This window comes from Edaphobacter aggregans DSM 19364 (assembly GCF_000745965.1).
GTDB lineage: Bacteria > Acidobacteriota > Terriglobia > Terriglobales > Acidobacteriaceae > Edaphobacter > Edaphobacter aggregans.
The window spans coordinates 1-57,671 of the sequence record NZ_JQKI01000013.1 but is presented as its reverse complement, the minus strand read 5'-3'; the positions used below and the strand labels follow the sequence as shown (position 1 = coordinate 57,671).

47 protein-coding genes and 1 tRNA gene are annotated in these 57,671 nt (G+C 61.4%); 22 read left to right on the top strand and 26 right to left on the bottom strand.

Features of this window, described 5'->3' with window-relative positions:
- Positions 1-219: 219 nt before the first annotated feature.
- Positions 220-1,146, bottom strand: a complete 927-nt coding sequence (locus Q363_RS06050; RefSeq protein WP_035348656.1) for an RraA family protein — start codon at positions 1,144-1,146, stop codon at positions 220-222.
- 158 nt (positions 1,147-1,304) lie between these two features.
- On the opposite strand from Q363_RS06050, the gene Q363_RS06045 reads away from it, so the two are divergent.
- The 4 genes from Q363_RS06045 (at position 1,305) to Q363_RS06030 (ending at position 6,043) form a co-directional block, all read left to right on the top strand.
- On the top strand, positions 1,305-2,501 hold the full coding sequence (locus Q363_RS06045) for a pyridoxal phosphate-dependent aminotransferase (protein WP_035348654.1): 1,197 nt from the start codon (positions 1,305-1,307) through the stop codon (positions 2,499-2,501).
- Between the two features lie 62 nt (positions 2,502-2,563).
- Positions 2,564-3,733, top strand: coding sequence for a mannose-1-phosphate guanylyltransferase (locus tag Q363_RS06040; protein ID WP_035348652.1), 1,170 nt, complete (start codon positions 2,564-2,566; stop codon positions 3,731-3,733).
- Positions 3,734-3,923: 190 nt separating this feature from the next.
- A complete protein-coding gene (locus Q363_RS06035) occupies positions 3,924-5,381 on the top strand; it encodes a phosphoglucomutase/phosphomannomutase family protein (protein WP_051978443.1) in 1,458 nt (485 codons plus the stop codon).
- Between the two features lie 5 nt (positions 5,382-5,386).
- On the top strand, positions 5,387-6,043 hold the full coding sequence (locus tag Q363_RS06030) for an HAD-IA family hydrolase (RefSeq protein ID WP_342667394.1): 657 nt from the start codon (positions 5,387-5,389) through the stop codon (positions 6,041-6,043).
- 91 nt (positions 6,044-6,134) lie between these two features.
- Here the strand turns inward: Q363_RS06030 and kdsB are convergent, their stop codons facing one another.
- Complete coding sequence (kdsB, locus tag Q363_RS06025) at positions 6,135-6,884, bottom strand: 3-deoxy-manno-octulosonate cytidylyltransferase (RefSeq protein ID WP_051978442.1); 750 nt, start codon at positions 6,882-6,884, stop codon at positions 6,135-6,137.
- A gap of 75 nt (positions 6,885-6,959) precedes the next feature.
- Between kdsB and Q363_RS06020 the strand changes: the two genes are divergently transcribed.
- The 3 genes from Q363_RS06020 (at position 6,960) to Q363_RS06010 (ending at position 10,930) form a co-directional block, all read left to right on the top strand.
- Positions 6,960-7,036: transfer RNA gene (locus Q363_RS06020), tRNA-Met, on the top strand.
- Between the two features lie 117 nt (positions 7,037-7,153).
- Positions 7,154-8,395 carry a S41 family peptidase gene (locus Q363_RS06015; protein ID WP_035348649.1) on the top strand — a complete coding sequence of 414 codons (1,242 nt, stop codon included), beginning with the start codon at positions 7,154-7,156 and terminating at the stop codon, positions 8,393-8,395.
- A 93-nt stretch (positions 8,396-8,488) separates the two neighbouring features.
- Positions 8,489-10,930 carry a penicillin-binding protein 1A gene (locus tag Q363_RS06010; protein ID WP_084080072.1) on the top strand — a complete coding sequence of 814 codons (2,442 nt, stop codon included), beginning with the start codon at positions 8,489-8,491 and terminating at the stop codon, positions 10,928-10,930.
- Here the strand turns inward: Q363_RS06010 and ribF are convergent.
- The 4 genes from ribF to ygfZ are packed head-to-tail and all read right to left on the bottom strand — an operon-like array spanning position 10,857 to position 14,334.
- A complete protein-coding gene (ribF, locus tag Q363_RS06005; RefSeq protein ID WP_035348647.1) occupies positions 10,857-11,849 on the bottom strand; it encodes a riboflavin biosynthesis protein RibF in 993 nt (330 codons plus the stop codon). The two genes, Q363_RS06010 and ribF, sit on opposite strands and share 74 nt — an antisense overlap.
- Positions 11,849-12,652: an MBL fold metallo-hydrolase gene (locus Q363_RS06000; RefSeq protein ID WP_035348645.1), complete on the bottom strand. Its 804-nt coding sequence runs from the start codon at positions 12,650-12,652 to the stop codon at positions 11,849-11,851. The genes ribF and Q363_RS06000 overlap by 1 nt, the downstream gene beginning before the upstream one ends.
- Before the next feature lie 3 nt (positions 12,653-12,655).
- A complete protein-coding gene (locus tag Q363_RS35765; protein ID WP_051978441.1) occupies positions 12,656-13,261 on the bottom strand; it encodes a DUF1844 domain-containing protein in 606 nt (201 codons plus the stop codon).
- 2 nt (positions 13,262-13,263) lie between these two features.
- A complete protein-coding gene (ygfZ, locus tag Q363_RS05990; RefSeq protein WP_035348644.1) occupies positions 13,264-14,334 on the bottom strand; it encodes a CAF17-like 4Fe-4S cluster assembly/insertion protein YgfZ in 1,071 nt (356 codons plus the stop codon).
- A 72-nt stretch (positions 14,335-14,406) separates the two neighbouring features.
- Between ygfZ and Q363_RS05985 the strand changes: the two genes are divergently transcribed.
- The 8 genes from Q363_RS05985 (at position 14,407) to mpl (ending at position 23,537) form a co-directional block, all read left to right on the top strand.
- Entirely contained in the window at positions 14,407-15,963 is a 1,557-nt protein-coding gene (locus Q363_RS05985) for a hypothetical protein (RefSeq protein WP_211256125.1), read from the top strand.
- A gap of 37 nt (positions 15,964-16,000) precedes the next feature.
- The gene (gene mtnP, locus Q363_RS05980) at positions 16,001-16,861 is read left to right on the top strand and encodes an S-methyl-5'-thioadenosine phosphorylase (protein ID WP_035348642.1); all 861 of its coding nucleotides are present in this window, start codon (positions 16,001-16,003) and stop codon (positions 16,859-16,861) included.
- Positions 16,862-16,956: 95 nt separating this feature from the next.
- Positions 16,957-17,901, top strand: a complete 945-nt coding sequence (locus Q363_RS05975; RefSeq protein ID WP_035348800.1) for a PfkB family carbohydrate kinase — start codon at positions 16,957-16,959, stop codon at positions 17,899-17,901.
- Positions 17,882-19,552, top strand: coding sequence for an ArnT family glycosyltransferase (locus Q363_RS05970; protein WP_035348640.1), 1,671 nt, complete (start codon positions 17,882-17,884; stop codon positions 19,550-19,552). The genes Q363_RS05975 and Q363_RS05970 overlap by 20 nt, the downstream gene beginning before the upstream one ends.
- Positions 19,553-19,581: 29 nt before the next feature.
- Positions 19,582-20,319 (top strand): MgtC/SapB family protein, encoded by a 738-nt coding sequence (locus tag Q363_RS05965; RefSeq protein ID WP_245632061.1) that lies wholly within the window; start codon positions 19,582-19,584, stop codon positions 20,317-20,319.
- Between the two features lie 5 nt (positions 20,320-20,324).
- On the top strand, positions 20,325-21,128 hold the full coding sequence (gene dapF, locus Q363_RS05960) for a diaminopimelate epimerase (RefSeq protein ID WP_035348796.1): 804 nt from the start codon (positions 20,325-20,327) through the stop codon (positions 21,126-21,128).
- Positions 21,128-22,072: a S66 peptidase family protein gene (locus Q363_RS05955; protein ID WP_035348639.1), complete on the top strand. Its 945-nt coding sequence runs from the start codon at positions 21,128-21,130 to the stop codon at positions 22,070-22,072. The genes dapF and Q363_RS05955 overlap by 1 nt, the downstream gene beginning before the upstream one ends.
- 16 nt (positions 22,073-22,088) lie before the next feature.
- Positions 22,089-23,537 (top strand): UDP-N-acetylmuramate:L-alanyl-gamma-D-glutamyl-meso-diaminopimelate ligase, encoded by a 1,449-nt coding sequence (gene mpl, locus Q363_RS05950; RefSeq protein ID WP_035348638.1) that lies wholly within the window; start codon positions 22,089-22,091, stop codon positions 23,535-23,537.
- A gap of 333 nt (positions 23,538-23,870) precedes the next feature.
- Here the strand turns inward: mpl and Q363_RS05945 are convergent, their stop codons facing one another.
- A complete protein-coding gene (locus tag Q363_RS05945) occupies positions 23,871-24,554 on the bottom strand; it encodes a PEP-CTERM sorting domain-containing protein (RefSeq protein ID WP_035348637.1) in 684 nt (227 codons plus the stop codon).
- Between the two features lie 310 nt (positions 24,555-24,864).
- Between Q363_RS05945 and Q363_RS05940 the strand changes: the two genes are divergently transcribed.
- Entirely contained in the window at positions 24,865-25,581 is a 717-nt protein-coding gene (locus tag Q363_RS05940; RefSeq protein ID WP_035348636.1) for a lysophospholipid acyltransferase family protein, read from the top strand.
- 70 nt (positions 25,582-25,651) lie between these two features.
- Here Q363_RS05940 and Q363_RS05935 read toward each other — a convergent pair whose 3' ends face one another.
- The 3 genes from Q363_RS05935 to Q363_RS05925 form a co-directional block, all read right to left on the bottom strand.
- Positions 25,652-26,530 carry an NAD-dependent epimerase/dehydratase family protein gene (locus Q363_RS05935; protein ID WP_084080067.1) on the bottom strand — a complete coding sequence of 293 codons (879 nt, stop codon included), beginning with the start codon at positions 26,528-26,530 and terminating at the stop codon, positions 25,652-25,654.
- 77 nt (positions 26,531-26,607) lie between these two features.
- Positions 26,608-27,288: an SPOR domain-containing protein gene (locus tag Q363_RS05930; RefSeq protein ID WP_035348635.1), complete on the bottom strand. Its 681-nt coding sequence runs from the start codon at positions 27,286-27,288 to the stop codon at positions 26,608-26,610.
- Positions 27,289-27,366: 78 nt separating this feature from the next.
- On the bottom strand, positions 27,367-28,182 hold the full coding sequence (locus Q363_RS05925; protein WP_035348633.1) for a slipin family protein: 816 nt from the start codon (positions 28,180-28,182) through the stop codon (positions 27,367-27,369).
- A gap of 182 nt (positions 28,183-28,364) precedes the next feature.
- Here Q363_RS05925 and Q363_RS05920 point away from each other — a divergent pair, with 182 nt between their 5' ends.
- Together Q363_RS05920 and Q363_RS05915 are read left to right on the top strand one after the other, a co-directional pair.
- A complete protein-coding gene (locus Q363_RS05920; RefSeq protein WP_051978437.1) occupies positions 28,365-31,118 on the top strand; it encodes an MGH1-like glycoside hydrolase domain-containing protein in 2,754 nt (917 codons plus the stop codon).
- Between the two features lie 13 nt (positions 31,119-31,131).
- Positions 31,132-32,085 carry a lycopene cyclase domain-containing protein gene (locus Q363_RS05915; protein WP_245632060.1) on the top strand — a complete coding sequence of 318 codons (954 nt, stop codon included), beginning with the start codon at positions 31,132-31,134 and terminating at the stop codon, positions 32,083-32,085.
- Here Q363_RS05915 and Q363_RS05910 read toward each other — a convergent pair.
- Both Q363_RS05910 and Q363_RS05905 read right to left on the bottom strand, forming a co-directional pair.
- The gene (locus Q363_RS05910; protein ID WP_035348631.1) at positions 32,082-32,999 is read right to left on the bottom strand and encodes a hypothetical protein; all 918 of its coding nucleotides are present in this window, start codon (positions 32,997-32,999) and stop codon (positions 32,082-32,084) included. The two genes, Q363_RS05915 and Q363_RS05910, sit on opposite strands and share 4 nt — an antisense overlap.
- Positions 32,992-33,513, bottom strand: a complete 522-nt coding sequence (locus Q363_RS05905; RefSeq protein WP_035348629.1) for an RNA polymerase sigma factor — start codon at positions 33,511-33,513, stop codon at positions 32,992-32,994. The genes Q363_RS05910 and Q363_RS05905 overlap by 8 nt, the downstream gene beginning before the upstream one ends.
- Positions 33,514-33,870: 357 nt before the next feature.
- On the opposite strand from Q363_RS05905, the gene Q363_RS35760 reads away from it, so the two are divergent.
- The gene (locus Q363_RS35760) at positions 33,871-35,541 is read left to right on the top strand and encodes a uroporphyrinogen-III synthase (RefSeq protein ID WP_051978459.1); all 1,671 of its coding nucleotides are present in this window, start codon (positions 33,871-33,873) and stop codon (positions 35,539-35,541) included.
- Here Q363_RS35760 and Q363_RS05890 read toward each other — a convergent pair.
- From Q363_RS05890 to Q363_RS05865, 6 genes are all read right to left on the bottom strand, one after another.
- The gene (locus Q363_RS05890; RefSeq protein WP_035348628.1) at positions 35,538-36,077 is read right to left on the bottom strand and encodes a hypothetical protein; all 540 of its coding nucleotides are present in this window, start codon (positions 36,075-36,077) and stop codon (positions 35,538-35,540) included. The two genes, Q363_RS35760 and Q363_RS05890, sit on opposite strands and share 4 nt — an antisense overlap.
- Complete coding sequence (locus Q363_RS05885; protein WP_157466568.1) at positions 36,074-36,700, bottom strand: response regulator; 627 nt, start codon at positions 36,698-36,700, stop codon at positions 36,074-36,076. Before Q363_RS05885 ends, Q363_RS05890 begins: the two co-directional genes overlap by 4 nt.
- Positions 36,693-39,626, bottom strand: a complete 2,934-nt coding sequence (locus tag Q363_RS05880; protein WP_035348625.1) for a sensor histidine kinase — start codon at positions 39,624-39,626, stop codon at positions 36,693-36,695. Before Q363_RS05880 ends, Q363_RS05885 begins: the two co-directional genes overlap by 8 nt.
- A gap of 53 nt (positions 39,627-39,679) precedes the next feature.
- On the bottom strand, positions 39,680-40,051 hold the full coding sequence (locus Q363_RS05875; protein ID WP_035348624.1) for a c-type cytochrome: 372 nt from the start codon (positions 40,049-40,051) through the stop codon (positions 39,680-39,682).
- Positions 40,048-42,282, bottom strand: a complete 2,235-nt coding sequence (locus Q363_RS05870; RefSeq protein WP_051978436.1) for a tetratricopeptide repeat protein — start codon at positions 42,280-42,282, stop codon at positions 40,048-40,050. Before Q363_RS05870 ends, Q363_RS05875 begins: the two co-directional genes overlap by 4 nt.
- Before the next feature lie 69 nt (positions 42,283-42,351).
- A complete protein-coding gene (locus Q363_RS05865) occupies positions 42,352-44,199 on the bottom strand; it encodes a CRTAC1 family protein (RefSeq protein WP_084080064.1) in 1,848 nt (615 codons plus the stop codon).
- A gap of 748 nt (positions 44,200-44,947) precedes the next feature.
- On the opposite strand from Q363_RS05865, the gene Q363_RS05860 reads away from it, so the two are divergent.
- Positions 44,948-46,447 carry a CehA/McbA family metallohydrolase gene (locus Q363_RS05860; RefSeq protein WP_035348622.1) on the top strand — a complete coding sequence of 500 codons (1,500 nt, stop codon included), beginning with the start codon at positions 44,948-44,950 and terminating at the stop codon, positions 46,445-46,447.
- A gap of 266 nt (positions 46,448-46,713) precedes the next feature.
- Here the strand turns inward: Q363_RS05860 and Q363_RS05855 are convergent, their stop codons facing one another.
- Positions 46,714-47,841, bottom strand: a complete 1,128-nt coding sequence (locus tag Q363_RS05855; protein WP_051978435.1) for a hypothetical protein — start codon at positions 47,839-47,841, stop codon at positions 46,714-46,716.
- A gap of 86 nt (positions 47,842-47,927) precedes the next feature.
- Here Q363_RS05855 and garD point away from each other — a divergent pair, with 86 nt between their 5' ends.
- Positions 47,928-49,478, top strand: a complete 1,551-nt coding sequence (gene garD, locus Q363_RS05850; RefSeq protein ID WP_035348621.1) for a galactarate dehydratase — start codon at positions 47,928-47,930, stop codon at positions 49,476-49,478.
- A 110-nt stretch (positions 49,479-49,588) separates the two neighbouring features.
- Here garD and Q363_RS05845 read toward each other — a convergent pair whose 3' ends face one another.
- From Q363_RS05845 to Q363_RS05815, 7 genes are read right to left on the bottom strand one after another with little or no spacing between them, the layout of a single operon-like run.
- Positions 49,589-50,560, bottom strand: coding sequence for an XdhC family protein (locus Q363_RS05845; protein WP_035348619.1), 972 nt, complete (start codon positions 50,558-50,560; stop codon positions 49,589-49,591).
- Positions 50,561-50,587: 27 nt separating this feature from the next.
- On the bottom strand, positions 50,588-51,724 hold the full coding sequence (locus Q363_RS05840; protein WP_035348618.1) for a vWA domain-containing protein: 1,137 nt from the start codon (positions 51,722-51,724) through the stop codon (positions 50,588-50,590).
- A 24-nt stretch (positions 51,725-51,748) separates the two neighbouring features.
- Complete coding sequence (locus tag Q363_RS05835) at positions 51,749-52,660, bottom strand: AAA family ATPase (RefSeq protein ID WP_051978434.1); 912 nt, start codon at positions 52,658-52,660, stop codon at positions 51,749-51,751.
- Between the two features lie 34 nt (positions 52,661-52,694).
- Positions 52,695-53,240, bottom strand: coding sequence for an SRPBCC family protein (locus tag Q363_RS05830; RefSeq protein ID WP_051978433.1), 546 nt, complete (start codon positions 53,238-53,240; stop codon positions 52,695-52,697).
- 4 nt (positions 53,241-53,244) lie between these two features.
- A complete protein-coding gene (locus tag Q363_RS05825; protein WP_035348617.1) occupies positions 53,245-55,599 on the bottom strand; it encodes an aerobic carbon-monoxide dehydrogenase large subunit in 2,355 nt (784 codons plus the stop codon).
- Positions 55,577-56,083 (bottom strand): (2Fe-2S)-binding protein, encoded by a 507-nt coding sequence (locus tag Q363_RS05820; RefSeq protein WP_035348781.1) that lies wholly within the window; start codon positions 56,081-56,083, stop codon positions 55,577-55,579. Before Q363_RS05820 ends, Q363_RS05825 begins: the two co-directional genes overlap by 23 nt.
- Before the next feature lie 30 nt (positions 56,084-56,113).
- Positions 56,114-56,983: an FAD binding domain-containing protein gene (locus tag Q363_RS05815; RefSeq protein WP_035348616.1), complete on the bottom strand. Its 870-nt coding sequence runs from the start codon at positions 56,981-56,983 to the stop codon at positions 56,114-56,116.
- 250 nt (positions 56,984-57,233) lie between these two features.
- Here Q363_RS05815 and Q363_RS05810 point away from each other — a divergent pair.
- On the top strand, positions 57,234-57,671 hold a 438-nt coding region (locus Q363_RS05810; protein WP_035348780.1), incomplete at its 3' end, for a transposase.

Sequence of the window (57,671 nt, the reverse complement as noted above, 5' to 3'; positions counted from 1 at the left end):
GGAAGAGTGGAAGGTTAATTATGTCCCCGGGGTGTCATGGTTGGGTAGAGATTTTGTGTGGGGGCACGTAGAGATCGGCGGTATTCGACGAGAGATGGCGGCGCTTCGGGCAAAATACAGGGGTTCCCATTCGACTTCGCTCAGGGCAAGCTCTCGACTTCGCGCTGCGCGCTCCGCTCGGAATGACGCCTTCCTAGTGAAGGTGCCGGGATGGCCCGGCTACTCGTAGCGGTGCTGTTTGAGCAGGGCCTCGAACTCGCTGCGGGGCATTTTTAGTTTGTCGGGGTGGGCGTCGATCCATCTGGTGAAGGCGTCGTACTTGGCGGGGGTCCAGCCGCCTTCGAACTCGCCCTTGTTCTGGCCGGAGCGGTTGAGCTCGAAGTTGAAGGCGTCCTGGAGTTTGGTGAACTCGGCGGAGGCGATGGCTGCTTCGGCGAGGATGGCGGGGATGAAGACGACTCCGTCGTGCTTGGCGAGGACGAGGTCGCCGGGGAGGACGGTGGCGTGGCCGATGCGGATGGGGGCGTTGATGGCAGTGAGGGTCATTCCGATGAGGTAGGAGGGGTCGTAGCCGCGGTAGAGGCCGTTGAGGTTGGGGACCTCGCGGTTCTCTTCGGCGTCGCGGATGCCGGCGTCGAAGACGAAGCCGGAGTGGGTGTGGGCGGCGATTCCTGAGCCGAGGTTGGAGCCGATGAGGGTGCCTTCGAAGATCTTGCCGTTGCCGTCGGCGACGTATACATCGCCCTGCTGGAGGTCGTTGATGGGCCAGCTGTTGTTGAAGCTCTGGCGGTGCTCGGTTTTGCCTTCGGCGGTGATGGCGCGGTCCATGTCAGGGCGCGAGGGCATGTACTGGGCGGTGAGGGCGCGTCCGGCGAAGGGCTGGTCGGGGTGGAGGGCCTGCCAGTTTCCCTCGAACTGGTTGTTGTACTTATGCTCGCGGAGGAAGTCCCAGAGGTCTTCGATGGAGACCGAGAGGGCGCGGGTGAGGAGGGAGTCGGGGAGCTTGGGGCGGCCGTCGGGGAAGCGCTCGCCGTGCCAGTCGGAGGTGTAGAAGAGGATCTGGTCGCGGGTTGTTTTGACCTGAGCGTGGGCGAATGGTGTGGCGAGCGTGCAGAGGAGTGTGGCGACTGGAAGGATTCGCTTCATGAGGTCTCCTGAACTATGGAAGGCTATTACATCATCGTGAGGTAGTTCGGGGATGTTTATGGCTTGTTGACGCCGATGGCTGGTAGACGGCCAGTGAGCTATTTCCTGAGAAATAAGGCCTGCTTTCGCTTGGTGGACAAATCTGACACACTAGAGGTATGAGCACAGCGACTGCTACCAAGGTTTTTGCGGACCGGATCGGCCGCATTGAAGTTTCGGCGACGATGGCGATTACGGCGGCGGCTTTGAAGCTGAAGTCTGAGGGTGTGAACCTGGCGGACTTTGGCGCAGGCGAGCCGCACTTCAACACTCCGCGGCACATTAAGGACGCGGCGATTGAGGCCATCGAGAAGAACTTCACACGGTACACGAACGTCGCGGGAACGCCGGAGATTCGCAAGGCGATTGTGGATCGCCACTCGGCGGACTTTGGCTCGCAGTACACGCCGGAGGAGTGCGTGTTTACGACGGGCGGCAAACTGGCGCTGTTCAACGCGATTCAGGTGCTGGTGGACCACGGCGATGAGGTGATTCTGCCGGCGCCGTACTGGGTGTCGTTCAAGGACATCATTCAGTATGCGGGCGGCACGCCGGTGATCCTGCAGACGAGCGAGGCGGAGAACTTCCGCGTGACGGCGAAGATGATCGAAGACGCGATTACGCCGAAGACGAAGGCGATCATTCTGAACACGCCGTCGAACCCTTCGGGCGCGGTGGTCTCGCCGAAGGACCTGGAGGCGATCGTCCGGCTGGGGCACAAGCGCGACATCTTTGTGCTGCTGGATGAGTGCTATGTGTATCTGAACTTCACGGGCAACATTGTGAGCGGCGGAAGCTTTCTGGACTGCAAGGAGCATGTTGTGGTGCTGGGCTCGCTGTCGAAGACGTACGCGATGACGGGCTGGCGCGCGGGGTATGCTCTGGGGCCGAAGGCGATTATTGCGGCGATGAGCAAGCTGCAGTCGCAGTCGACGTCGAACACGGCGAGCATGGTGCAGCGGGCTTCGATTGCGGCGGTGAGCGGATCGCAGGAGTGCGTGGCGGAGATGAGGGCGGACTACATCAAGCTGCGCGACCGGATTCTTGAGGGCTTCAAGACGATTCCGGGGCTGACGTGCACGGTGCCGGAGGGTGCGTTCTATGTGTATCCGAACGTGAAGAACTTTATCGGCAAGGGCGGGGTGACGTCGGCGACGGACCTTGCGGCGAAGCTGCTGAGCGAGGCGCATGTGGTGGTGGTTCCGGGCGAGGCGTTTGGGACGGCGGAGCACATACGGTTGTCGTATGCTGTATCGCATGACGTGGTGGATGAGGGCGTTAGGCGGATGCGGGAGTACCTTCGAAAGCTTGGCTAGAGTGATCAAAGGAGAGAGCCGCATCGGGGTGCCGATGCGGCTTTCCTTTGGAATGGAGAGGCATGAGCAAGGCTGGACGTGAGGCGTTAGGCGCGGAGCCGCGATTTGCTCCGGTGATTCTTGCAGGCGGTAGCGGAACGCGGTTCTGGCCACGAAGCCGGAAGGCGCGGGCGAAGCAGGTGCTGGCGCTGGATGGCGAGCGCACGATGATTCAGCAGACGGTGGATCGTCTGCTGCCGGTGGCGGATTCGGCAAACATCTGGGTGATTACGAACGATCTGCTGCGGGACGAGATCGTGCATCAGCTTCCGGAGGTGCTCGAGGAGCATATTCTGAGCGAGCCGGCGGCGAGGAATACGGCTCCGGCGTGCGCGCTGGCGGCGTTCCTGATGGAGAAGGAGGACCCGGGCGCGGTGATCGGGATCTTTCCTTCGGACCACGTGGTGGAGGACAGGAAGCGGTTCGCGGAGGTGGTGCGGGCCGGTGTGAAGCTGGCGGCGAGCGGCGAGAGGATTGTGGTGCTCGGCGTGCCGGCGGTGAAGGCCGAGACCGGGTATGGGTACATCGAGCGCGGAGCGGCGGTGGAAGAGGCTTCGGGGCTGACGGGTGGCATCGAGGTGCGGAGGGTGAAGCGGTTCACGGAGAAGCCGCACAAGGCGCTGGCGGAGGCGTTTGTCTCTTCGGGCAACTATGCGTGGAACAGCGGGATGTTTCTGTGGAGCGCGAGGACGCTGGCGTGCGCGATCCGGGAGCACTCGCCTGCGATGGCCGTGTTGATGGAGAAGATTGCGGCGGCTTACGGGACGGCAGAGTTCGAGCAGGTGTTTGCGGAGTTGTATCCGCAGTGCGAGAACATCTCGATCGACTTTGCGGTGCTGGAGCCGCGGTCGGCGAAGGGCGAGGAGGCCTCGGAGATCTACTGCCTGCCAGGAGACTTCTGCTGGAATGATCTTGGTTGCTGGTCGGCGCTGCATGAGCATGTTGCGCACTGCGGGCCGGAGGACCTGGCGAAGAAGAATGTCTTCGATAAGACGGACCAGCCGTGCGTGGATATCGATGCGCATGGGAACTATGTGTTCGCTCCGGGTAAGGCGGTGGCGCTGGTTGGCGTGAGTGACCTGGTGGTGGTGGAGACGGAGGATGCGCTGCTGATTACGACGAGGGAGCGGTCGCAGGATGTGGGCAAGGTTGTGGCGGAGTTGAAGCAGGCGGGCCGGGAAGATCTGGTGTAGTGGAGAGAGGAAGACATACCTCAGGGGCTAAAGCCCCTTATGGGGGGAGATTTTGTGCCTGGGCTAAAGCCCAGGCCTACCTCAGAGGCAAGGGCAACAGCAACGGCGACAACAAAGGCAAGGGCAGCAACAAAGGCAAGGGCAGCAACAAAGGCAAGGGCAGCAGCAACGGAATAACGTGAAGATTTCTATGGCTGAGACGAAGACGGTGGTGAAGTTTGGGACGGATGGGTGGCGCGGCGTGATCGCCGATGACTTTACCTATGCAAATGTGCGGGTAGCGGCGGCGGCGATTGCGAACTATGTGCTGGCGCACGAGGACGCGAAGGCGGGCGTCTGCATCGGGTGGGATACGCGGTTTGGGTCGCGGTCGTTTGCGAAGTTGGTGGCCGAGGTGCTGGCGGGCGCGGGGATTCCTGTGCAGATAGCGAGCGGGATTACGCCGACTCCGGCGCTTTCGTATGCGGTGAGGGAGCGGAAGGCCGCGGGGGGCGTGATGATTACGTCGAGCCACAATCCGGCGGAGTGGAACGGCGTGAAGTACAAGGCGAGCTATGGGGGCTCGGGCAAGCCGTCGATCATGGCGTCGATTGAGAGCTATCTGCTGAAGCCGGTTCCGGCCGCGGAGAAGGCGGCGGCGATTTGCGAGGTTGATTTTCTGCCGGAGTATGTGGCGGCGCTCGAGCGGTTCGTCGATCTGAAGGCGATCAAGGCGAGCGGGTACAGATTTCTGGTGGACGATATGTATGGCGCGGGGCGCGGGGTGATCTCGGGGATCCTTGCGCGGGCGGGCGTGCCGTGCGTGGAGATTCGCAGTGAGGTGAACCCGACGTTTCTGGGGATCAATCCGGAGCCGATTCTTCCGCACATCAAGGCGACGCAGGAGGCTGTGGTCGCAGAGAGGTGCGATGCGGGGTTGATTACGGACGGTGATGCGGACCGCATCGGCGCTGTGGATGAGCACGGCAATGTGGTGGACGCACATCGAATTTTTTCGATTCTGGCGTGGTGGGTGCTGGAGCGGAAGAGGTGGCCGGGCGAGGTGACGCGCGCGTTCAACACGACGAAGATGATCGACCGGATTGCGGCGAAGTATGGCCGCAGGCTGAACGAGCACGGGATCGGGTTCAAGTACGTGGTGGACCTGATGCTGGAGAAGGAGATCCTGATTGGCGGCGAGGAGTCGGGCGGCGTTGGGATCAGCCGGCATCTGCCGGAGAGGGATGGGTTGCTGAACTCGCTTCTGCTGGCAAATGTGATGGCCGATGAGAAGAAGACGCTGGGCGAGCTGGTGGCCGCGCTGCAGGCGGAGTTTGGCGTGCATGAGTATGGGCGCGTGGATATGCACATCAACGAGGAGTTGAAGCAGTCGGCGATTACGCGCGCTGGCGCTATGAAAGATGGGGCGGGCGATAAGAAGTTGGCGGGGATGAAGGTGCTTCGGGTGGAGACGCTGGACGGGATCAAGTTCTTTCTGGAGAATCCGGCGTCCGCGGGCAAGGAGAATGCGGCGGAGACGTGGCTTCTACTGCGGGCCTCGGGGACTGAACCTCTGCTGCGGGTTTATTGCGAGAGCTGCTCGAAGGAGTCGGTGGAGAAGGTGCTGAAGGCGGCGCAGGAGTTTGTGCTGAAGGGAACGGCGGGTTGAGCGAAGTGATTGTGGTGGAGACGAAGGGTCTGCTGTTCGATATGGACGGGGTGCTGATCAGCTCGATCGGCTCGGTGCGGCGGTCCTGGAGGAAGTGGGCGAAGATGTACGGCGTGCCGGATGCGGAGAACTACGAGATTCCGCATGGGATGCGGGCGATTGAGATCGTGAAGAGCCTGCGGCCGGAGATCGATGCGCAGGCTGGGCTGCGGGTGATTGAGGACATCGAGGTTGAGGACACGGCGGACCTGAAGGTTCTGCCAGGGGTGAAGAGGCTGCTGGAGAGCCTGCCGGCGGATATGTGGGCGATTGTGACCTCGGCGACGCATCGGCTGACGGTGGAGCGGCTGAAGGTGGCGGGGTTGCCGCTTCCGGAGAGGCTGATCAGCGCGGATATGGTAGAGCGGGGCAAGCCTCATCCTGAGCCGTACCGTCGTGGCGCGGAGCTGCTGGGATTGCGGCCTGATGAGTGCATTGTGGTGGAGGATGCGCCTTCGGGGGTGGGGGCGGGGAAGGCTGCGGGTTCGCGGGTGCTGGGGGTGCTGGGGACGCATACGCTCGAGGAGTTGCGGGAGGCGGATTGGGTGGTGGATTCGCTGGAGGGGCAGGTAGTGATGGTGAAGGGTGACGGGTTGGAGCTGCGATTTACGGCGGTGAGGTGAGCTGGAAGGCGCCACTTTTTTGGCACCACAAGCAAAATGCGGGGGTTCTTCGCTGCGCTCAGAATGACGAGCATGTAGCGGCGAGCGACGCCTACTGGCGTTGAAGAAGGATGGATTCGACCAGTTTGAGGTCTTCTTCGGTGTCGACGCCGATGGTGTCGTGGTTGGTGGGTTCGACGTAGACGGTGATGTTGTTTTCTAGGAAGCGGAGCTGTTCGAGGCGCTCAGTGTGCTCGAGAGTGCTGTGGGGGAGGGTGGGGAAACGCTGGAGGGCGGACTTGCGGTACGCGTAGAGGCCGATGTGCTTCCAGTACTCGGTGGGGGCGCCGTCGCGGTTGTAGGGGATGGTGGCGCGGGAGAAGTAGAGGGCGCGGCCGTCGGCGGCGGTGACGACTTTGACTGCGTTGGGATTGTCGATGTTGGCGGGGGTGCAGGGAACCTTGAGGGTGGAGACCTCGACGTGGGGGGTGGCGAAGGGGCGGAGGAGGGCGGTGAGGTGCTCGGGCTTTAGGAGCGGCTCGTCGCCCTGGATGTTGACGTAGATCTCGGCGTCGATGAGCTTGGAGACGGCGTGGACGCGGTCGGTGCCGCTGGGGAGGTCGGGTGAGGTGAGGATGCAGGGCCAGTTGTTCTCGCGGCAGAGGGCGGCGATCTCGTCGGAGTCGGTGGCGACGATGAGGTGGTCGAGCTGGGGGCAGGCGCGGGCGGCGTCGTAGACCCAGGCGAGCATGGGGCGGCCAGCGATGGTGCGGAGGATCTTGCGGGGGAGCCGCGTGGAGGCGAGGCGCGCGGGGATGACACCGAGGACGCCGATCTTTCCGCTATGGTTGGAATCAAGTATGATGGTATCTGGCTGTGCCGCGGCGATTCTCCTCGATCCGCGATGATTTCAAAAGGGCACGGTCACACACACATCGGCGGTGTAGCTCAGATGGTTAGAGCGACGGACTCATAACCCGTAGGTCGACAGTTCGATTCTGTCCACCGCCACCAAAATGTTGTTGTTCCTGCCGGTATCGCGGAGTCTCCGTACGAGAGTATCATTTTGACAGTGAGTTTCGTCTAACGCCTGTGGGGCGTCTCACGCTGCTTGGGAGAGTTCTTTCACCTATGCCGAAGATTTCGAAGATCCTTTTGCTTGCCGCCTCCGTCGTGCTGGTGCTGACCGTATTTCTGGGCGTGAACTCGAGCGGCGTGAGCGCGGCGAGTGAGCCGCAGGATGGCGCCTACCGGCAGATCAACGTGTACAGCGAGGTGCTGCGGCATATCCAGACGGACTATGTGGAGGAGCCGAACATCCCGGCGGTGACGAACGGAGCGCTGCGAGGGCTGCTGGAGTCGCTGGACGCGGACTCGAGCTACCTGACGCCGGAGGACTACAAGGCGTTCAAGGCGGACAAGGGCGGCAAGGCGCAGGTGGGGCTGAACGTCTCGAAGCGGTATGGCTACGCGACGGTGGTCTCGGTGGTTCCGGGAAGCCCGGCGGACAAGGCGAACCTGAATGATGGCGACATCATTGAGGCGATCAGCGGCCGGGATACGCGGGATATCTCGCTGGCGATGATCCGGATGATGCTGGAGGGTGCGCCGGGGAGTGAGTTGACGATCTCGGTGGTTCGTCCGCGGAAGGCGGCGCCGGACAAGATTACGATGACGCGTGCGGTGATGTCGCTGCCACCGGTGAGCGAGACGATGTATGAGAACTCGTCGATTCTGTATCTGAAGCCTGTGGTTCTGGACCATGACCATGTGCAGCAGGTGGAGAGCAAGCTGAAGGCGATGCAGAAGTCGGGCAACAGGAAGATTCTGCTGGACCTGCGCGATGTGGCTGCTGGCGATATTCCTGAGGCGATGCGGCTGGCGAACTTCCTGCTGAAGTCGGGCACGATTGCGACGCTTGAGGGGCAGAAGGTTGCCAAGCAGACGTTTACGGCAGACCCTTCGAAGGCGATCAATACGACCTCGCCGGTGGTGGTACTGGTGAACCGGGGAACGGCTGGCCCGGGGGAGATTGTTGCCGCGGCGCTGTTGGACAACAAGCGCGCGGACCTGGTGGGCGAGAAGACGTTTGGCGAGGGTTCGCAGCAGAAGACATTCGAGCTGCCGGATGGCGCGGCGCTGATTCTGTCGGTGGCGAAGTATGAGTCGCCCTCGGGCAAGAAGCTTGAGGACGAGGGCGTGACGCCGGGTGTGCTGGTTGCCTCGAACATCGACGACGGCGGACCGGGCGGCGACGGCAACGAAGACAGCATTCCGGCAACGGAATCGCAGCCCGCGGCGAAGAAGCCGGGTGTTTCGATCGACGAACAGTTGAACAAGGCCCTGGATCTGCTGAAGAGCAAGGCCGCCTGACGGTCTGCTTCAAAGTTACATGCGTTGATTCAAGTGTGCGATTGCGGCGAGAAAAGCTCTGCCTGCTGACCGATAATGTTGGGGTGAGGCGTTGTGCAGAGCCTATTCAAACGCGAAGAAGAGGCGACCCCAGTTGAGACCGAGCCGCGGTGGCAGCGGATCGCCCGACGGGTGGTCGAGGGGCCGGAGTATCGAAGCCGCCGCATCGCGCGTCGCGTAACCTTCTACATTCTGCTGGGATTGTCCGCGGTGTTCGGGTCGATGTGCGGGCTGATGCTGGTCTACTCGATCGATCTGCCGCAGATGGACGACCTGACGCGGTATCGTCCGAATACGACGACGGAGCTTCTGGACGTGCATGGCCGGCCGTTCGGGTCGTTCGCGCTGGAGCGCAGGGTGGTGGTGCCGTACTCGGATTTTCCTCCGGTGCTGAAGCAGGCGATTCTGTCGATCGAGGACAAGAGCTTTGAGAGCAACTGGGGGGTGAACCTGGTGCGCGCGGTCGGCGCGGCGTATCGGGACCTGCATGATCAGAGACGAACGCAGGGATCGTCGACGCTGACGATGCAGCTGGCGCGGAATCTGTTTCTCTCGAACGAGAAGACGTTTGGGCGCAAGTTTCAGGAGGTCATTCTCTCGATGCAGATCGAGAGGCGGTTCACGAAGAGCCAGATCTTCGAGCTGTATGCAAACCAGATCTATCTTGGCCGGGGGACGTACGGGTTCGAGGCGGGTTCGGAGTATTACTTCAACAAGCGTGTTCGCGACCTGACGCTGCCGGAGGCGGCGCTGCTTGCCGCGCTGCCGAAGGGGCCGGAGTACTACTCGCCAGTACGATTCCCGGAGCGCGCGTTGAAGCGCCGCAACCTGGTGCTGAACGAGATGCTGGACGACAGGAAGATTACGCGCGAGCAGGCGGAGGCGGCGAAGGCGGCTCCGCTGGGGCTGCATATCGAGCCTGCCCCGAACAGCACGGCTCCGTACTTTGTGGAGGAGGTGCGGCGGCAGCTGGAGAAGGAGTATGGCGTTGAAGAGGTGCATGGCGCGGGGTTGAGAGTGTATACGACGCTCGACCTGGATCTGCAGACGGTGGCGAACAAGGCGGTGCTGGACGGCGCGGCGGCGTATGAACGGAGACACGGGTGGAAGGGGAGCCCGGAGAACATCGTTCTGGAGGGGCTGGATGTTGAGACCTACAAGTATCCGGATTGGACGCAGCCGATCGCGAAGGACACGTATGTTCACGGAGTGGTGACGGAGGTTGCCCCGAAGCGCGTCGTGGTAAAGCTGGGGTCGAGGCAGGCGGTGCTTACGCCGGAGGACTGGATGTGGACCGAGAATGTGGATGCGGACAGTTTTCTGAAGACGGGCGACCTGGTGTACGTGAAGATTGCGGGGCCGGCGGAAGATGGAGCGTGGAAGGCGTTGCTCGAGCAGGACACGGGAGCGCAGGCCTCGCTGATGGCGGTGGATAACGCGAGCGGCGAGGTGGTGGCGATGGTGGGTGGGCGCGACTTCGCGCTGTCTCAGTTCAACCGCGCGACGCAGGCGCAGCGCCAGGTGGGGTCGTCGTTTAAGCCGTATGTGTACACGACGGCGGTGGAGGCGGGCGCGAAGCCGACGGACATCATCGTGGACGGGCCGACGACGTTTCCGACGCCGAGCGGGCCGTATACGCCGCGCAACTATGAGGGCAACTATCATGGCGCGATGACACTGACGTATGCGTTTGCGGACTCGCGGAATATTCCGGCGTTGAAGCTGGCCGCACGCGTGGGGATTCGCAAGGTGATCGAGACGGCGCACCGGTTTGGCGTCACGAGCAATATTCCAGCGTTTCTTCCGGTGGCGATCGGCTCGGCGGACATCACGCTGTACGAGCAGGTGGGTGCCTACAGCGTGTTTCCGAATGATGGAATACGGATTGAGCCGCACTACATCCGCAAGGTGACGAAGGCGGATGGGCTTCCGCTGGATGAGAAGCCGACGGATGTTCACGAGGTGATCTCGGTGGACACGGCGCGGACGATGATGGAGCTGCTGCAGTCGGTGGTGCGGATGGGGACCGGGGCGAGAGCTTCGGAGCTGAAGCATCCGCTGGGAGGCAAGACGGGCACGACGAACGACTACACGGATGCGTGGTTCATCGGGTTTTCTCCGTCGGTGACGTGCGGGACGTGGATGGGGTACGACAATCGGCAGTCGCTGGGGGAGAAGGAGACGGGAGCGCGTGCGGCGCTGCCGATCTGGATGGATTTTATGCGTGCGGCGATTGCGAACAAGCCGAACGAGCAGTTTCCGGTGGCGGGCGCGCCGAAGAAGGTGCTGGATGTTCCGGTGAAGTCGATTGCGACGGGAGCACCGCCGAAGGCGAGTGAGCCTAAGGATTCGGATGAGGACGAGCCGGCGGCGCCGAAGAGTGCGGGCGATTCGCCGAAGCCCGCTGCTCCGGCCGGGACGCCTACCGGGGCGAAGGCGCCGGGCGGAGGGAGCTCGAAGCCTGCGGTGGCGAGGTCAGCAAGCGGCACAGAGTGAAGTAGCGTTGGGCGCGACTGACGTCGCGGCCGATCTGCTCGCGGAGCGCATCGGGCGATGGCCAGCGAATCTCGTTGCGCAGCCTCTGAAGGAAGGCGAGAGTGAGGGGGGTGCTTTGGGTGAGCTCGATGGAGTGGAAGTTGAGCAGGTGGGATTCGATGGTGAAGGAGTCGGCGCCGAAGGTGGGGCGGTTGCCGACGTTGGTGACGGCTTCGAAGGTCTCGCCGGCGATGGTGAGTGTGGTGATGTAGACGCCGATGGCCGGGACGACCTCTGTGTAAGGCGCGAGGTTGATAGTGGGGACGGTGTAGCGGGTTCCGTATCCGCGGCCCGGCGCTGGACTGCTGAGGATGGCGAAGGGGCGGCCGAGGAGCGCGCGGGCGTGGCGGACGTCGCCGTCTGAGATTAGCTGGCGGATGCGACTGGAGGAGACGGCTGCCCCGCGGATGACGCATGGAGCATAGGCGGAGACGTGGAAGCCGAGCTCGTGGCCGAGGGTTGTGAGAGTGTCGATGCCGCCTTCGGCCTGATAGCCGAAGCGGAAGTTTTCGCCCTCGTGCAACTCGATGACGCCTAGCTTGTCGCGAAGGATGCGGGTGGCGAAGTCGCGCGCGGTGGTGTGGGAGAGCTCGGGTGTGAAGGGGAGGACGAGTGTGGCATCGATGCCGGTGGCGGCGAGGAGCTCGAGCTTTTCGGGGAGCGGTGTGATCAGGGGAAGGCTGGCGTCTGGACGGAGCAGGCGGACGGGGTGGGGATCGAAGGTGATGGCGAGAGAGCGGGCGTTGAGTTCGCGCGCGCGACGGATGACCTTTCCGATGACGAGTTGGTGGCCGCGATGCACGCCGTCGAAGTTGCCGATGGTGGCTACGGTGGGGCCGAAGGGGGTAGGGAGTTCGGAGAGGGAGCGGTAGATCTGCATCAGGCGATCTCGAAGGTGAGCTGGAGGCCGTCGTAGGCGAGCCGGACGTGGGGAGGCAGCTCGGCCTCGGTTGCGGCGTGGTCGAGGTCGTGGCTGATGTGGGTGAAGAAGGCGCGCTTTGGCTTGAGCTTCTCGACGTAGTCGAGCGAGCGCTCGAGATGGGAGTGGCTGGGGTGGGGCTGACGGCGCAGAGCGTCGAGGATGAGGATGTCGAGGTCCTGGAGCAGAGGGATGCTTTCGGGAGGGATGTCGCTCATGTCAGTGAGGTAGGCGGCTGAGCCGAAGCGGTAGCCGGTGATGCGCTGCCCGCCGTGAATGACGGGGATGCGCTGGAAGCAGGCGCCGAAGAGATCGAAGCCGGCTCCGGGGGTGGACTCATCGATGGGGTGAATCTGCACGCGGGCGCTGGTGGGGTAGCGGTTGTCGGTGCGGAAGGTGTAGTCGAAGATGCGATGGAGCGTGGCGATGGTCTCGGCGTCGGCGTAGATGGGAAGGCCGCCGGGGAGCTGGAATGTGATGGGGCGCAGGTCGTCGAAGCCGAGGACGTGGTCGGCGTGCCCGTGGGTGTAGAGAACGGCATCAATGTGGCGGATATTCTCGCGGACGGCCTGGGCGTGGAAGTCCTGGCCGGTGTCGACGAGGACGATGCGGTTGTTGTAGGTGAGGCGCAGCGAGGTGCGCGTTCGGCGGTTGCGCGGGTCGCCTTCAGGTGAGACGGCTGAGGCGCAGACGGCGCAGTTGCAGCCGAGCGTGGGCACTCCCATCGATGTGCCTGTGCCGAGGAAGGTGAGAGTCGCCTCCATCGATCAGCGGACGATGCTCGGCTTGCCTGGGGTGGGGTTGGGAGATTTGGCGGCTGCGGAGCGTGCGAGTGCCTGGGTGATCTCGAGGAAGGCCATGCGCAGCTCGAACAGTGCGCTGTCGAGAAGGCGCTGCTCCGAGGGGGTGAGGTTGCCTTTGGTCTTTTCGGCGAGGATGCCGAGCATGTCGATGCTCTGGCGTGCGCCCAGGATGTCGACCTGCGGCGGCTGTCCCTCCTGCGCTGCTCCGCCGAGCTGCATGAGAGTGCTCATGTAGACGGACTGGATGAGAGTCTCGAAGTTCATGGCCGGCGGATGGTCTGCACCGGGGTTCGACGCACGGATGGCGGTGTCGAGGCGGTCGGAGGTCGCCTGGTAGGCGTTGTTGGCCTGTTCGGCCTGCTCGGCTGTCGGCGCCGGAGGGAGGTTCTCCTCGTGTGCGGTCTCGGGCTCGGGTGCTGGCGGGGGAGGCTCGACGGGGGCCGCGGGCTGTGCTGCCGTGGTCTGGTGCTCGTCGCGCTCGGAGGAGGGGGCGGCGTCAGGGCGGGGCTCGCCGTCGAGGGTGAACTTGCGGCGATCGGTGATGACGAAGGGCTTGTTCTGTTCGGGCATGATCAGGGTCTCTCAGAGGAATCAGATGCGGAGGTTGCAGCCTGGGCTTCGGCGGAGGGTGATGGTGCCGGGACAGCGATGCCGCCGGAGTACTGGAGCGGGTCGTGGCGGTCGAGCACCTCGCGGCGTAGGTAGCCGAGGGCGAACTGGAGCGTGGTGTCGGCGAGCGGGATGGAGGCAACGCTGGTGAGCTCACCGACCTGCTTGCCTGCGGATTCGAGCGGCGTGCCAGGTGCGGGGAGTGCGCCTTCGAGCCGGAAGGCCGTGAAGGTGCGGTGGACGCTGCCGCGCGAGCGGATGCGCTCGACGATCTCCTGGCCGAGGTAGCAGCCCTTGGCGAAGTGCAGGGCGCGGGTCTGGTTTGTCTCCTGGGGGAGGTCGCGGTCGCGGATGTCGGCGCCGTAGAGCGGCGTTCCTTCGAGGAGGCGGAGCTGCTCGAGCGAGGCGGGATCACAGAAGGATGCTTCTGCGGTGCGGAGGGCTTCGAGGAGTGAGGCGGCCTCGGCGGGGGAGTCGGTCCAGAGCTCGTAGCGGGGAACGAGCGGGCTGTAGGCGTGGATGAGGGTGACCGTTGTGGACTGCCACGGGAGGGTGCGGGTCTGAAGCTCTTTGACGTCGTCTGTGGCGAGGTTGAGTTGACGGAGCAGAGCAGAGGCTTTGGGGCCGATGAGGGTGAGGCCGTGGCGGGACTCGGTGACGTCGGTCAGCTCGACGTCGTCCATGATGATGTAGTGATCGAGGTAGGGGATGAGCGAGGGGACCTGGCGGCGGGCGGTCTCGATGAGCAGAGCTTCGGGCGTAGCAAGGATGGTGCCGTCGGCCTGGATACGGCCCTGCGCGTTGAGGAAGAAGTTGTAGGCACCGGCGCCGGGGGCGAGGTCCTGAACGGAGTTGGTGGCCATGCCGTTGAGCCAGCGGACGCGGTCCTCGCCGGTGACGCGGATCCAGCCGGTCTGCTCGAGCGAAGCGATGCCTGCGCCTTCGAGGAGTACTGCGAGTTGCGGATTGGAGCTGGAGGCGTCGACGCCAGGGTGGGCTGCGGGCGGCGTGTTGGAGGTAGGGACTGATGTCATAGGCGTCACTCGCGCGACGGCGCGATGAAACTCTGCGTACACTTGATTATAGCGGTGGAATGAGAGGCAAGGTTGCTGCGACGGATGGATGACGGAAGGTTCGGGCGGGCGGCGAGGGTGTGGGCCGCGGGGTTGATTCTGCTGGCAAGCTGCTCGGCAGCAGGTGCGCAGACGGCACCGCAGGCGAAGGACAAGGACAAGCCGCAGGCTCCGATGACCAAGGAGCAGGCGAAGGAGCTGTTTCGCTCGGTCGACGAGATATTGAGCTTCATCAGCGCGGACACGAAGCTGCCGATTGTGCACAGCGTGAAGCGGAAGCTGATCTCGCGCGATGAGGTGACGAAGTATCTGAGGCAGAAGTTTGATGAGGACGAGAGCGCCAAGCGGATGGAGCGGTCGGAGCTGGTGCTGAAGAAGTTCGGCCTGCTGGATCGGGACTTTCATCTACGACCGTTTCTGCTGTCGCTGCTGACGGAGCAGATCGCGGGCTTTTACGACAACAAGACGAAGACGGTGAACCTGCTGGACTGGATCGCGCCGGACGAGCAGAAGCCTGTGCTGGCGCACGAGCTGACGCACGCGTTGCAGGATCAGAAGGTGGGGCTGACGAAGTGGTCCGAGGTAGGACTGAACGACACGTCGCGCAATGTGCAGGATGACAACCGGCATCTACAGGTGGACGAGGCGGATACGGCGCGCGAGGCTGTGGCCGAGGGGCAGGCGATGGCGGTCTTCATCGACTACACTCTACGGCCGACCGGCAAGACGCTGGCCGATGCTCCGCCGGGGCTGGCGGAGCGGCTGAAGGATACGGTGGGCGATGTAAGCGGATCGCCTGTGCTGGCGCGGGCTCCGCTGCTGCTGCAGGAGTCGCTGCTGTTTCCTTACAGCGATGGGCTGGGCTTCGAGCAGGCGATTTTGACCAAGTCAGGCAAGGAGGCGGCGTTTGCCGGGGTGCTGGCGAACCCGCCGTCGTCGAGCTTTGAGATTCTGCATCCGGAGTCGTACATGGCGCACGTGCCTGTGCCGGTGCTGCGGCTGCCGGATATTCATCCGCTGATCGACGCTGAGTATGAGCCCTATGACCTGGGGGTGATGGGGGAGCTGGATGTGCGTATCCTGACGGAGTTGTTTGGCGGCCGCGAGATCGCGCAGGGCCTGGCGCCGGACTGGAATGGCGGCATCTACTATGCGGCGCAGAGGAAGGCGGCGACGCCTGCGGAGAAGGAGTCGACGGCTTCGCTGGCGCTGTTCTACTACTCGCGATGGAAGAATGCTGATTCGGCGAAGACGTTTCTGCGCATCTACTCTGCGCAGATTCCGCGGAAGTACTCGAAGGTGTCGCGCAGGCAGGGGGACGAGGCCGGAGGCGAGCAGGTCTTCACGACGAGTGAGGGCGATGTGCTGCTTTCGATCTCCGGCGCAAGCGTCTTCGTCAGCGAAGGGTTCAGTCTGCCGCTGGCGCGCAAGCTGAGGGACTCGATCGCAAGCGTTCAGGCCGAGGGGCCGGTGCGCATTGCAGAGCAGGGCCGTGAGCCTTCGCTAGGGATGGCGGAGATGCTGCGCTCCTTTGGGATGATCAGGGCCGGCGGGCTCGAACGATATACTTCTGAAGGACATTCCCACTGAGGGTGCCCGGCTCTGAGCCGGTGGAGGAGACAGACGTTTGAAGAAGGCTGAGATTGGAATCATTGGCGGGAGCGGTTTGTATGCGATGCCGGGCTTGACGGATGTACGCGAAGAGAAGGTGACGACACCATTTGGAGAACCTTCCGACGCGCTGGTGCTGGGTGAGCTAGAGGGGCGGCGGGTGGCGTTTCTGGCGCGTCATGGACGCGGACACCGTCTGCTGCCGAGCGAGCTGAACTTCCGAGCGAACATCTATGCGATGAAGATGCTTGGAGTGGAGCGGATTCTTTCGGTGTCGGCGGTGGGGTCGCTGAAGGAAGAGCACAAGCCGACGGATTTCGTGATGCCGGACCAGTTTATCGACCGCACGTTTGCGCGTAACGCGACGTTCTTTGGCGATGGCATCGTGGGCCATGTGGCCTTCGGAAATCCGGTGTGCGCGGCGGTGGCTGCGACGTTGCAGAAGGCGTGCGATGCGGTTGGGGTGGTGGGCAAGAGCGGCGGGACTTATGTGTGCATGGAGGGTCCGCAGTTCTCGACGCGCGCGGAGTCGAATCTGTACCGCAGCTGGGGTGCCGATGTGATCGGGATGACCAATCTGCAGGAGGCCAAGCTGGCTCGCGAGGCGGAGATCTGCTATGCGACGATGGCGATGGTGACTGACTATGATTGCTGGCGCGAGGGCCACGACGATGTGACGGTCGACCAGATCGTCGCTGTGATGCATCAGAACTCGGCGAACGCGGCGAAGGTGGTTCGGGCAGCGGTTGCGGCGATGTCGGCAGAGAAGAGCTGCACGTGTGGCGATGCTTTGAAGTATGCGATTATGACCGATCGCAAGGCAATTCCTGAGCACACACGGCAGAAGTTGGGCCTTTTGCTCGATAAATACTTTTAGGCTACAAGTAGGGAGCGGAGGCGCAGGGCAGACCTCGCCTACTTCTGTCGTCAGGTTCTGAGTTCAAAAAAACTGGAGTTTTGAAAGAGGAGTTCATGTCCATTCTTGTCGTAGGTTCGGTGGCGTTCGACAGCATCCAGACCCCGAGCGGTTCCGTGGATCACTGCCTGGGCGGCGCAGCGACGCACTTTGCGCTGGCGGCGAGCTACTTCACCGATGTCCGCGTCATCGCCGTCGTCGGTAAGGACTTTACCGCCGAGCATGAGGCGGTCTTCACGAAGCGCGGGATTGACACGCGTGGCATCGAGCGTGCCGATGGGCTGAGCTTTCACTGGTCGGGCTCGTACGTCAGCAACCTGAATGAGGCGCAGACGCTGGGCACTGACCTGAATGTCTTTCAGACGTTCGAGCCGAAGATTCCGGAGGCGTATCAGGACAGCGACTACCTGTTTCTGGCGAACATCGACCCGGTGCTGCAGGCGCGTGTGCGCAGCCAGATGACGAAGGTCCGCATGGTGTGCGGCGACACGATGAACTACTGGATTGCTGATCATGCGGCAAACCTGGCGAAGGTGCTTCGCGAGTTGGATGTTCTGCTGATCAACGACGGTGAGGTTCGGATGCTGGCCGGCGACCGCAACCTGGTGATGGCTGCCAACAAGGTACTTGCAATGGGGCCGAAGACACTGGTCGTGAAGCATGGCGAGTACGGCGCGACGGCCTTCTTCAGCGCGCGCTCGTTTCCAGGCGGTGTCCGCGCGCTACATCCCTTCCGCGCGCCGGCGCTGCCGCTGTCTGAGGTCGTGGATCCGACCGGTGCGGGGGATTCCTTCGCTGGCGGCTTCTATGGGTATCTTGCCTCGCAGGCGGAGTTGACGCCTGCGGCGTTCCGCACGGCGATGTTCTATGGCGGCGTGATGGGATCGTTTGCGGTGGAGCGCTTTGGAACCGAGCGTCTGCAATCGGTGACACGAGACGAGATCGAGCAGAGATTCAAGCTGTTCCGGGAGATTTCGCACCTTGAATACACGGGGGGGTAGACGGCGAGGCCGTGGTGCGGGCGCGCCCGGAGACAAGGTCTCGGGAGAGCTTGCTCCGCTAAGCTTCGAGGTCCGTCCGGCGAAGCGCGAAGAGGTAATGCCGGTCGCGCTGGCTGCTGTGGCCTTTGCGTTTGTTGCGCTCATTGTGTGTGTCTCGCGTGGTTATCTGCTGCTGTACGGCGACGCCGTAGCTCATCTCGGCATCGCGCGCCGCATCCTCGATTCGCGGAACCCGGGGATCATTCAGCTGGGAGGCGTGTGGCTGCCGCTGCCGCATCTGCTGATGCTGCCCTTCGTTCAGAAGATGGAGTGGTGGCAGAACGGGCTGGCGGGGGCGTGGCCTTCGTTGTTGTGCTATGTGTTGAGCGTCGCTGGGCTCTATCGGTTGGCGCGCCGGATGATGCCGCCCACGTGGGCGCTTGTGGCGGCGGCCTTCTATGGGCTGAATCCGAACCTGCTGTATTTGTCGACGACGGCGATGACCGAGCCGCTGTTCCTGGCGATTGTGATTTGGGCGACGCTTATGACGATGGAGTGCGTTGCTGCGGTTAGCTCGCAGCGTGCCGGCACGATCAACCGGAGACTCGTCGCTCTTGGGCTGCTGATTCTTGCGGCGGTGTTTACGCGGTATGACGGCTGGGTGTTTGGCGCTGCGGTTTGGTGTGTGATGGCGTGGCAGATCCTGCGGTCAGAGGATGCGCGTCGTCGCAACGCTGTGGGGTTCACGGTCTTTACGGTTCTAGCGGTTGCGGGACCGATCGCATGGCTGGCCTACAATCAGCACTTCTTTCACGATCCGCTGGACTTCGTGCGCGGGCCGTACTCGGCGGCGATGATTGAGAAGAAGACCTCGCCTCCGGGCTCTCGGCACTATCCGGGGTGGCATGACCCTCTGGGTGCTGCTGCGCTTTATCTGCGTACGGCGCAACTTGATGCAGCGGCGTGGGAGACGGGATTCGCTGTGATGGCGCTTGCGGTGACGGGATTGGTGCTCGCGATTCGCCGGCGCCTGGAGCTTGCGGCTACGCTGCTCTGGATTCCGTTTCCGTTCTACATCTATTCGATTGCATTCGGATCGATTCCTATCTTTATTCCGCCTGTGTGGCCGCATTCGTACTATAACTCGCGCTATGGGATGGAGCTGCTGCCTGCGTTTGCGATCTTCGCCTTTGTCGCGCTGTCGTGGCTGCAGCAGAGGTGGGCGGCATCGCAGCCTCTGGCCGCGCGGCTGATGCAGCCGGTTGCGGTGCTTCTGATTGCCATCAGCGTGATCGCGATGATGTACCGCGTGCCTCTGGTGCTGAAGGAGGCGATGGTGAACTCGACGACGCGTGTTGCGTTCGAGACGTCGCTGGCGCACGAGCTGCGCTCGTTTCCCGCCGGGGCTCCGATCCTGATGTATAACTCCGACCATATTGGCGCGTTGCAGCAGGCCGGGATTCCGCTGCGGCAGACGCTGAGTGAGACCGACTACGACAGCTGGAAGGCCGCGCTGGGCGCACCGTCGCAACATGCGGCTTACGTGGTAGCGATTGCGGGCGACCCGGTAGCAGCGGCGGTGGCGGCGCATCCCGAGGGGCTTACGGAGATGGTGGTCCTCTGCACGACAGGGCAGCCATGCGCTCGTGTCTACCGGTCGGACCGATTCTGATTCTGGTCTGCAGTTTGTCCGGAAGAGCGATGGAGCCGGATGCTACTATCTCTCGCAGACTTATGCACGTTCCTCAGCTTCTTTATTTCAGCCAGATCGATCACGAGCTGCTGTCGACCGGCATGGCGGCGCGGTTACTCACCGCTTCCTTTCTCGGCGGTGTGATCGGCTTTGAGCGCGAGTGGAGACATAAGGCCTCGGGGCTGCGTACCAATATGCTGCTCTGCCTGGGGTGCGCTTTCTTTACGATGCTCTCGGCGGTGCTGGCGGGCGATGCCAATCCCGACAAGGGCAGGGTGGCAGCCAATATTGTGCAGGGAATCGGCTTTCTCGGCGCGGGTATTATCCTGCACACGCGTATTCGAGTCGTCGGATTAACCAGCGCGGCCACGGTGTTTGTCATCGCGTCAATTGGCATGGCGTGTGGTGCGGGGCTTTATCTGGAAGCCGTGCTCGCGACCCTGATCACGCTCGTGGCATTGACGGCTATTGGATATTTCGAGTCGGTTGCTGGCTGGAAGCACTACTCCATGCTGTATGAGGTTCGCGGCGATGACCCGAAGAGGATTTATGTGGCGGTGCTGAGTGTGCTGGACCGGATGGGGATTCGTTTGAATGTCCAGGAGCGCGACAGCGTCGGCGGATCGGAGCGGATTACGTTTGCGGTTTCAACGAATGAGAAGCAACACACGCAGCTGCTCGATGCGCTGCGTGAGAGTGATGCGACCGGCCAGGTTGTGGTCTTTCGCGATATTGAGGAAGAATAAAAGTGATGATTCCGTTTGTGAAAGCGCATGCGTGCGGTAATGATTTTCTGATTCTTGAGGAAGAGGTTGCGAGGCGGCAGCACGCGGCGCTGGCGCGGAAGCTCTGCAGCAGGAATACGAGTATTGGAGCCGACGGAATCGAGTTCCTCGAGCGCAGGCCGAACGGCGAGCTGTTTCTGCGGCTGTTCAACGCCGATGGGAGCGAGGCGGAGCTTTCGGGCAATGGGACGCGGTGCGTCGCCGCGTGGCTGGCGAGTTCGGAGGGCAGGGACGATGTCGTGCTGGGGACGCATGGCGGTCCTCGCGTGTGCCATGTGGTGGAGGACGCCGATCCGGTCTACCTGATCGAGAGTGAGATGGGGGTTCCGCGCGTGATGCCCCGGACGATCGAGGTTCCCGGTGTGGGCAACGTTGTAGGAGCGATGGTGAATGTGGGGAATCCGCACTTCGTGATCTTTGTGGATGGCGATGACTTCACGGCGCACGGGCTGGCATGGCAGGTGCTGGGCGCGCAGATCAGCGCAAGCTCGTTGTTTGCGCACGGCACCAATGTGGAGTTCGTGAAGATTGTCTCCGAGAGCGAGATTGCGTTCCGCATCTTCGAGCGCGGCTGCGGGCCGACGACTTCGTCGGGCACGGGGACGTGCGCTTCTTCGGCGGCGGCGATGGCGCTGCGCAGCGTGAACCGTGAGCTGAAAGCTGTCGCCGAGGGGGGAGCGCAGCGTACGGTGTGGCTGGCGAACGATCAGACGATGCGTCTGACGGGACCGGCGGAGATCATCTGCCGCGGCGAGGTCGTTGGACTGTGATGGCTGGGCGCGAGTTTACCAGGCCACCTGCGCTGCGCCCCGGAGCGACGCTGGCTGTTGTGTCGCCGGCGAGTACGCCGAAGCCGGAGCTGGTCGCGCACGGCGTTGCGGAGCTTGAGGCGCTGGGATATGGCGTCAAACTAGGCAAGTATGCGCTGGCGAGCGGGCCGCTCTACTATTCGGGCTCGGTGGTGGAGCGGCTCGAGGACCTGCATGCTGCGTTTGCCGATAACGCGATCGATGGGATCATCTGCACGCGCGGAGGCTGGGGTTGTGCGGAGCTGTTGCCGCATCTCGACCGCGAGCTGATTCGCGCTAATCCGAAGGCGTTTATCGGATACAGCGATCACACTTCGCTGCACAGCTGGTTCCAGAACGAGGCTAACCTCATCAGTTTTTACGCTCCGATGGTCGCGTCTGATTTTGGTCGCGAGGATGGTGTGGATCTTGCGAGCTGGCGCAATGTCTTTGGCGGTGAGAGAAGATGGTCGCTCGGGGCGGAGGACGGACTGCGCGTTCTGCAGCCTGGGACTGCAGAGGGCAGGATGCTGGGCGGCTGCATCTCGATTCTTGCGGCGGGGCTGGGAACGCCGTACGCGCCTCAGCTTGAGGGGAGCGTGCTGTTCCTCGAGGACATTGGCACGAAGCCGTATCAGTGGGACAGGCTGCTGCTGCATCTGCGTTACTCGGGCAGGCTTGAGGGAGTTCAGGGCATTGTCTTCGGCGACATGGAGCAGTGTGTTGAGACGGAGGAGCAGGAGCTGCTGGAGCGGGCGATCATGCATGGGCTGCGCGGCTTTGCGGGACCGGTGGCGATCGGGCTGCGGTGCGGGCATGTGCATGGCGCGAACCGGTCGCTTCCGCTGGGGGTTGGTGTGAGGCTCGATCTTGGCGATGCAGCGAACCCGCGGCTTATCTTTCTGGAGGCGGCGGTTTCGGGTTAGTCTTATCTTTGGCACGATGCAGAAACATATCTACCTGATCGGAATCTGCGGCACGGCGATGGCCTCGCTGGCAGGAATGCTGAAGCAGCAGGGGCACGAGGTGACGGGCTCGGATGCGGCGGCCTATCCGCCGATGAGCGACCTTCTGCGCTCGCTCGACATCACGGTGCATGAGCCGTACGCGGAGCGGAACCTGGATCGACGGCCGGACCTGGTTGTGGTCGGCAACGCGATCTCGCGCGGCAATGTGGAGCTGGAGCGCGTGCTGGATGAGCGAATTCCGTTCTGCTCGATGGCTTCGGTGCTGCATGACGAGTTTCTTGTGGGGCGCGAGTCATTGGTGGTCGCGGGAACGCACGGCAAGACGACGACGACGAGCATGCTGGCGTGGATCTACGAGACGGCTTCGGCGAGGAACCCGCGGCTTTCGCCGTCGTTCTTGATCGGCGGCGTTGCGGAGAACTTCGGCACGAGCTTTATGGTGAGGCCGACCGAGCCGTTCATCCTAGAGGGAGACGAGTACGATACGGCGTTCTTCGACAAGGGGCCAAAGTTTCTGCATTACTTTCCCGACTCAGCGATTCTGACGCACGTTGAGTTCGATCATGCGGACATTTACGCAGATCTCGCGGCAGTCAAGACGGCGTTCAAGCGGTTCGTGAATCTTATTCCGCGTCGTGGCCGGTTAGTTGCCTACGATGCGAGCGAGAACGTGAGCGAGTGTGTGGCGAAGGCGTTCTGCACGGTCGAGCGGTATGGATTTCAGGACAGCTCGTACTGGCGGATCGCGGACTTGCGCCATGACGGTCCGATGACGCGGTGGACGCTTTGGCGCGGGGGAGAGCAGTTTGCGGAGCTGAGCCTTCCGATGTCAGGCGAGCACAACGCTCTGAATGCGACGGCTGCGGCTGCGCTTACCGCGGGGCAGGGCATTCCGGTTGGGATGATCGTTGAGGCGCTGCAATCGTTTCGCAGCGTGAAGCGGCGGCTCGAGGTGAAGGCGGTCGCCGAAGGGGTCACGATCATCGACGATTTTGCGCATCATCCGACGGCGATTCGCGAGACGCTGCGCGCACTGCGGGAGAGATATCCGGGGCAGCGATTGATTGCGGTGCTGGAGCCGCGGTCGAATACGCTGCGCAGGAACGTCTTTGAGGCTGCGCTTGTGGAGAGCCTTGCGCTGGCCGATCGGGTGATTCTGGCAGGAGTGTTCAAGTCAGAGAACATTCCTGCGATTGAGAGACTCGATCCATCGCACGTGATTGGTGGGCTGAGGGAGCGCGGCGTTCCAGCTGCGCTGTACCAGGATGCGGATGGGATCGTGGCCGCGTTGTCGCCTGAGGTGCGGAACGGAGATGTGGTCGCCATTCTCTCCAACGGCGGCTTTGGCGGAATCTATCAGAAACTGCCGCGAGGGATTGCGGAGGCTGCGACTGCGGGGCGTTTGGCGGGCCGGTTTTCCTGACCGAGTACCCCGCCCCCCTTCTGGCTTATAACCATACTGTTTTCAATGAGATGACAGAATTTATCTGCGTAAAATATTGGAAACAGGGAACTTATACATCAAAACCTTGATTTGAAAAGACTTATGTGCTGGTACCGGTGGGGGTGCCTACTCTACGTCTTTTGTTCTATTTCTTAATTATAGCGACCCGGCGGTAATTAATCGGCAACGTAGATCTCTATAATTTTCAGTTACTTGCGCGATTCTGGGGCTTGACAGGATTTCTGTGGAAAACCAGAACCCCGGGCGAGGTGGTTCTGGTTCGCCCGGGGTTCTGGTTGGTTATTGGGGGTTTTAGACGTCGTTCCGCGACCGACGCAACAGCAGGCCCGCAGAGCCGATCAAGCCGGTTCCGAGCAGGAAGAGCGTGCCCGGCTCGGGAGCGGTAGCTGATGGAGGTGTGGAAGAGGGTGCAGCTCCAGTGGCCGATCCATAGAAATCAAGTCCTGCGGATTGGATGGTCTGCCTCAGGTCGAACTGGAGCGTGTTGAGACCATCGAGGAAGAAGGCCGACGGAAGGTTGATCAGGGTGGGAGTCACGCAGTTGGGAGGTCCATCGGCGCAGTGCGCGTCGGATCCCAGAAGACCCTGAGGAGCCAAGGTATGTCCATTAAAGATGATTGCGGTTGTGTCATCGGCCAACACCGAGATGGAGCCGGTGTAGGTGTTGCCGGTGATCGTGCTGAAGGTTGTGGTGTAGGAGTAGTTGCCCGAGGGAGCGACGTAGTTCCCCCCGGGGCCGGAGCCGGGATTGTTGGAAACCCAGACTGAGCTGGCCCCTGCCGGGGCCCACGCGGTGCCTGGGCTAAGCGCATAGGTGGTTGACGGTGATCCCATATAGGCCACCGCACTGTTGTTGTTGCCCAGATTTGGGCCACCGGTTTGGTAGCTTCCTAGCTGGATCGTCTCAGCCGACGCGAGGGCAGCGGTGAAGGCCAGAGCCGCCCCAAAGACAGAGACTCGCTTATAGAGTTTCATTGTTCTCCTGGAACTCCTGCAAATAGCTGACATGTTAAAAGTTGGCCGAACTAAATGGGCCCCGTTCGAGGCGTTCTGTCGTGACGACTGCAGCACATCGCAACGTCTTCTCTTTCGAGACAAAAGCACTCCGGTTTCATTAGATGCAATCCGGGAGCCAAGTGCATAGGCACAGAAAACAGATGGATTATTCGATGTTTAACCGTGTGTGAATGAACTTTTTGCTCGGTCCCGAGAAGATTTTGCCCCCAAGTGCTGTCGACTGAATGAGATCTGCGATTCACGCGCGGTACGGTATTCTGCAAAGCGGATGTTTGCGACGCTAAAGCTTTTGTTTGTGTACACGGCCCTGGGTCCTTTGGCCGGCGTGGTGGGGATTCCTTACACGCTGCTGGTGGGTGACATCAGCCTGCTGTATCGCGTGGCAATGTGGATTGCGAATGCAGGGATTAGGGCGGCGGGGATCAAGGTGGAGCTCTCGGGGCTGGAGAATGTTCCGCGGGACAGGGCCTGCATCTTTATGAGCAATCATGTCTCGAATCTCGACCCTCCGGTTGAGCTGCCGATGCTGCCGGGGCGAAGCTCGGTGATGCTGAAGAGAGAGTTGATGAGTATTCCGATCCTGGGACGGGCGATGCGGATGGGCGATTTCATTCCGGTGGAGCGCGGGGGAAGGCGGGACTCGGCGCAGGCGAGCGTCATCGCGGCAGGGAAGGCGCTTCGAAAAGGTCTGAATCTTCTTGTGTATCCGGAGGGCACGCGATCGAGGGACGGGCGGCTGCAGACGTTCAAGAAGGGGCCGTTTTATCTGGCGATGGAGACGGGCGCGCCTATCGTTCCGATCGCAGTATCGGGGACCGAGGGGATGATGCGGAAGGGAAGCGCGGCGATCACCCCGGGAGTGGCGAAGGTGCGGCTGCTGCCGGTGATTGAGCCCTCCGCGTTTGCGACACGAGAGGATCTGTTGAGGGCGGTTCGGCAGGAGATCGCGGAGGCGCTGCCGGAGCGGATGAAGCCGGTGGATTGAGAGCGTGACTGGGGGGCATCGATCGCGCTATATCGGTGCGCGGAGGTAGACAGAAGCACTTATACAGCGTTCAGGTTGACCCTGCCTGGAGTGTTCTCAAGACAGCTTCTTCTTCCGAGACGATCTCCTGGTAGCCCAGCTCATTTCGAATTCTGCTGGTGTCGTAGGTAATATCCTGAGCGAAGTTGAACTCGCTGGTGCGATCGGGTTCGATGTCTGATGGCGGCATCCACGCCAAACGCTCTGCAATTGTTGGGGTGTACGCTTCACCTATGTTGTATACGGAGCCTCCGGCAGACGGGTGTGTCACCGCGAGAACGACTGCAGCGGCCACGTTTTCGACATATCCATGGGTCCAGCGCCAATAGGGATGGTGGCGATACCGATACACCGTTGCGAGGTCTTGATTGCTGCCCGGGCCGTACACCTTCGGGAGTCGCAGAATCGTGCCTGGAAGACTGGAGTTCGCAAGCACTGCATGTTCGGCGAGGATTTTTTCGTACCAATATTCGAGAGACGTCGACGAAGAAGCCTGCCTGCGGTATGGGAACATCACTGTCCGTAGGGGCGCACTCTCTGTCAGCGGACCTTCTTCGATTGGTCCCGGCTCGATCCCGGTAAGGCGTCCGTAGGCTCGGTATACATCGCCGCTGCTCAGCAGGAGAAGTCGTCCCGTGCGGCCAGAGAAGGCCTTTACACATGCGGTGGCATCGGCAGCACCCATCGCGATCGTGTGTATTACTACGTCCGGCTCAAACTCGAAGAGCTGCGCTGGAAATCTTTCGATGGGCATGACGGAGGATGAATTGACGATTTGACGTACATTGGCCGGGAGAACAGCCCGAGTTTGTCCCCGATGGTAGATAAGTACGGTGTGTTCCCGGCTTGCGAGCTGACGCACAATTTGTGTGCCAATGAAACCAGAACCGCCGATGACAAGAGCTCGCATGCGCCCAAGATAGCAATTTGCGGATGGCCACGACCGGTTCTTACTCGGGTTACGCTCAGCGCAGCACGAACGATTGCTTACTTGACGATAGCGTTGTAGCCGTCGGCGAGGAGTCGCTGGCGCATGGCATCGGCGTCCTTATGCGTGGGGAAGGGTCCCAGCTGGATGTGGAGGAGCTTGTCCTGAGGTTGATGGCGGATGGTGACGTCGTAGCCGCGGCGCTTGAGGGCGTTTAGGAGCATGTCCGCGTCTTCCTGATGAGAGACGGCCGCAACCTGTACGAGCGCGGGCGCGCCGGGGTCGGCGGCTGCGGCTGGATGGAATGCGGGCGGAGGGATGGCTTTGCTGACCGCGGGCGGGGTGAATTGCGGGGACTCAGCGGCAGGCCGGGCGGCGGTGGCGGTTGCAGACTGCGGCTTCTGCTGGACCGGAACGTCTGCGGGCTGCGGGAGCTGAGGTCCGGCGGTGTCATCGGAGCTGCTGGCATCGGCCGAGTCGGCGGATGGACTCGCTGAGGGCGTGAGGCTCGGGGTGGGCTTGGCGGTGCCAGTTGTCTTGACGGCGGCGGAGTCGGAGTCGGAGGCAGATGCGGTGGAGAGCGAGGAGCGGCGGCCCATGGAGTAGCCGAAGCCGAAGAAGACGGCGCAGACGAGCGCGAGAAGGAGGAAGATGCCGAGGATGGTCGTGGCGCCGAGTGAGATCTCGCGTTCGCGCGGGGGGGAGTCGAGGTCTTCGTCTTCGAGATAGCGGCTGTTCACGGTCGGTCCTTCTGGTTCGGCAGGGCCTGCGTGAGGGCCCTATTCCATCGGTTCGGCTGGCGGCTTTGCGCTTGCACCCTAGCTGGCGGGAGCCTGCGGCTGCTCGTCGAATGTCTTTGCGGGTGATCCGGGCCTGGCGGTATCCGCACCCTGCACTGTTTTATTCAACAGTGTCATCAACTCCATGGGAAGTGGAAAAACGATGGTCGTATTCTTCTCGACACCTATCTCGGTAAGGGTCTGGAGATAGCGCAGCTGGATGGTCATGGGCTGGGTGGCGAGCAGGGAGGCGGCGTCGACGAGTTTCTGTGCGGCGTTGAACTCGCCCTCGGCGTGGATGATCTTGGCGCGGCGCTCGCGCTCGGCTTCGGCCTGCTTGGCCATGGCGCGGAGCATGGTCTCGGGGAGGTCCACCTGCTTGACCTCGACGGAGACGACTTTGACGCCGAAGGGGGCGGTGTGGCCGTCAATGATGGTCTGAATGCGCTGGTTGAGGCGGTCGCGGTGGGCGAGGAGCTCGTCGAGCTCGACCTCGCCGAGGACGGAGCGGAGTGTGGTTTGGGAGAACTGCGAGGTCTGGTAGATGTAGTTGGCCACCTCAATGACGGCGCGGGTTGGATCGATGACGCGGAGGGTAATGACGGCGTTGACCTTGAGGGTGACGTTGTCGCGGGTGATGATGTCCTGCGGAGGGACCTCCATGGCCTCCTGGCGGAGGGAGACGCGGACCATCTGGTCGAGGGGGCGGAAGACGAGGATGACGCCGGGACCCTTGGCGGGAATGATGTGGCCGAGGCGGAAGATGACGCCACGTTCGTATTCCTTGAGGATCTTAATGGAGCTGATGAGGTAGAGGACTATGATGACGATGAGGAGCAGAGTGGGGTTGGGCATCGTGGCGGAACCTCTTTCAGGAAGCGATTGTACGCGGATGCAAGCGCGGGATTAATTTTTCCATCCAGAAAGCCCCCAGGGTTTGACTGAAATGCGTGTGAGGCCCTAGTTGTCTTTCGTACAAGAGAGTGGAGGCTGCCCGGGCTCGGCGCTCGATAGATACGTGTTCAACGAGGTGAGGTATGGCCGGAGTGGAACAGGTTCGTCTGCGGGAAGCGAGCGATGGGGTAAAGGCGTGGAAGTTGTGGGGGCCCTACCTGAGCGAGCGGCAGTGGGGAACAGTGCGCGAGGACTACTCGCCGAATGGGGATGCGTGGAACTACTTCACGCATGATCAGGCGCGGTCGAAGTTCTACAAGTGGGGCGAGGACGGGATCGCAGGGATCTCGGACGACAACCAGAGGCTGTGCTTTGCGCTGGCGTTGTGGAATGGGAAGGACCCGATCCTGAAGGAGAGGCTGTTCGGGTTGACGAACAGCGAGGGCAATCATGGCGAGGATGTGAAGGAGTACTACTTCTATCTTGATTCCACTCCGACGCACTCGTACATGAAGTACCTGTACAAGTATCCGCAGGAGGCATTTCCGTACGACGATCTGGTGCGGACGAACGCGAAGCGGACGAAGTTCGAGCCGGAGTATGAGCTGATCGACACGAAGGTCTTCGACGAAGACAAGTACTTCGACGTGTTTGTGGAGTACGCGAAGGCGGACGTCGAGGATGTGCTGGTGAGGATCACGGTGGCGACTCGCGGGCCGGAGGCAGCGTCGCTGCACTTGCTGCCGACGCTGTGGTTTCGCAACACATGGTTCCGCGACCAGGATCCGAAGCTTCCTGAGCTGAAGCAGGTGAAGGGCGGCGACAAGGGAACGGCGGTGGTCTGGGCGTGGGAGCCGAGGGTGGGACAGATATTTCTGCACTGTGAGGGCGCGGGCGAGCTGCTGTTCACAAACAACGAATCCAACGAGAAGAGGCTTGGGGGTGGGGAGAATCTGACTCCCTACGTGAAGGACGCGTTCCATGAGTATCTCGTTCATGGAGTGAAGGACGCGGTGAATCCCGCGGGAGAGGGGACGAAGGCGGCGGCGCACTATGAGTTGACGGTTCCAGCGGGAGGCGAGGCGGTGGTGCGGCTGCGGCTGACTCGTGCGGCGGAGTTGAAGGGTGGTGGGGTTGGTGAGGACTTCGACGGCGTGTTTGCCGAGATGATCGACGAGGCGGACTCGTTTTACGAGGACGTCTTTCCGCTGAAGTCATCGGACGATGACAAGAGAATCATGCGGCAGGCGCTGGGGGGAATGCTGTGGTCGAAGCAGTTCTACCACTTCGACGTGGACGTGTGGCTGCGAGAGCACGGGTACAACCCGACAGGGGGGCGAGGCAAGGATGTAAGGAACTCGCCGTGGTATCACATGATCAACGCGGACATCATCTCGATGCCGGACAAGTGGGAGTATCCGTGGTACGCGGCGTGGGACCTGGCATTTCACGCGGCGACGCTGGCGATGGTGGATGTGGACTTTGCGAAGAACCAACTGGAGCTGATGGTGAGCGAAGCGTACGCGCATCCGAACGGACAGCTTCCGGCGTATGAGTGGAACTTCAGCGATGTGAATCCTCCGGTGCATGCGTGGGCGGTGATGTATGTGTACATGACGGAGAAGAGCATCCGCGGTACCGGGGACCTGGAGTTTCTGAAGAACTGCTTCGGGAAGCTGCTGTTGAACTTTACCTGGTGGGTGAACCGGAAGGATCGCAGCGGGAAGAATGTCTTTGAAGGGGGATTCCTGGGGCTGGATAACATCGGAATCTTCGATCGGAGCTCTCCGCTGCCAAACGGAGCGTACCTGGAGCAGGCGGATGGGACGGCGTGGATGGCGATGTACTGCCAGAGCATGCTGAGCATCGCGTTGGAGCTGGTGGCGTACGCTGATGGCTACGAGGAGATTGCGATCAAGTTCCTCGGGCACTTCCTGTGGATTGCGGGAGCGATGGATCCACAGGGCGACAATGCGAACGAGCTGTGGGATGCGCAGGATGGGTTCTTCTACGATGTTCTGAATCATGCCGATGGATCGGCCTGCAGGCTGAAGCTGAAGTCGATGGTGGGCTTGTTGCCTCTGGCTGCGGTTTCGATCATTACGCCGGAGGTTGCCGAGCGGTGCCCGCGCCTGCTGGACCGGGCGAGGATCTTCTTCGCGAGGAGGCCTGAGCTGGCGTGCAATCTGCACAACCCGGAGGTTCCGGGCGAGCAGGGGCGGTACATGCTTTCGGTGCTGGACCGGGAGAACCTGAAACGTGTTCTGACGCGGATGCTGGACGAGAAGCAGTTTCTGGGCGATCACGGCATCCGGGCGATCTCGAAGGAGTATCACGAGAGGCCGTTCGAGTTTGAGATGGATGGAGCGAAGTACTCGGTGGCGTATGAGCCTGCCGAGTCGACGACGGGGATGTTCGGAGGGAACTCGAACTGGCGAGGGCCGGTGTGGATGCCGGTGAACGGCCTTCTGATCAAGTCGCTGCTGCTGCTGTTCCAGTACTACGGCGATTCGTTCAAGGTGGAGTGCCCGACGGGATCGGGCGTGGAGAAGAACCTGTTCGAGGTGGCGCGTGAGATCTCGGACAGGCTGGCAGGGATCTTCCGGGTGGATGCGAAGGGCCGGAGGCCAGTGTTCGGGGACACAGAGAAGTTCCAGACGGATCCGCACTGGAGGGACTACCTTCTGTTCTACGAGTACTTCCATGGTGATAATGGCGCAGGGATCGGAGCGAGCCACCAGACGGGTTGGACAGGGCTGGTAGCAAGATTCATCCAGCTGTTTGACAGCGTGGAGGCGGAGGATGTGCTTGAAATAGGCTTGGCAGCGACCATGCGCCAACAACCGGTGGCCAGGACCGAAGTCATGGTTCCCGGCGAGCCGGTGGCGATCGACTAGTGCGGGAGGCCGAATGAGCAGTCGTCGTGGCGGCGGTCCTGCGCCGAAAGCGGGCTTTGGGCTGGTGGCCGCGATGATCGCGATGGTGGCAGTGCCGGCCGCCCTGACGCTGCATACGGTGCAGATCTCATCGGTGGTGGATGTATCGAGGAAGAACCCATCGCCGCTCGGGTACACGGTGAGTCTGCTGCTGTTTGCGGTTCCGATTGTGGGGATTGGGTTCTGGTTTGTGCCGCAGGAGGGAGTTCGCATCTCGAAGAAGGCGTTCTGGTGGACGATTGGGTTGCTGTTTCCGATTGGGGCTGCGCTGGATTTTTTCTTCGCGCATATCTTTCTGACATTTCCGAATCCGGAGGCGACGGTGGGCTGGAGGGCTCCGGCGCTCGATGGCGGCGTGCCGGTGGAGGAGTACCTGTTCTACTTCCTGGGGTTTGTTGCGGTGCTGCTGATGTACATCTGGCTGGACGGGTACTGGCTGCATGCGTATGCGGTCGAAGAGGAAGCGCCGGAGCGGGTGGAGTTCGAGCGGCTGCTGGGGTTTCATCCGTGGTCGGCAGTGCTGGGTGTGGCGCTGATTGTGGCAGCGATTGTGTACAAGAGATTTTTTTCGGCAGAGCCGGAGGGGTTTCCGGGGTACTGGACGTTCCTAGTGACGGGCGCGCTGGCGCCTTCGGTGGCTCTGTATCCTTCGGCGCGAGAGGTGGTGAATTGGAGGGCGTTCAGCCTGACGTTCTTCGTCATTCTACTGACGAGCCTGGTGTGGGAGGCTACGCTTGCTGTTCCATATGGATGGTGGGGCTATCAGGGACGACAGATGATGGGGCTGCGAGTGACGGCGTGGGCAGGGCTGCCGATTGAGGCGGTGGTGCTGTGGATGGCGGTGACGTTTACGACGGTGCTGGTATATGAGACGGTGAAGCGGTGGAAGGCCTCGGGGAGGCCGATGCGAAGGGCGTTGCTGGGTTAGCGAATGAGCCCTGCGTCAGTGGGAGCCGCGCGCTGCTCGAGCTCGCAGGCCTGCTCGGCATAGGCGGATTGGTTGCGGCCGCAGAGTGCGTGCAGAAGCTGGCCCGCATTGGGTGCGCGTGTACGCAGCGCGGCGATAGCGCGATACCAGGAGGCGATGTCTTTCTGTTCGGGGGAGACGAACTGCTCGGCGCGGGTGAGGTTGAAGAGCGCTTTGGCGTTGTCGTTGATGAGCAGCTGGGTGACGCCGAGGTAGAGGAAGGGCGTGCAGGAACGGGGAAATTGTTTGGCGAGCTGGGAGAAGCGCTGGGTGGCGAGCGCATAGTCGCCGCGGGTGTAGGCATCGAAGGCCGGGGTGAGCTGCTGGGGGGAAGGCTCGGGCGCGGCCGAGGGATCGCTGTGCGGGGTGGGCGACGATGTGAGATTGGCCGGAGGGTTGAGCTTGGCGATCCGCGCTGCATCGCCGGGCGGCGTGACGGCAGGTGTCCTTGCGGAGGATTCGCTGGCGTGTGCCTGCTCGGTGTGGGTGAAGAAGGTCGGCAGTATGGCGCGGGCCTCCTCGGGGTGCTCGGTCTCGCGAACGGCCAACAGTATGCCGGCGACGACAAGAGCAACTGCTGCCGCGGTGATGGCGTACCATCGCCATCCTGCAACGCGAATGGGAGGTGCGATGAGAGGAAGTCTGCGGCGGATGCGGGAGCGCTCGGCGGAGGTGATGGCCGACTGGGCAATCTGTTGGAGGTCGTGAAGCAGGGCCGGGCATAGGGCGCAGGAGTCCAAATGCGAGGCCACGTCGCTGGAGAGATCAGCAGGGAGGACCTGTTGGTTCCATGCTCGCAGAAGGGCGAGGGGCGGGCAGGCGGGCGAGGAGTAGACGCCCGGAGGGAGGCGGTCGTTGTCTTGAGGGTCAGGCATCGGCCGGAAGCTCCTGCGCGGGAAACTCGTCACTGGGCGACGCGAGCATGTCGCGGAGTAGCCGGAGGCCGTACTGGAGATGGCCCTTGATCTCGTTCTCCGTGAGGCCGGTGTGAGAGGCGATCTCCCGGCGGCTCATGCCGTGGACGAAGCGGAGGATGAGGCAGGCACGGTGGACCGGCTTGAGCATGGAGCAGCGGGCGAGCAGGTCTGCGAAGGGGATCTCGGGATGGTGCTGCGGGGCAGGGACCGGTTCGGGCTCGGGGGAGTCGGCCCAGCTCTGATCGAGGTACCAGCGCAACCAGTATTCGGAGGCGAGCCGCCTGGAGAAGGTGAAGAGCCAGCCGGGGACCTGATCGGGGGTGAGGGTTTCAGACGACTCGAGAAGTGCGAGGAAGGCTTCTCTGGTGATCTCTTCTGCGATCTCGCGGCGGCTCACGTCGAGCACGGCGACAGCGAAGATGTCATCGACGTGCTGAGCATAGATGGCGTTGAACTTGTCGAAAGCGATCATCGTTGGGGGAGGAACGAAAGCGATCGGTGGTGCGGTTCGGGAGCCGAATTGTTTGAATCGATCAGTGCAAGTGGTGTGCTGCCTCGCGGTATAGGGTAGACCATGCGGCCAAAGATTTCGATAGAGAAAATGAGGCGCTCTCAGTGGCGATGTAACACGAAGGTGGGACACGAACGCATGGAGCACAGCCGTCGTTGCGATGGAACGGCCCGGGCCCGAGAGAGCGGCAGGGAGAACATGGAACTATGCGATTTGGGGTGTGTCTGTAAAATGATGGACAACAGACCCTACGCTTAAGTCGAAATTTACCGTTTGGTAATGCAAACTGCAGCTTCTATGGCTTTTGGGGAGTTCGTGATGGCACCTGCAAGCTTTGATGGACTGAGAGTTCTATCGCTGGAGTCGAGGCGTTCGAGCGAGATGGCGAAGCTGATCCGGACGTACGGAGGCGAGCCGTTTGTGGTGCCTGCGATGCGCGAGATTCCGCTGGAGTCGAACCGGTTGGCCCTGGACTTTGCGGAAAAACTGATCGGGGGTAGCTTCGACCTGGTCGTCTTTCTGACGGGGGTCGGGGTGCGCGCGCTGATGAGCATCGTTGAGTCGGCTGGCAGGAGCGAAGAGTTTCTGGAGGCTCTCAGGAAGGTTCGGGTGGCGGCACGCGGTCCGAAGCCGGTTGCGGCGCTCAAGGAGCTGAAGGTGCCGATTGCGGTCGTGGCTCCGGAGCCGAATACCTGGCGTGAGATGATGACGGCCATGGAAGCGGAGTTCGGCATCTCGCTCGCCGGCTTTCGCGTGGCGGTGCAGGAGTACGGTGTCTCGAACCCGGAGCTGCTGCAGGCGCTGACGGAGAACACCGCTGAAGTGACGAAGGTTCCGGTGTACCAGTGGGCGCTCCCGGAGGATCTCGGCCCGCTGCGCGAAGCGGTTCTGGGCGTAGCGAACGGCGGCGTGGACGTGGTGCTGTTCACGACTGCGGCGCAGGTGATTCATCTGTTTCAAGTGGCGGCGCAGATGGAGTCGATGGACGCTCTGCGAGCGGGGCTGCGGTCGCTGGTGGTGGCTTCGATCGGGCCGACGACCACCGAAGAGCTGGAGCAGCACGGCATCACACCGGACTTTGAGCCGTCGCATCCTAAGATGGGCTTTCTGGTAAACGAGGCGGCGCAGAATGCGGGCAGGCTGGTGGAGGCGAAGAAGAACAGCCTGGCGCGCAGCCTGAACACAAGGCAGGTGGGACTGCGTGTGGCGGTTGCCCAGGACAGCAAGAGCGAGAAGCAGGCAGCGGCGAACGCGCAGGCGGCGGGGCCGATCGCGCCGATCGATTTTCTGCATGAGATCACGAGCAGGATCGCGGCGGCAGACTCGTTTCACAAGGTGCTGGGGAGGATCGTGGATTTTGTCACGACAGTGATTCCTTGCGACTCGTGCTTCATCTATGTGCTTGAGGGAGAGAAGCTGATGCTGCGCGCCTCGAAGAACCCACACGCCGACGTGATCGACCACCTGGGCATCAAGATAGGGCAGGGAATTACGGGTTGGGTGGCGGAGCATCGTGAGCCGGTAGCGATCGCCTCGAATGCGTCGGAGGATCCGCGCTTCAAGCTCTTCAAGAATCTGCCGGAGGACCGGTTTGAGGCGATGCTCTCGACGCCTATTCTGTGCGCGAGCAAGGTGGTAGGCGTCATGAATCTGCAGCATCGCCAGTCGTACCATCACACGGCCAATGAGGTGAGGCTGCTGTCGACGATCGGCTACTTGGTGGGTGCAGAGGTGGAGCGGGCGAGGCTGGAGAACGAGAATGCACAGCTGGCGGGAAGGCTGGAGGCTCGCAAGGCTGTCGAGCGCGCGAAGGGAATTCTGCAGCGCGACTTGGGGGTTGGCGAAGAGGAGGCCTACCGGATGATGCAGCGGGAGAGCCGCCAGCGAAGAAAGTCGATGCTCGAGATCGCCGAGGCGATCCTGCTGGGCGAAGAGATTCGCAAGGGTCAGGACTCAGGAGAGCCGAAGCAGTCACGGCTGAATCACTAATCTCCTAGCGTGTACGGAAGGGCGAAGCGGCCGATCTGGAGGATGGCATGGTCATTCGGCGGCCAGAGCCGGAAGCTCTCGACGCGCGATCCGGTTGGAATTCGGTGAGCTGTGGCGGTGCCCCGAGGGGAGCCTGTTGCGGCGTCGTAGAAGGCGACGGCAAGGGAGTCGTCGCCGCGCTGCCAGCCGATGACATAGGAGCCGGGCGGCAGGGCGATGCCGGCGATGGTGATGGGCGACTGCACTAGAAAGTAGTGAGAGTATTTTCCGTCGGCCGAGTAGCCGGCGGTGATCAGCACGACTCCGGCGATGAGCTTGCCGCGTGTATCGATGATGCCGGATGCGGTGCGCATCTCGGTTTCGATGCGTTCCTTTTCGACCGGCGCGCGAGCGGGCAGTGCGGCGGCGAGTTCGTCAGGAGTCGCAGCGCGCCACGAAGGCTTTGGCGGAGCGGCAAGTGTGATGGGTGAAGCGAGCGGAAGCGTGATGACGAGTGTGAGAAGAATCTTCGCCGAGTGCATAGTAAGCCGTTTCATTTGAGGTGGACGATGCCGCGCTGCAGGGCGACGGTGGCCGCGTGGGTTCGGTCGCTGACGCCGAGTTTGCCGAGCAGGTTGTTGACGTGAGTCTTGACGGTCGCCTCGGAGATGTCGAGATCGGAGGCGATCTCTTTGTTGGAACGGCCGGCGACGATGCGCTCAAGCACGTTCTGTTCGCGAGCGGTGAGGGCCTGACCGCTCATGCGCTCTGCGAGCTTTTCGGCGATGGCCGGAGCGAGGCGCGTCTTGCCGGAGTGCACGGCGCGGATGGTCGAGGTGAGTTCGTCGACGGTCATGCCTTTGAGCAGATATGCTTTCGCGCCGGCCTCAATGGCACGGTAGATGTCTTCGTCGCCGTCGAAGGTGGTGAGGACGATGACGCGCGCGGCGGGATCTTCGGCGCGAATGCGGCGGATCGCTTCGACGCCGGAGAGCTTGGGAAGTTGCAGATCCATCAGGGTGATGTCGGGATGCAGCGAGCGATGGAGTGCGATGGCTTCGGCGCCGTCGGCGGCCTGTCCTACGACCTCGATCTCAGGCAGGATTCCGAGCAGAGCGACGAGGCCCTGGCGGACGACGTGATGATCGTCGACGACGAGGATGCGGATTCGTTCAGGCATTCGCATGAGCTCCTTTCCCGGGAGCAAGAGGGAGGACCAGTGTAATGCGAGTTCCCTGGCCCGGCGAGGTGATGATGGAGAGGTCGGCGCCGATCTGGGAGGCGCGCTCGCGCATTCCCTGCAGGCCGAAGTGTCCCTGAGCGGCGATGGTATCGGCCGGCGTAAGGGAAAATCCACGGCCGTCGTCGGCAACGGTCAGCGTAAGATCCGACGCTTCATAACGCAGATCGATGGTCGCCGAAGATGCGTGAGCGTGATGAGAGATGTTGGTGAGAGACTCCTGAGCGATGCGCAGAAGCTCGTTTTCGATCGCTGCATCGAGCGGGCGGTAGGTTCCTCCGATGTTGAGGTGAAGGGCGAGATGATCGGAGCTGAACTGTTCGGCGAGGCGCGAAAGCCGCGTGGGCAGGGTGTTCTGCGCGGTCGCTGCGCGGAGGTCCCATATGCTGCGGCGCGCCTCGGCGATGCCTTCGCGAACGTAGGTGCGGGTGCGGTCTAGCTGGCTGCGCGCTGCGTCGATCTGCTGGTTTGCGAGAAGCTGCGTGGCGAGTTCGAGCTGCACGGAGACCCCGACGAAGCTCTGGGCGAGGGTGTCGTGAATCTCGCGGGCGACGCGATTGCGTTCAGCAAGTACGGCCGCAAACTGCGATTGCAGACGGCGCAGGCGCAGGCGGTAGATCAGAAAGATTAGCGCTGCGAGCGCAGCTGCCGCTAGAAGAAGGAACCACACCCTGCGGTAGAACGGCGGCTGAATGGAGAAGGCGAGCTCAGCGCCGTGCTCGCTCCAGACGCCGTCGTTGTTTGCAGCCTGCACGAGGAAGCGATAGCTGCCGGGAGGAAGGTTGGTGTAGTAGGCGGTGCGGCGCGAGCCGGCGTCGGTCCATTGCTTGTCGAAGCCTTCGAGTCGATAGCGGTAGCGAACCTGGGGGGGAGCGACGAAGCTGAGTCCGGCGTACTGGAAGTCGAGCCGGCTATGGCCGGGCGGGATGCGCACGCCTGCGGGCTGCTCGATGTCGTCGACGGCGAAGCGTTCGATGACGACGGGCGGAGGAACGCGGTTGAAGAACAGGTGCGCGGGGTCGACGATGGCGACGCCTTTGCGGGTCGCGAACCATAGCGGTCCACCGGCGGTCTTCCAGACGGAGGGATGGCCGATTGCGGAGGTCTCTTCGGTGGGCATTCCATCGGAGAGACCGTAATGTTTGACGTGGAGGGGGCAGGCGGCCGAGGAGCTGCAGGCGATCAGCTCGAAGAGAGGTGCGCGGGTGATGCCGTGTGAGGAGGCGAACCAGAGCGCGCCCTGGTCGTCTCCGGCGATTGCATGGATGGTTTCAGGGAGATCGCTGCGGTGAAGCGCAAGAAAGCGCCCTTCGCCGGTGCGAAGTGTAAGTCCGTTGCCGCGCGTCCCGATCCAGAGATTGCCGGTCGGGTCTTCGAAGAGGGCAGTGACGATGTTGCCTGACAATCCGTCGGCGGTGGTAAAGGTCTTGATGGCGCCGTTATGCAGCAGGGAGAGTCCATCGAGTGTCGCGATCCAGAGATCGCCGTTGCTGTGCGACTGGAGCAGAGCACCTACGAGGTTGCTGTGCAAGCCATTGGCACGCGTGAAGGTTGTGATCGTATGGTCGTGCAGGTTGGCGAGGCCGCGGCGCGTACCGATCCAAAGGCTGCCATTGTTGTCAGGAAGAAGGGAACGGATGAAGTCGTCGGGAAGGCCGTCGGCGGAGGTGAGGGAATCGATGTGGTCGCCCTGAATGTGATTGAGACCGTCGGGAGTTCCCGCCCAGAGATCATCGGAGTCTCCAGGCGCGAGGGACAGGATGATGTCGCTGAGAAGACCGTTTTGCGCGGAGAGATGCTTCGTGGTGGTTGTGAGCCAGCGATCCAAACCGTCTCCGTTGGAGCCGATCCACATGGCTCCATCGCCGGTCTGCGCGATTGCGGTGACTACGCGATCGGAACCATCACGCAGAGCGGTGAAGTTGCGGCGGCGAAGAACATGCAGGCCACTGGTTTCGGTGCCGACCCATAGGTTGCCTTCTGCGTCTTTGAAGAGGGAGAGGATGCTGTTGGTTGCGAGATCTGGGACAAGGCGCGGCGCGGAGGCAGGATCGTCGAGATGATAGAGACCTTTGCTCGTCCCGATCCACAGGGCACCGTTCGAGTCAGACAGGAAGGATTCGATTCGCGCTCCGTTGAGTGCGCGTGAGTCAATGGTGCGTGAGTTGCCGTTCGCGGTAAACGTGAGCGCGGAACGAGACCGCTGCCAGAGCGTGTGATCGGCGAGAAGACCGAAGGCCTGTACGGGCTGTCGTACTGGTTCGAGTTGCTGATAGGAGCGCGTGAGGCTGCCCTGGCGGTACTGCATCAGTCCTGATGCTGTGGCGATAAGAAGGCTCTCGTTGGATGTGGCGGCAATGGCTGTGGGCGTGGGGCTAACGGCAATCGGCGAAAAGGCGGTACCGTCAAAGCGTGCGATCCCGCCACCGGTAAGGGCGTAGATGGAGCTTCCATCGGAGGACAGTGCTAGGACATCGGCCGAGGGCAGGTGATCCGCGGTGCTGTAGCGATGGAACGATCCAGCGGAGTAGCGGAGGATGCCATCGGCGGTGCCGATCCAGAGGGTTCCTGGGTCTGCGGTCTGTGCGAAACAGCAGATGTCTTCGCTTGTGATGGCGGGAGTATTTTCATGCTGAAAGACCTTGAACTCGACGCCGTTGAAGCGGGCGATACCGCCCTCGGTTGCGATCCAGAGATAGCCGTCGCGCGATTGGAAGATAGCATGAACGCTATTCTGCGGAAGGCCGATTTCCGTGGTCCAGGCCTGGTGGCCAAGGTTGGAGATAGTTTGCGCAAATCCGGAGAGCGCAGTTGCGTAGCAGATCGCGAGCACATAGCGGAGGGCGCGATGGAGAAGAGGCTTCATTGTGCTCTCTGGATGGTAGCTGGTCTGTTGCGTGAGACCGCTCGAAATTCTCGTTACTTTTTGGGATGCTTGCTCTTATCGCGGAGCGAGTGCAAATAGGCGACGAGATCGTCGGTCTCGCTGGCCTGTAGCACATCACTGAACGCTGGCATCTGCTTGCTGCCGTTTTGTATCTGCGCGCGGATCTGCTCGTCGTTGAGACGCCGGCCGACTCCGGAGAGGTCGGGGCCCTTCACGCCGCCGTTGCCGCGGATCGTATGACACTGTGGGCAACCGCTGCTGGCGAATGCCTGGGCTCCGCGGATGCGGGGATCGGTTGAAACCGGTTCGGCAGGCGAGGGTGCGGGAGCAGGAGGTGCGGAATCCTGCGCGAAGGAGGAGACGGCTGAGAGTATGGCGAGCAGAGCGAGGCGACGCAGGATCATTGGGCGGGCGTTCCGCCTTGTTTGGCCTGCTGCGGAGTGAGATCGGTGTGGGTGTGCCACGGGATTGTCTCGTTCGCCACCTCGGTGTGCTTGCGCAGGAACTCGAGAGCGTAGGTGCTGGCGGTGGGGTCGTCCTTCTGGTCGGCGAACATGGCGGCCTCGTGCGCAGCCTTGTCGGCGAGGCCTAGGCGGCGATAGACGATGGAGAGGATGTAGTGGGCCGCGAGATCGTCCGGGTCGATGGTCTGGAGCGTCTCGTACTCGGCGCGCGCTTCGTTGTATTTGCGCTGCTGATAGAAGGAGAAGCCGAGCTCACGATGGGCATCGCGGGAGCGCGGGAACTGCGCGATGACCTCATGCAGATCGGCGATGGCGGCATCGAGGTTGCCTTGATTGCGTTCGACGAGCGCGAGGTAGTAGAGCGCGCGCGCGTTGCGCGGGCTGAGCTTGAGCGCCTGGTCGAGCGTGGTGCGAGAGTCGTCGTAGCGCTGCCACTGGAAGTTGGCGATGGCGATGTTGGTGTGGGCGTCAGGGTAGTCGGGCCGGAGCCTGGCGACCTGCTCGAAGGCGCGGACGCTCTCGGCGTACTGCTGGGCGTCGAGCATGGCGATCCCGTAGTTGTTCCAGCGCATCCAGAGCGGGTTGTCGACAGGGTCAGGCTTCGTAGCTGGGTTGTTGCCTAGCTCGAAGCTACGTGTACGCGCGGCCATCTCGACGATGGGCATAGGATAGTGGTCCTTGCCCATGGCGAAGTCCATGAAGTGCTGGTCGAAGCGGCGGTAGTTGACGCGCGCAGTGACGGTGATGGGGCCCTTTGCGTCAACAGGCACTCGAAACTGGTAGCGAACGATCTGCGAGCGGCCGGAGGCGATGGTGTTGTTGTAGGCGACGACGCGGTTGTTCCAGACCTGGTGAAGATCGTTGATCTCGCCTTTGACGTTGACAAGGCGATTGGTGAAGCTGTGTGCGCGCGGGTCCAGATCGCCGTTCGGCATAAGGCCGCCGGAGTGGGAGAGGATGCGACCGGTGGCGTCCTTGGCTTCGAACTCGACCCAGCTCTCGTACATATCTCGCTGCTCCGGGACGTGGCTGTGTGCGATGCCCTTGTTCTGGATGATGATCGACGTGGTGAGCGTGTCGCCGGAGGCAATGGAGACGGGTTCCGTGCCGAGCGGGCCGGTCATGCTGCCGCCGTTTTTCTCCAGGCCGAAGATGTCGATATTGAAGACGTTGTTGCGCAGGAAGGCGACGGTCTTATCCATCTGCACGTCGTAGCCGTAGAACTTCGACATGATGGTGTTGGCGCCGAGCCAGCGGTGGCTTGCAAGCTTTCCCTCTTTCGCGCCGGGATCGGAGAGGGTGAGCGCCTCGCGCGGCATGTGGCAGGTCTGGCAGGTGGAGACGGAGTCCTTGGTGTAGAAGGGCAGCGGAGATTGTTTGGCGAAGCTGGACTGCTGCCACTCGTCGTAGAGGAAGATGGCGCGCTGCCACTTGTAGTCGTTCAGCTGCCTAGGAAGCGCGGCCTTGTGGCATGCCGAGCAGTACTCGCTGGTGCGATAGAAGTCTTTCATGACCGCCTTCGAGTGGCGGTCGAGGTGCGTAAGGATCTCCTTGTCGGAGATGTCGCCGTAGATGGGTTTGTCATTTTCATCAACGAGCACGGCGGGCTGCGCGAGCACGTAGCTGCCGGTGCCGCGGGTGTCGACCTTCTGGATGGCGTGGCAGACCGAGCAGGTGACGCCGTCCTCGTCGAACTTGCGGTTGATCGGTGAGCCCTTGGTCATGGCTCCCGAAGTAAGCGCGATCGGGTTGTGGCAGCCTTCGCAGTGGCGGGCGTACTCGATGCCTTTTTCTGCCATGAGGAGGTTGACATTGCGCGTGTACCAGGGGGTGCGGAAGGAGTTGGAGTGCGCGGACTGGCGCCACTCGGCGTGGGCCTGTTGGTGGCAGTGGCCGCAGTACTTCGCGGTGGGGAAGGATCTGGGGTTGATGAACTCGCCGGTGTCTGTGGTGGCGAGCGAGGGAAGGAAGGGATGGTCGGCGCCGAAGCGGGTGTTGTAGTGCTCGGCGACGGACTGCGAGTAGACGGTGCGTTGTGCGGGCTGGGCAGCGTCGTTGTCCGCGTGCGCGGTCGAGGTTCGCGCTCCGAGAAGGAAGCAGGTGAGGCTTCCACCCAGCAGGGCGCCAACGAGGACGCGGCCGATTCGCTGGGGGAGAGACCTGAGTTTCATAGCGTGCTGATTCTAGTGAACCGCGGGATGAGTTGGCTATCCATCAAAAGGTTGAGATGTTCGGGAGCGTTATGGTTTTGAGCCCTTGCCTTCGGTGAGGGTGATGATCTGGTCGGGCTTTCCTGCGGTGAACTTCTCTACGGAGCCGCTGGGCCAGTGAACCTCGATGGAGTCGATTGCAGTCGCGTCGCCGAGCCCGAAGTGGACGCGCGGGTCGTGCGTAGAGGCGTAGCTGGCGCCGGAGATGACGTCGCCGCGCTGGCGCTTCCCGCCTGCGGTGAGGTAGACCGTTGCACCGACCGCATCGCGCGGGCTCTTTGGGCCGCCGACGAGTTTCAGTTCGATCCAATGGTGGGTGTCGGGGGAGACGTTGCGCAGCAGCAGCGGATGACCGTCGAGCACGTTGATGACGGCGTCGAGCCTGCCGTCGTTGAAGAGGTCGCCGACAGCGAGGCCGTGGCCGGCGACGACGTGCGCGAGGCCGGAGCCTTCGACTGCGGGGACCGGCTCGAATTTTTTGCCGTCGAGGTTGCGGAAGAGCAGGGGGCGCTGGGCGTAGCTGGTGCCCCAGGGCATCCTGTCGACGAGCGGGTAGACGTGGCCGTTGGCGATGATGATGTCCTTCCAGCCGTCGTTGTCGAAGTCGAGGAAGGCGTCGCCCCAGCCGAGGAAGGGGACGGTAGGCTCGGCGATGCCGAGCTGGTAGCTGGCGTCGGTGAAGTTGGCGCCTCCGTCGTTGCGGTAGAGCGGGTTGTAGTCGTCGGAGAAGGTGGTGTTGTAGATGTCGACGAGGCCGTTGTTCTGGTAGCTTCCGATGGCGATCCCCATGGAGGCGGTCTCGCGGCCGTTCTCGTTGAGGGCGTAGCCGGAGGCGTAGCTGGCGTCCTCGAAGGTTCCGTCGCCTTTGTTCAGGTAGAGATAGTTCGGGGTCGAGTCGTCGGCGACGAGGAGATCGAGTTTGCCGTCGTTGTTGATGTCGACGAAGGCGGAGGAGAGGCCGTAGTAGGTGCTCTTGTCGGCTACGCCGGCCTTTTCGCTGACGTCGGTGAAGGTTCCGTCGCCGTTGTTGTGGAAGAGGTGGTCGGGCTCGCCTTTGAGGCCGCGGGGGCCGCACATGACGTCCTGTCCGCGGAACTGGCAGAAGCTGTTGCTTGTGTCTTTTTTGTCGGGCGCGGGGGCGGTGGCTACGTCGTAGTGGATGTAGCCGGGGACGAAGAGGTCGAGGCGGCCGTCGTTGTCGTAGTCGCCCCAGGTGGCGCCGGTGGACCAGTTGCCGAGGGTAACGCCGGCCTTCTCGGCTACGTCGGTGAAGGTTCCGTCGTGGTTGTTGTGATAGAGGCGGTTCTTGCCGAAGTTGGAGACGTAGATGTCGGGCCAGCCGTCGTTGTCGTAGTCGGCGATGGCGGCGCCGAAGCCCCAGCGCTCGTTGGTGACGCCGGCTTTGTCGGCGACGTTGGTGAAGGTTCCGTCGTGGTTGTTGTGGAAGAGCGCGGCCTTGGGGGCGGGCGCCTTGCCGGCAAGCGCGTCGTAGGTGGTGCCGTTGACGAGGTAGATGTCGAGCCAGCCGTCGTTGTCGTAGTCGATGAGCCCGACGCCGGAGCCGTTGGCTTCGATGATGAAACGTTTCTCCGGGGTTCCCATGGTGTGGGTCCAGGAGGCGAGGCCGGACTTGGCTGTGGCGTCCTCGAAGATGACGGTGCCGGTTTTTACGAAGCCGCCGGCGGTGATGGGGCGGTGTTGCTGGTCGTAGGTGGCGGGGTGCGCTCCGCCGGTGTTGACTCCGCCTCGGGCGGGAGGCTGGCCGCCCTCCTGGGGCCGATCGGGCTGCTGACCGGACTGGGCGGGGCTGAGGGCCGGGAGGAGCAGCAGGGTGCAGAGTGTGGCGATGCAGCGGGCGGCGGGGTGGAACCGGGTCATTCAGAGTCCTTTGTCTGGCGCGGCGAGTTCACGCGGGCTTTCGGGCCGTGAACAGGTTTACCATGCCGTGCCAGTTCCGCGTAAGTTTCCGCCTCCTGTTTGAGGTACCCCCTCCCCGCACTTACGTGTGCAAAGTATTCAAGCAAGGTAAGTTAGGTTGGTACCTTCGTGTGTTTGGGCTGCCAAGCGAAAGCCCCCGGCGGGGTGCGCCGAGGGCTTTCGAACTACTTAGCTTCTTTAAGAATAGCAGGCGGAGGGGAATTAATCGGCAACGTAGATGTGGTTTGGTTTGTTGGAGATAGATGGTTTTGGGGCTTGACAAGATTTTTTCAGCAGGCAACCGCGTGTCCGCGGATTGTCTTTGAAATGTGAACGCCTGAGGGCTGCTTTACCTTAGGTTTCTGGGCGATGGAGAGATTGTGGTCGCTGCGCCCTTCGGGCTTCGCTCCAGCCTACGGCAGTGTGGTGCGCCGCTATCGCGGCGGGGCTTTAGACGCGGGGCTGAAGCCCCGCTCTACCTTAGAAGCAACTGCAAAAGCAACGGAAAGAGCAACCGCAGGTCCCATTCGCCTTCGCTCAGGGCAGGCTCTTCGACTTCGCTCCTGCGGAGCTTCGCTCAGGATGACACTTTGAAATTTGGCTCAGGATGACACCTTCGAGCTTCGCTCAGGATGACACTTTTATCGAAGCGTCGTGTGCTTTGTATTTAATGGGTTGCTGATCAATATCTTGGGTTGAGGCGGAGGGCATGGTGAGGCTTGTTTTTTTGCGTGCGGTTGGGATTTGTGTCGCAGTGTTTTCTGTGGTGTTGGGAGTTCGGAGTGCAGGGGCCCAGGAGCGGAAGCCTGATCTGGTGCTGAAGGGGACGATTACGGAGAAGGATCGCGAGACGTATGTCGAGGTGCCGTTTACGGTTCCAGCGGGTGTGGTGCGGGTGAGTGTTGATTTTCACTACACGGGGCATGAGAAGCAGACGACGGTGGACCTGGGGTTGGTGGATAGCGAGGGGTTTCGCGGGTGGAGCGGAGGCAACAAGAGTGCGTTTACGATCTCGGACACGGATGCTACGCCTTCGTATCTGCCGGGGCCGGTGAGGCCGGGAGTGTGGAAGCTGCTGCTGGGGGTTCCGAGTGTGGGGAAGGGGGTGCGCTCGGAGTATGTGGCGAAGGTTTACTTTGCGCGCGAGGGCGAGAGGATCGGGGCTTCGACGTTTGGCGCGGAGGCGGTGCCGGGGCCGGTGCGCGAGGGTGCGGCGTGGTACCGCGGCGATCTACATATGCACGATGCACACAGTGATGGAAGCTGCACGAGCGAGGCGGGGAAGAAGGTGCCTTGTCCGCTGTACAAGACGGTGGAGGCGGCGCGGGCGCGGGGGCTGGACTTTATCGCGATCACGGACCACAACACGATGTCGCACTTCGACGAGATGCGGGAGCTGGCGCCTTACTTCGACAGGATGCTGCTGATTCCGGGGCGCGAGGTGACGACTTTCGATGGTCATGCGAATGTTTTTGGCACGACGGAGTTCATTGATTTTCGGCTGACGAGCAAGGGCGTGCCGACGTTCAAGGCGTTGATGGATGAGGTGGAGCGGAAGGGTGGGCTGCTGTCGATCAATCATCCGGGGCTGCCGACGGGGAGCGCTTGCATGGGGTGTGGGTGGTCGGTGAAGGATACGGAATTCAGCAGGGTGCATGTGGTTGAGGCGATCAACGGAGGCAATATGGATGGTCCGCTGTCAGGAATTCCGTTCTGGCAGAAGAGGCTGAACGATGGGTTTCGGGTGACGGCGGTGGGTGGAAGCGATAACCACAATGCGACGCTGGAACCGCAGCACGGAGTGGGGAAGCCGACGACGGTGGTGTATGCGAAGGAGCTTTCGGAGGCGGCGGTACTGGAGGGGATTCGCGCGGGACATGTCTTTGTGGATGCGACGGGATCGCGGGATCGCGCGATTGAGTTTGGGGCTTCGGCGGGTGGGGAGAACGTGATGATGGGGGATTCGTTGAAGGTGCCGGCGGGGGTGGCGGTGAAGTTTCGTCTGACGATGACGGGGCTGGTGGGGGCGCGTGCGGAGGTGGTGCGGGATGGTGAGGTGAAGGCTCTGGGGGATGCGGTTGCCGGGCCGAGTGAGACGAGGGAGTTTGAGGAGGTTTCGGATGGGAAGCGGCATTGGGTGCGGGTGAATGTGAGGGGGAGTGATGGTGGGTTGCTGGTGTTGGGGAATCCGGTTTATTTGAATTTTTAGTGGGTGCTTGGTGCGGTTGGGTCGCGCTTGCGCACGATGAACCCATGTCTCAGAAGCGAGACGTGGGGCACCCTGCGGGAATCCGGTTTATCTGAATTGTTAACTTTTGGAGCGGGTGGGATCTTCGGCGGTGCGAGCGGTGTGAAATACGGGGGTTCTTCGCTTCGCTCGGAATGACGGTCTTTACCGTAGTGGCTAAACCGTAGTGGCTAACGATGGGATGCCCCGAAGGAAGGCTGCTTTAGAACGGTTGCTGCGAAGAGTTGTCAGAAGGGGTTGCCGCGGAAGAAGAAGATGAGTTCGATGACGAGGATGATGACGACGGCGGATTCGAGGAAGAGGGCGCGGCTCTGGTTGAACTGGTCGACCATGAAGCGGTAGAGGTCTTCGGCGGTGTTGATTTTTTGGGTAACGAGGTCCTTGTAGTCGGGGACGCCGACCTTGGAGGCGGCGAGGCGGTAGAGGCGCGCGGCGAACATGTCGCTGAGGAATTTGATGGCGTTGTCGGCGTGCTCGGTGAGTTCCATGACCTCGAGCAGGACGGTGTGGAGGTTGGTGGCGGAGCGGGCGAGGCGCCAGCGGAAGAGGATTCCGGTGCGCTTTTCGAGCGAGTCGTAGACGGTGTCGAGCTCGCGGGTGAGGAGGTCGTCGTAGTGGCGGAACTCGAGGAGCTGGGAGTTGGCGTACTCGAGGAGCTGGATGGCGGTCTCCGCGCCGGCGGGGGTGTCGTAGAGGAGGGCGGCGTTCCAGCCGATGACGGCGAGGTCGGAGGGGTAGTAGGAGATGCGGGACTGGAGGACCTCGTGGCACTCGCCTTCGGAGAGTTGGAGGTTCTCGCCGCGGACGACCTGGGCGATGCTGGGGCCGTGGTTGGCGATGAGCTGCGAGGCGGTGGGGGAGCCGGCGATCTCGCGGAGGTGGAAGATGAAGTAGTCCTCGGAGAGCCAGTCGGCGTAGGGTTTGTGGAGCGCGGGGCGGGCGCGCTCGAGACTCTGGCGGACGATGAGGGAGGCGTGAGCGGCGAAGTCGACGTCCCAGACCCAGCGGGAGGAGAGGGAGATGAGGCGTTGCCAGTCGGCGGAGAAGGGGAGCTCGAAGACGACGGAGAGGACGCCGTAGTCGTAGTACTTGATCTCGGCGCGGAGGCGCTCGCCGCTGTCGAGGACGAGAGGTTCGACGGGTTCGACGACGGGCGGGCGCTGGTAGCGGATGTAGCCGGGAGTGGGGTGTTTGAGCGACGGCTGCGAGACGGTGGCGGCGCCGAGGATATGGCGGAGCTGGTCGAGGCGAATCTCTTCGCAGATGTCGAACTGGAGAAGGACGAGGACGGAGCCGGAGAGCGGGCCGGGGGCGGGCGGCGCGGCTGGCGCGACTTGGGTGGAGGTCGGCTGCATCCTGTGAAGGATGGTACCGGTTTTACGCGAGTGGGGTGCGATCGGTAGATTTGTTGATTGTCAGAAAGGTCAGGGATTGACCGGTGATGAATACGAAGAAGACGCCTCCGCTGTATGTCAAGGTGGCTCCGACGGATAATGTCGCGATCGTTGTGAACGAGGGCGGTCTTCCGGCGGGGGCGCGGTTTGCCTCGGGGTTGGTGTTGACGGAGGCCATTCCGGAGGCTCACAAGGTTGCTCTGGTCGACCTGCCGGAGGGGGCGGCGGTGATTCGCTATGGCGTCACGATTGGTCATGCGCAGAGCGATATTCCGAGGGGCAGCTGGGTGCATGAGGGGAATATCAGTGTGCCATCTCCGCCGTCGCTTGATGATCTGCCGATTGCGACCGATGTGTCGGCGGTGCTGCCGCCGCTCGAAGGGGTGACGTTTGAGGGATTTCTCAACGACGATGGGTCGGTGGGGACGAAGAATATTCTTGGGATTACGACGACGGTGCAGTGCGTTGCGGCGACGGTTGAGTTTGCGGTCTCGCGCATCAAGAAGGAGATTCTTCCGAAGTATTCCAACGTGGACGATGTGGTTGCGCTCACGCATCCTTATGGGTGCGGGGTTGCGATCAACGCTCCGGGGGCTGAGATTCCGATCCGCACGCTGCGGAATCTGATGCTGAACCCGAACCTGGGAGGCGCTCCGATGGTGGTGAGTCTGGGGTGCGAGAAGCTGCAGCCTTCGCAACTGATTCCGGCGGGGACGCTGTCCATCCTGTCTGAGGAGCCGTTTCTGGTTCGGCTGCAGGATGAGCAGCATCACAGCTTCGGCGACATGGTGCAGGCGATCATGGCGATGGCGGAGAGACGGCTGGATCAACTGAATAGACGGAGGAGAACGACTCGGCCAGTGTCGGATCTCGTCGTTGGGCTACAGTGTGGGGGGAGCGATGCCTTCTCTGGGGTTACGGCGAATCCCGCTGTGGGGTATGCGGCGGACCTGCTGGTGCGGGCGGGCGCGACGGTGATGTTCTCCGAGGTGACGGAGGTTCGCGATGGCATTCATCTACTGACGGCGAGGGCCGCAGACGAACGGGTCGCGGCGGAGCTGATCCGGGAGATGAGGTGGTATGACACGTATCTCGACCAGGGCCACGTGGATCGAAGCGCGAACCCGACGCCGGGGAACAAGCGCGGCGGGCTTGCCAATATTGTCGAAAAGGCGCTTGGATCGATTGCGAAGGCGGGTAATTCGCCGATCGTCGGGGTGTATGGTCCGGGGGAACAGGTGAAGACGAAGGGGCTGATCTTCGCCGCGACACCGGCGAGCGACTTCATCTGCGGTACGCTGCAGCTTGCCGCTTCGATGAACATGCACGTGTTTACGACTGGGCGAGGGACGCCGTATGGGCTCGCGATGGCTCCTGTGATTAAGGTTGCTTCCAGAACGTCGCTTGCAGAGCGCTGGAAGGATCTGATCGACATCAATGCGGGGACGATTGCTACCGGGGAAGAGACGATCGCCGAGGTGGGGCAACGTATCTTCGACATGATTGTTGAGGTGGCAAGCGGTCGTAGGGAGACATGGGCCGATCACTGGCGACTGCACAATGACCTTGCTCTGTTCAACCCTGCTCCTGTTACTTAGAGATGCGAAAGAAATGTTCTGTGCCCATTTGAGATTAGACCAGTGCTGGCAAAGGTGCTGAGTAGCGTCAACTGGGTTGATAAGCGCCATCGAGCGCCCACCGGAGTGGCTTATGTGGAAAGGTGGGCTAGGACATACTTATCCGGCTGCTTATCAAATGCCTCTTTGCAGCCACCACAACAGAAGTGGAACGGTTTACCGGCAAACTCCGATCTGTACTTGGCTTTCCTTACGTCTACGGTCATTCCGCAAATTGGATCTGTCGCTTCCTCTTTGATTTCTTGCGACGCGGCGATGTCGTTCTGTTCGACAGCTTGTTTCCTGCTCAGCTGGACGATCTCGGCGAGGATGCTCACGGCAATTTCCTCTTCCGTGCCAGCCTGAATGTTCAGTCCCGCCGGGGCCCGAACCTGGTTCAGTCTTTCCGTACTGACCCCTCGTTCGCCTACGGATTGAAGGACCTTCGCTGCCTTCACCTTGCTAGCGACAAACGCCACATAAGACGCATTAGTTTTGAGCGCTTGTTCGAGCGCCTTTTCGTCGTACTCTCCCTGGGTGGACACGACGATAAAGGTCTGCGGTCCGATCCTTACTCCGCTGAGGTCCAAATCCGCCTGCACTTGGTCCGCATCTGGATAGGTCGCGCGGTCAGCCTGCGGAGCGGCGACCGAAACTGAGTAGTTGATAGCCTTGCCGAGCTTGGCCAACGTTCGTCCCACAGGGGAACGCCCCAGAATCAAGATATTCGGCTTCGGTAGAACAGGCTCGATATAAACGTCCAGAGTGCCACCGCTATGGCAGGTCATGTTGTAAGCCACGATGCCCTCCTCCTGAGAAGATGATGGGCTGATACGGACCAGCCGAGGTCGACCGTCTTTGAGCGCTTTGAGTGCCTCCTTGATCACCGCTGGTTGTGCGCAGCCGCCACCGATCCAGCCCCAAACCGTGCCGTCGGCGAAGACGATCGCCTTATCCCCAACTTTGCCCGAGATCGGCGACAGGTAGCGCACAACCTCGGCGACTGCGTAGGGCTCACCTTTTGCGAGCAGTTCACTCGCCTTGTTCAGGAACTGATCGAACATTTGTTATCTCCTCTTCCATATCTATCCCTACAGATATTTCTCCAGTGCCAACAGGCTCTCCAGGTTATGCGCCGAAGCAAAGACATCCACGTAAGGGAGCGCAGCAGCCATGCCCCGTGTAATGGGCTGATACTCTTTCAGTCCCAGCAGCGGATTAAGCCATAGGACCTTTTGCACTCGTCGCCTGACAGCTCGTAGTTGCGCCGCCAGCAGGTCAGGTTCTCCGGTATCCCAGCCGTCACTCAGGATAAGGAAGATGGTATCGCGCGAGAGCAGCTTCCTTCCGTAGAGTTGGTTGAACTGCTGGAGCGACTCACCGATCCTCGTACCGCTTGACCAGCCGGCTGGCCGTTGCGAGAGCCGCTGTAGAGCCTCAGGCAGATTGCAAGTGCGAAGCAGGTCGCTGATCTCGACGACGTTGGTGCTGAAGAGAAACGTATGCATGCGCTGGAAACGCGACTGCAGGGCATAGGCAAAACGCACCAGGAACAAGCTGTAGAAATTCATCGAGCCGCTGATGTCGAGAAGAATTACCAGCTTGTTCCTTCTCGGCTTTCGACCTTTGTAAGCCAAGATGATCGGCTCACCGCCATGCATGATGCTGCGCCGAATGCTTCTGCGGAGATCGACGCGATCTGCGAGTGTGCTGATGGTGAGTCTCCGCGAGCGGCGCAAGCTCATCCGCCGCAAAAGACGCAGAGAGAGCTCCTCCAGAGAAGCCAGGTCATCGTACGGCACTTCAGTGAAATCCACCTTTTTCAATCGCTGCTGTGCGCTCGCTCCATAAACCGCTTTGCTTTTCCCGTCCTGCCCCGCAGCTGCGTAGGCGGGTTGATCGAGAAATACAGTAGAGCCGTCTTCCCGTTCCGGCGGTTTCCCCTTGGAGTGTCCCTTGTACTCACCTGAGGCAGACCGTGGCCTAGGTTGTGATTCGCCCCAGAATTCCTGAAAGAGCTTAGGGAATAACTCCAATTCTTCATTGGTGGAACACAGCGCCGCCTGCAGCGCAAAGGCGAAGGTTTGCCGGTCTGTAACGTTGATTGCTTTGACTGCTTCGAGAGCCGTGATCGTCTGGCTCGGTTCCGCGGCTAGTCCACTCATTCTGAGAAAGCGGCAGAACTCTACGATGGAGGCGGCCAGGCGTTCGGATTGTTCTTGACGCATGATGTCCTCCCTGTCGCCGCCACTCTAGAAAGTCCGCGGGAGTAGCTTGTCGATCCCCGCAGACTTGAGTTTCACGCTATCCTCCATTGATTTCGCTACGCAGCCGATCGTAGCGTCGATTACCTCCGCACTCAGGCGACGGCTGCCAAGAGAAATCACGGCCTGAGCGCAGTCCAACGTCTCCGCCACTCCGGGCGGCTTCACCAGTTCCAGCGCCCGCACTGTCTGAACATACCGCACTACTTGCATGCCCAGCTCCTCTTCGATGCCGGGCAATCGGGTGCGCACAATGCTCATCTCCTTTTCGAAGCTCGGATAATCGATCCAGTGATAGAGGCACCGGCGCTTCAGAGCGTCGCTCAGCTCCCGTGTGCGGTTGGAGGTGAGAATGACGTAAGGAATGTGTTTGGCCTTGATGGTGCCCATCTCCGGCACGCTGATCTGGAAATCGGAAAGCAGTTCGAGAAGAAATGCTTCGAATGCCTCATCTGCGCGGTCGATTTCATCTATCAGGAGCACGGGGGAAGCGTCCTGAGCAAGGATCGATCTGAGCAGCGGCCGCTCCAGCAGAAACTCGGGGCTAAAGATGTGTTTCTCCTTCTCTTCCACACTCTGCTCTGTCCCTTCCTGGATCTTGATGGCCAGTAATTGTTTTTGATAATTCCATTCGTAGACTGAGGAACTGATGTCCAGCCCTTCGTAGCACTGCAGTCGAATGAGTTGGGTCCCCAACATCGACGCCAGGACTTTGGCCACTTCTGTCTTGCCGAGACCTGCATGACCTTCGATCAAAAGAGGCTTGCGCAATTTGGTCATGAGGTAGACTGCTGTGGCTAAGGAGCGGTCTGCAATGTAACCCAGGCGTCCAAAGCTCTGCATCAGAGCATCCGGGTCTCTAACAAACTCCTCCGCGGGCTGCTCCGACAGGGCTGGCATAACGGTCGCTCCACTTCTGATGAATCGGCAGACTTCAGGATTCGCGGTGAAACGCTCCTTTTGCCGCGGCCCACGCCAAGGAGGCGGCGCTAATGGGCTTGGCTTCAGGCGATGCCGCATCTGCTGGCCGTTGTAGCTGTGCCTGGAAGTTCTTCGTGAATTGCTGAAACATAATGTTGGAGACTTCGCTAATCACCCGCGATCCCATCTGTGCCAGGATTCCCACTACGTTGACCTCGGAGACGCTGGTGACCTCCGTGCCCCCATCCTCAAGCGAACGCAGTTTGCTCGTCATTTTCATCGACGCGCTTCCGCGGCCTCTCACATCCTGTCCTTTGCCGAGAATCTCCATCTCGTAGTTCTTTGGGTCGAGACGAACGATCTCCAACTCGCCTTTGTAGTCAGTTGCGCTCGGTCCCACTTTCACACTGATCGTGCCCTTGTAGGTCTTCTCATCCACTTGCTCGGTAATCTTGGCGCCGGGTACACAGGTGGCGACTCGCCTGGGATCGCTCAACAGACTCCACACCTGCTCGATCGGCTCCTTCGCCTGAAATGTTTTTTCGATTTCGATCGACATAAGCCTAATTGACCACGCCTTTCTCTTTGAGAATGTTCCACACCTTCCACGGCGCAATCGGCATGTCGATGTGTTTCACGCCAAGATGGGAAAGTGCGTCGACCACGGCATTGACGAAGGCCGCCGGAGAGCCGACATTAGGCGACTCGCCCACGCCCTTGGCGCCGAAGGGATGATGCGGCGAAGGCGTGCAGGTCTTGCCTGTCTCCCAGTGAGGAGTCTCGACCGCCGTGGGTATCAGGTAGTCCATAAAACTCCCTCCCTGCACATTGCCGCTCTCGTCGTAGCTAATCTGCTGCATGAAGGCGATGGCTAACCCCTCGGTCAAACCTCCGTGAATCTGACCTTCCACAATCATGGGATTGATGATGTTGCCGCAGTCGTCCACCGCAACGAAGCGGCGTACTTTAACCTCGCCCGTACCTTTGTCGATATCCACGACGCAGATGTATGTGCCGAAAGGAAAGGTGAGATTCGGTGGATCGTAATAGTCCACCGCTTCGAGTCCGGCTTCCATGCCCGCTGGAATATTGGTGTATGCCGCGAAGGCAATGTCCTGGATAGTTTTGGATTTACTCGGCGCGCCTTTGACGAAGAATTTGCCGGGCTCCCAATCCAGATCCTCCTCGCTGCACTCCAGCAGATGAGCCGCGATCTTTTTCGCCTTGCCGCGAATCTTACGTGCCGCCATGGCCGTGGCTGCACCGGAGACGGGAGTGCTGCGGCTGGCGTACGTTCCCAGACCATACGGAGCGGTGTCCGTGTCGCCTTCCTCAACAGTTACATCATCCGCAGGAATGCCCAACTCCTGCGCGACAATCTGTGCATACGTTGTCTCATGCCCTTGCCCCTGGCTCTTGGTTCCCATGCGGCACATGGCCTTGCCCGTGGGGTGAACGCGAATCTCGCAGCTGTCGAACATCTTGATTCCGGCGATATCGAAGGTATGGGCAGGCCCGGCCCCGACAACTTCGACGAAACTGGAAACCCCAATGCCCATCAGCTCGCCCCTCTTGCGCTTCTCCTGCTGTTCCTTCCTCAGCGCATCGTAGCCAACCGTATCCAGTGCCACCTTCATTGCGGCATCATAGTCTCCGCTGTCATAGGACCAACCTAGCGGCGACGCGTAGGGAAACTTGTGCGGAGGAATAAAATTCTTCCGCCGCAACTCAACCGGATCAGTCTTCAACTCCTGTGCCAGCACATCCACCGCTCGCTCGATGAGATAAGCGGCCTCTGTCACTCGGAACGAACAGCGATAGGCGATTCCTCCCGGCGCCTTGTTCGTGTAGACCCCATCGACCTCGCAAAAGGCAGTGGGATAGTCATACGCACCGGTGCATATGCTGAACAGGCCCGCCGGAAACTTGGTAGGTTGAGCGGCGGCGTTGAAGGCGCCATGATCAGCCAGGGTCTTCACCCGCATAGCTTTGATCTTCCCGTCCTGCCCCGCAGCGAGTTCCGCTGTCATGTGATAATCCCGCGCGAACCCGGTGGATTGCAGATTCTCCGAACGTGTCTCAATCCATTTCACCGGCCGCCCAAGAGTCAGTGAAGCCACAACCGCACAGACATATCCGGGATAGATCGGAACCTTATTCCCAAAACCACCTCCGATGTCAGGCGAAACAACACGAATATTGTTTTCTGGAATTCCACTAACCAGCGCGAACAGTGTGCGATGCACATGTGGCGCTTGCGACGTCAGGTAAATGGTGATTCGCCCAGTCGCTGCATTGAAGTCGGCGACGCACCCGCAGGTCTCGAGCGGCGCCGGGTGACAACGCTGGAAGACTGCATGCACCTTGGCTTTCACCTCTGCGTCTACGAAGGCCTTTTCTGTGGCGACTTTGTCGCCAACCTCCCAGTGAAAGATATGATTGCTCTTCTCTTCGCGGTCCTCGCGCAGGATAGGCGATCCTGGATCGAGCGCCTTATGCGGATCGACCAGCACCGGCAATTCTTCGTATTCGACCTCCACCAGTTCGGCAGCGTCCGCAGCGGTGTATTGATCTTCGGCCACCACAAAGGCCACCTCCTGCGACTGAAAGAGCACCTTCCCTGTAGCCAGTACCATTTGCTTGTCGAAGAACAGAGTAGGCATCCACGCAAGGTTTGACTTGGCGAGGTCCTCCCCGGTAATCACCGCCAAAACTCCCGGGAGTGCCTTGGCCTTCTCCGTATTCACGCTCTTCAAGCGGGCATGCGCATAGGGACTCCGCACAATGTGTCCATACACCATGTCGGGCAGGTGAACATCGTCCACATAGTTGCCTTTGCCCTGGATGAAGCGCAGATCTTCTTTGCGCTTGATCGGGTGGCCCATGCCACCGATCTCAGGCGATGTTCGGGAGATCATCTTTCCCTCCTTGCTTCATCTTGCCGGCGGCATACTGCACGGCTTTGACAATGTTCTGGTACCCGGTGCAACGGCACAGGTTCCCGGAGATCCCCCAGCGAATCTCTTCTTCAGTAGGATTCGGATTCTTCTCAAGCAGGGCGTATGACGACATCAACATGCCCGGTGTGCAGTAGCCGCACTGCAATCCATGCTCTTCTTTGAACCCTTCTTGCAGTGGATGAAGTTTGCCGTTTTGCATCAGGCCTTCCACTGTAAGCAATTCGCAGCCATCGGCCTGCACCGCGAACATCGTGCATGATTTGACTGTCTTTCCATCGAGCATCACGGTGCAGGCACCGCAATGGGTGGTGTCACATCCGACGTGAGTGCCGGTCAGTCCAGGAAATCCGCGGATGAAGTGGACCAGCAACAGCCTGGGTTCAACCTGGGCTTCGCGAATACGCCCATTAACTTTGACTTGAATCGATTGTTTCTTCGCCATGTAAGGATCCTCTGCCGCCTTTCCCAACGTCTATTTGCCTGCACGCTCGTAAGCGCGAGCGAGGGCCCGCCGGGTCAGTTCCTTGACCAGGCCCTTCTTGTATTCCACAGGGCCCCGCAGGTCAGAACTTGGCTGTGCTTCGTCGGCGGCAAGCTGGGATGCCTGCGCGATGGTGGCCTCATCCAGCTTCCTTCCACGGAGGGACTCCTCCGCCTTACTGGCTTTCACGGGCGTCGCGCCCACGTTGGTCAGACCGATACCGACGTTTTGGCAGAGTCCTCCGCCATCCAGAGTCAATTGCACGGCTACCCCCGCAGTCGCAAAGTCGCCGACCTTTCTTTCCAGCTTCAGGTAAGCGCCCCCACTCCTTGGCGGCGGCGTAGGAATGCGAATCTCACTCACGATCTCGTCATGCTGAAGGTCGGTTGTGAAGAGGGTGACGAAAAAGCTCTCAATGGGCAGCACTCTCTCGCCCTGCGGCCCCACCGCCACGACCTGCGCTCCGAGCGCCAGCATCGTAGCCGGATGGTCGTTCGCTGGGTCACCATGAGCTAGGTTGCCCGCCAGCGTCGCCATATTCCGAACTTGGGGGTCGGCGATGATGCGGGCAGTGTCGAAAATAATGGGATACTTCGAGTGAATGAGCAGGGAGTTTTCCAGTTCGGCTTCTCGCGTGAGGCCACCGATCTTCAGGTACCCGCCCTCTTCCTTGATGTAGGACAAGCCGGAGATGCGGTTGATGTCGATGAGGTAGCCGGGCCTGGCCAACCTGAACTTCATCATGGGAATGAGACTTTGTCCGCCGCTCAAAATCTTGGCATCGTCACCGTACTGCTGCAAGAAGGCGATAGCTTCAGGAATGGTATTCGGTCTGAGATACTCAAAGGCCGGCGGGATCATCGTCGTCTACCCTCCCATCCAGGTTCCTGGATGTTGACGAAAAGCCACTGACGCGAAACCCGCGAGACTGAGAGAGCCTGCAGGCCCGGCAACGTTATAGTCTCCGGAAAGGCGGAAGGTCAAACGCAGCAGGATATGGATGTTGCCCCCACAACGTCACGATCGACCAGCCGGAAGTTCTGACCGCAATCCTAGTCTAGGAACTTGTTGAAGAATGCGACTGCTGTGCAGTCATGTTCGTCTAACTGGGATGCGTGGAGATGAGCGGGTTCAGGATGGGATGTTCAGCTATGTGTCGTTGGAGGAGCGTGTGCCTCAGGATCACCCGTTGCGTGCGGTGCGCCAGCTGACCGACCAGGTTCTGGGGTCACTGAGTGGGGAGTTTGACCAGCTGTATGCTGCGACGGGTCGTCGCTCGATTGCGCCGGAGTATATTCTGCGGGGCTTGTTGTTGCAGCTGTTTTACTCCATCCGTTCGGAGCGGCAGTTGGTCGAGCAGATCGACTACAACCTGCTGTTTCGTTGGTTCGTCGGGCTGGGCATGGACGACGCGGTATGGCACCACGCGGTGTTTTCCAAGAACCGCGATCGGTTGCTGAGCAGCGCGGTCGCGCAGCAGTTCTTCCGCGAGGTCAACCGGCAGGCCAAGCGCTTCATGAGCGATGAGCACTTCACCGTGGATGGCACG

Bases quoted from the DNA above. Each gene is read 5' to 3' on its own strand.
- Q363_RS06050 (WP_035348656.1), bottom strand. From the start codon at position 1,146: ATGAAGCGAATCCTTCCAGTCGCCACACTCCTCTGCACGCTCGCCACA.
- Q363_RS06045 (WP_035348654.1), top strand. From the start codon at position 1,305: ATGAGCACAGCGACTGCTACCAAGGTTTTTGCGGACCGGATCGGCCGC.
- Q363_RS06040 (WP_035348652.1), top strand. From the start codon at position 2,564: ATGAGCAAGGCTGGACGTGAGGCGTTAGGCGCGGAGCCGCGATTTGCT.
- Q363_RS06035 (WP_051978443.1), top strand. From the start codon at position 3,924: ATGGCTGAGACGAAGACGGTGGTGAAGTTTGGGACGGATGGGTGGCGC.
- Q363_RS06015 (WP_035348649.1), top strand. From the start codon at position 7,154: ATGCCGAAGATTTCGAAGATCCTTTTGCTTGCCGCCTCCGTCGTGCTG.
- ribF (WP_035348647.1), bottom strand. From the start codon at position 11,849: ATGCAGATCTACCGCTCCCTCTCCGAACTCCCTACCCCCTTCGGCCCC.
- Q363_RS06000 (WP_035348645.1), bottom strand. From the start codon at position 12,652: ATGGAGGCGACTCTCACCTTCCTCGGCACAGGCACATCGATGGGAGTG.
- Q363_RS35765 (WP_051978441.1), bottom strand. From the start codon at position 13,261: ATGCCCGAACAGAACAAGCCCTTCGTCATCACCGATCGCCGCAAGTTC.
- ygfZ (WP_035348644.1), bottom strand. From the start codon at position 14,334: ATGACATCAGTCCCTACCTCCAACACGCCGCCCGCAGCCCACCCTGGC.
- Q363_RS05975 (WP_035348800.1), top strand. From the start codon at position 16,957: ATGTCCATTCTTGTCGTAGGTTCGGTGGCGTTCGACAGCATCCAGACC.
- Q363_RS05965 (WP_245632061.1), top strand. From the start codon at position 19,582: ATGGAGCCGGATGCTACTATCTCTCGCAGACTTATGCACGTTCCTCAG.
- dapF (WP_035348796.1), top strand. From the start codon at position 20,325: ATGATTCCGTTTGTGAAAGCGCATGCGTGCGGTAATGATTTTCTGATT.
- Q363_RS05955 (WP_035348639.1), top strand. From the start codon at position 21,128: ATGGCTGGGCGCGAGTTTACCAGGCCACCTGCGCTGCGCCCCGGAGCG.
- mpl (WP_035348638.1), top strand. From the start codon at position 22,089: ATGCAGAAACATATCTACCTGATCGGAATCTGCGGCACGGCGATGGCC.
- Q363_RS05945 (WP_035348637.1), bottom strand. From the start codon at position 24,554: ATGAAACTCTATAAGCGAGTCTCTGTCTTTGGGGCGGCTCTGGCCTTC.
- Q363_RS05940 (WP_035348636.1), top strand. From the start codon at position 24,865: ATGTTTGCGACGCTAAAGCTTTTGTTTGTGTACACGGCCCTGGGTCCT.
- Q363_RS05935 (WP_084080067.1), bottom strand. From the start codon at position 26,530: ATGCGAGCTCTTGTCATCGGCGGTTCTGGTTTCATTGGCACACAAATT.
- Q363_RS05925 (WP_035348633.1), bottom strand. From the start codon at position 28,182: ATGCCCAACCCCACTCTGCTCCTCATCGTCATCATAGTCCTCTACCTC.
- Q363_RS05920 (WP_051978437.1), top strand. From the start codon at position 28,365: ATGGCCGGAGTGGAACAGGTTCGTCTGCGGGAAGCGAGCGATGGGGTA.
- Q363_RS05915 (WP_245632060.1), top strand. From the start codon at position 31,132: ATGAGCAGTCGTCGTGGCGGCGGTCCTGCGCCGAAAGCGGGCTTTGGG.
- Q363_RS05910 (WP_035348631.1), bottom strand. From the start codon at position 32,999: ATGCCTGACCCTCAAGACAACGACCGCCTCCCTCCGGGCGTCTACTCC.
- Q363_RS05905 (WP_035348629.1), bottom strand. From the start codon at position 33,513: ATGATCGCTTTCGACAAGTTCAACGCCATCTATGCTCAGCACGTCGAT.
- Q363_RS35760 (WP_051978459.1), top strand. From the start codon at position 33,871: ATGGCACCTGCAAGCTTTGATGGACTGAGAGTTCTATCGCTGGAGTCG.
- Q363_RS05890 (WP_035348628.1), bottom strand. From the start codon at position 36,077: ATGAAACGGCTTACTATGCACTCGGCGAAGATTCTTCTCACACTCGTC.
- Q363_RS05885 (WP_157466568.1), bottom strand. From the start codon at position 36,700: ATGCCTGAACGAATCCGCATCCTCGTCGTCGACGATCATCACGTCGTC.
- Q363_RS05880 (WP_035348625.1), bottom strand. From the start codon at position 39,626: ATGAAGCCTCTTCTCCATCGCGCCCTCCGCTATGTGCTCGCGATCTGC.
- Q363_RS05875 (WP_035348624.1), bottom strand. From the start codon at position 40,051: ATGATCCTGCGTCGCCTCGCTCTGCTCGCCATACTCTCAGCCGTCTCC.
- Q363_RS05870 (WP_051978436.1), bottom strand. From the start codon at position 42,282: ATGAAACTCAGGTCTCTCCCCCAGCGAATCGGCCGCGTCCTCGTTGGC.
- Q363_RS05865 (WP_084080064.1), bottom strand. From the start codon at position 44,199: ATGACCCGGTTCCACCCCGCCGCCCGCTGCATCGCCACACTCTGCACC.
- Q363_RS05860 (WP_035348622.1), top strand. From the start codon at position 44,948: ATGGTGAGGCTTGTTTTTTTGCGTGCGGTTGGGATTTGTGTCGCAGTG.
- Q363_RS05855 (WP_051978435.1), bottom strand. From the start codon at position 47,841: ATGCAGCCGACCTCCACCCAAGTCGCGCCAGCCGCGCCGCCCGCCCCC.
- garD (WP_035348621.1), top strand. From the start codon at position 47,928: ATGAATACGAAGAAGACGCCTCCGCTGTATGTCAAGGTGGCTCCGACG.
- Q363_RS05845 (WP_035348619.1), bottom strand. From the start codon at position 50,560: ATGTTCGATCAGTTCCTGAACAAGGCGAGTGAACTGCTCGCAAAAGGT.
- Q363_RS05840 (WP_035348618.1), bottom strand. From the start codon at position 51,724: ATGCGTCAAGAACAATCCGAACGCCTGGCCGCCTCCATCGTAGAGTTC.
- Q363_RS05835 (WP_051978434.1), bottom strand. From the start codon at position 52,660: ATGCCAGCCCTGTCGGAGCAGCCCGCGGAGGAGTTTGTTAGAGACCCG.
- Q363_RS05830 (WP_051978433.1), bottom strand. From the start codon at position 53,240: ATGTCGATCGAAATCGAAAAAACATTTCAGGCGAAGGAGCCGATCGAG.
- Q363_RS05825 (WP_035348617.1), bottom strand. From the start codon at position 55,599: ATGATCTCCCGAACATCGCCTGAGATCGGTGGCATGGGCCACCCGATC.
- Q363_RS05820 (WP_035348781.1), bottom strand. From the start codon at position 56,083: ATGGCGAAGAAACAATCGATTCAAGTCAAAGTTAATGGGCGTATTCGC.
- Q363_RS05815 (WP_035348616.1), bottom strand. From the start codon at position 56,983: ATGATCCCGCCGGCCTTTGAGTATCTCAGACCGAATACCATTCCTGAA.